The sequence below is a fragment of the Budvicia diplopodorum genome (assembly GCF_009800925.1).
Lineage (GTDB): Bacteria > Pseudomonadota > Gammaproteobacteria > Enterobacterales > Enterobacteriaceae > Budvicia > Budvicia diplopodorum.
Genome location: NZ_WOYF01000017.1, coordinates 1 through 57,671 on the forward strand (window position 1 = coordinate 1; position 57,671 = coordinate 57,671).

Below are 57,671 nucleotides of genomic sequence, written 5' to 3' on the forward strand. Positions count from 1 at the left end.
GGGAAAAATGGTGAAGCTGCCGGTACGAAGAGAAAGGGCCTTTCCTAGAGTGGTGAAGGAAAGGCCGCATAAATATGGCAAAGCTAGGAACAAAAAAGCCAGTCAGTTGCTTAACTGACTGGCATTAGCGCCTTGCGGGCACCTGTTTTGGTTAGATGATATAGCTAGCGTTTTAGTCTTGAACGATGCTGTTATAGCATTCAATAACGCTAAACTGCTTGTTCTGAAGGTCATTTAAAAGATCTTCATCTTTGTTTTTACCCATATCACGGATAGTCACTTTTGTTGCGATACTGTAGGCGTTTAATGCTTCAATGTAGTCATTTAATTTGCCTTCAGCTAAGCCTTCTTTTGCTAAAGTTGCCGGTTTTTCTTTGGCTTTTTTCAGTGCAACCACGGCATCTTCAATTAGCTTAGATTTGGCTTCATAGGCGGCTTTATCTGATTTTTTTAAGCTACTATTTTTATTGTAGTCGTCCACCAAACCATCAAAAATATCGGAAACCCGATCCACGCTCTCATAAACGACCAACATTGAATCAAAACCTTTGGCTTTTAACGTAGCCATTTCTTTTACATGGAGTTGTTGATAAAGATTGTTGTGGGCCAGCTTGGCATTTTCACTGGCTACTACATATTTTTCATAGGCTTCAGCGATGACTTTGTGAAGCTGCGGTGACTTTTTAAAGTCATCGAGTTTAAATTCTTCACTGGTCTTGTAGTAATCGATTAGCTGGTCAAAGGCATTGCTCATGCCGATAACGCTTTCAACGTATTCTGTGCCGGCTTTATCAATGTCAGGCATTGCCGGTTTCATGTTTTTAATCGCGTTGGTGATTGACCGGTATTTCTCAATTTCGTCACTGCTAACTTTTCCTAACGGGCCGAAAGCCGTCATCGTAAAGAAAGTATCTAGCGTATTTTCTTTCGCTCTGATTTTTTTAAGCGTGAACTTCCCATTATTGTCCGAAATTTCAATGTACTTCTTAACTCGATTAGGAACTTGGGTTATTTGTGTTAACAGTGTCATGCCACCAAATTTTTTCCCATCAGCGCCTTTCATATCAATTGTTGATTCATTATTGAATACGTCCAGCCATAAGTTACCTTTTGCCGCCTCTTGTGCGGTTAAATTTTCTTCGGCGGTTGGAGATGCATTGGAAGTGTTAACAGACTCAACAACTTTTGGTGGCTCTGAGGCTGATTTAGATGAGTCTTTGTCTTTATCGTCACAGCCGACAAGCAGTCCTACAACCAATGTGGCTAGTAGTAATTTTCTTGTAGTGGTTAATTTGCCCATGTTTGGAATCCTTTCATAAATCCATATTAACAATAAAAAATAGTAAAGTTTTCTCTTTGATATTCAATGGCTATCTTTTTGTTTTTCAAAGAAAAAACACTAATTGGTTGAGATTGAGAGCGATAAGTGGCTATAGCTCTGCCAGCGGCTTTCTTGCAATAGCGACTCAGCCTGTAAAGGATACTTTGAAACCCACCCTTTGGCTATATTGAGGCGTAGCTGCTCACCCTCATTTTCTAATACAATCTCTGGTATTAAGTCAGCGTGACGGGAACGGCACAGCAAAATGGCGATACGCAGTAAGCGGACTAAGCGTTGTGCTTGTTGAGGTGAAAGCGCGTTTTGTTCTGCCAGAACTTGCAGATTGAACGCGTTGGTTTGATTAAGTAATAACGCTGCGATTAACTTTTTTTGTGCCGGGGTAAAGCCTGGCATATCCATGTTGGTAATTAGATAGGAGGCATGTTGAGCTGAGTTTTTAAACTCAACGCTTAGTCCAATTTCGTGAATCTGGCATGCCCAAGATAGCAGCTCAGACACAGCGTCATTGAGCTCCCAACTCGGCTTTAACTGCTGGTATAAACGATCTGCCACTTGGCTGACAAGCATAGCCTGTGCGGTATCGATCGTATACCGACGCTGAATTGCCTGAATCGTTCTCTGCCGAATATTATTTTCTACAGGAAGATTCAGCATGTCATAGACTAATCCTTCTCTTAGCGCTCCGCCGGCTAACGTCATGCTAGTGATATGTAAACTTTCAAAAATGGCAATTAGGATAGAAAGCCCGCTGGGGAAAACCAAGGCTCTTTCTAACGTTAGACCTTCTATTTCTAACTCTTCTAGCTTTCCGCACTGAATAGCACGTTCTTTTAATTGTTGTAATTTCTCAAGGGTAATTTGTTCATTCATCCCCTGAGCTATCATAATTTCCTGCAATGCCTGAACGGTCCCCGATGCTCCGACGCAAACTTGCCAGCCTTGGTGCATCAGGTGTTCGGCAATGTGCTTAAGATTATTTTTGGCAGCGGTTTCTGCACGATGAAAATTATCGGCGTTGAGGATTCGATTATGAAAATATTTTTCAAGCCAGGTTACGCATCCCATTGGTAAGCTGAATAACAAGGAGGCTAATGAATCATTTCCTGCTATTAATTCTGTACTACCACCGCCAATATCAATGACTAAGCGTGATTTTTCGCCACCGGTAGTATGGGCTACTCCTTGATAAATTAGCCCTGCTTCTTCTTCTCCGCTGATGATCTTTACCGGGATACCCAGAATTTCTTCAGCGACAGAGATAAAGTGCGTTGCATTGGTAGCCGCACGCAACGTTGCTGTTGCAACAACGCGTACCCGTTCGGGTGCAATATCATACAATCGTTCGGAAAACAGTCGTAAACATTGCCAACCCCGCTGCATCGCCTCTTCGGATAAGTGACTGTGCCGATCGAGCCCGGCGGCTAGCCGGACTTTGCGTTTTATCCGGTCAATAGTCTGAACATGACCGGATGTCTCTCTGACAACCAACATATGAAAGCTATTCGAACCAAGGTCGATAACGGCATAAGTAGACGAAGCTCTTATTCCTTTTTTCATATTCCTCAATAATCAACCCGTATCATATCAGCTAGGGCGTTTTCTGTTACGCATTGGGCTATTACGACGGGGACCGCTGCTATTGCGGCGAGGGCCTCCGGCATTGCGTGGACGAGGAAGACGCTTCGGCGCTGGAAACTCGGTTAACAATGCATCTGAATTATAACGACTTACGGGAATTGAGTGCCCCGTATATTGCTCAATGGCCGGCAGATTAAGTGCATATTGCTCACAGGCCAAGGTAATAGAATGTCCACTCGCACCTGCCCGACCTGTCCGGCCAATTCGATGAACATAGTCTTCACAATCATCAGGAAGGTCGTAGTTAAAGACGTGAGTAACTTCAGGAATATGTAAACCACGGGCAGCAACGTCAGTTGCAACAAGAATATCTATGTTGCCTTTGGTAAAGTCATCGAGAATGTGAAGGCGTTTTTTCTGAGGTACGTCACCGGTTAATAAACCAACACGATGTCCGTCCGCGGCCAAATGGCCCCAGATATCCTCACAAGAGTGTTTAGTATTCGCGAAAATGATGCAGCGATCTGGCCATTCTTCTTCAATCAGAGTTTGCAACAGTCGCATTTTATCTTCATTAGAAGGATAAAAAAGCTCTTCTTGAATTCGATGGCCCGTTCTCTGCAGTGGCTCAACTTCAACATATTGCGGGCTATTCATATGTTCGAAAGCCAGTTCGCGAACGCGGAAAGAAAGCGTTGCGGAAAATAGCATGTTTAGCCGCCGCTCAACCGCAGGCATACGGCGGAAAATCCAACGGATATCTTTAATAAAGCCAAGATCGAACATGCGATCGGCTTCATCTAATACGACAACTTGAATCGCACCTAGGTCGATATGATTTTGTTTAGCGTAATCGATCAGGCGACCGGTGGTTCCGATCAGGATATCAACGCCTGATTCCAGCACTTTTAGCTGTTTGTCATAGCCATCGCCACCGTAGGCTAATCCGATTTTTAAGCCAGTTTCTTGCGCTAATGCCTCTGCATCATTATGGATTTGTACCGCTAATTCGCGGGTCGGTGCCATAATTAAAGCGCGTGGCTGATTCACCTGACGCTCAGAACTCGACGGGTGAGTGAGTAGATAGTTGAAGGTTGATGCCAGAAAAGCTAATGTTTTTCCGGTACCGGTTTGTGCCTGTCCTGCAACGTCACGACCCATGACCGTAAAAGGTAACGCCAATGCTTGGATTGGCGTACAGTAGTGAAAACCTTTACTTTCAAGGGCTTTTACTACCGAAGGGTGTAGTGCGAAGTCGGCAAACTTCTGTTCTGTTAAGTGTGTTTTGCTCATAGTGGTGTAGAATATCAGTTAACCCTGTATTCACGAAAGTATTGCTTTACGAAAGCGTATCCGTTGAAATAAAGTCAATATAAATTCAACGTTTCTCTGGTTAATATAACACCAATGAAACAGAACTAATCCTGTGGAGTCAAACATGAGCGAAAAAATTATTCACTTAACTGATAGCAGCTTTGAAAGTGATGTTTTAAAAGCGCAAGGGCCTGTGCTTGTTGATTTCTGGGCGGAATGGTGTGGTCCATGTAAAATGATTGCCCCAATACTTGATGAAGTGGCGACCGAGTATGAAGGTAAATTAACCGTTGCTAAGCTGAATATCGATCAGAATCCGGCGACGGCTCCTCAATATGGAATTCGCGGTATTCCAACTTTATTGCTATTTAAAAACGGCGCTGTTGCAGCAACAAAGGTTGGTGCTCTGTCTAAATCCCAGCTCAAAGAGTTCTTAGATACCAGTATCTAATCGATTTTTACCGGTTGTTCTATTTCTTGTTTACCCATGTAATGATGTCGGGTAAACAAGAAGCTTAAACCGTGAAATTGAGCTAATCCCCAAATTTGCCCATTATTTCTAGCTAAAAAGCACTTTAGATACCGTAATTTGTTTTAAGACCCGTAGACGACGAGAATAAAGCGTGCTACCTTTAATCACGCTTCGTGCGATCTTATCTATATACACATACTCGTTTTAAAATCGTAGCTTAAGGCAATTTATGCAGTTCAACTCCGGCTTCAGGCTGTAGATGCTATGATTTTAAAACAGGTTTAGAATGTATATCCAAACGTTAACTTTCTGAATTTTCTAATATGCAATCAGATTCAACATGCTACTTAATTTTCTGATTGATATAGAACAGTAATTGGATATTCTAATATTACAGGCGTGGCGTGCACTGCCAGCTACTCACAAAGACTTTTCGAGACAGACCCCGAGTTAAAGAACCCACCTATGAATCTTACCGAACTAAAAAATACGCCGGTCTCTGAGCTAATTACTCTCGGCGAAAATATGGGGCTAGAGAATCTGGCCCGTATGCGCAAGCAAGATATAATTTTCTCTATCCTTAAACAGCATGCAAAAAGTGGAGAAGATATTTTTGGCGATGGCGTATTAGAAATATTGCAGGATGGATTTGGTTTCCTCCGTTCAGGGGATAGTTCCTACCTCGCTGGTCCTGATGATATCTATGTCTCTCCTAGTCAAATTCGTCGTTTTAACCTCCGTACCGGTGATACCATTTCAGGTAAAATTCGTCCACCAAAAGAAGGTGAACGTTATTTTGCACTGTTAAAAGTTAACGAAGTTAACTATGACAAACCTGAAAACGCCCGTAATAAAATCCTGTTTGAAAACTTAACGCCATTACATGCTAACTCTCGGTTACGCATGGAGCGTGGTAATGGTTCAACTGAAGATTTGACTGCTCGCGTTCTAGATTTAGCTTCACCTATCGGTCGTGGTCAACGTGGCCTGATTGTTGCTCCGCCGAAAGCGGGTAAGACTATGTTGCTGCAAAATATTGCAACCAGCATTGCCTATAATCACCCCGACTGCGTGCTGATGGTCTTGTTGATCGATGAGCGGCCAGAAGAAGTTACAGAGATGCAACGCTTAGTTAAAGGTGAAGTGATAGCTTCGACCTTTGATGAGCCAGCCTCTCGCCACGTTCAGGTTGCCGAGATGGTAATTGAAAAGGCGAAGCGTCTGGTTGAGCATAAGAAAGACGTTATTATTTTACTGGACTCCATTACTCGTTTAGCCCGTGCCTATAACACCGTGGTTCCTGCATCAGGCAAAGTATTAACCGGTGGTGTGGATGCCAATGCGCTACATCGCCCTAAGCGTTTCTTCGGCGCTGCACGTAATGTTGAAGAGGGTGGTAGCTTAACAATTATCGCTACTGCTTTAGTTGATACCGGTTCTAAAATGGATGAAGTCATTTACGAAGAATTTAAAGGCACCGGTAATATGGAGCTGCATTTATCTCGTAAAATAGCAGAAAAACGCGTATTCCCTGCTATTGATTATAACCGTTCCGGTACGCGTAAAGAAGAATTGTTGACTACGTCAGAAGAGCTGCAAAAGATGTGGATCTTGCGTCGGATTATTCATCCTATGGGTGAAATTGATGCAATGGAATTCCTGATTAATAAGCTAGCCATGACGAAAACTAATGATGAATTCTTTGATATGATGAAGCGTTCGTAATAATAGATTAATTAATAATGAGTGTTAGGGTAACATCCTAATACTCATAAATTTTATTGAGAGCCGCGAATCGTGAATTTACTCAATATGAGTGGCGATCTTGCTATCGTCTTCTTATTTTCTTTAGCTTTTCTGTTTTTCGCCAGAAAGGTCGCTAAAAAAATTGGTTTAGTTGATAAACCTAATAATCGTAAACACCACCATGGGCTTATTCCATTGGTTGGCGGTATCTCCGTTTATGCTGGGATTTGTTTGTATCTCTTTCTTAACTGGAATGAGGTTGAACAACCCGGCATTTATCTTATTTGTTCTGGTTTATTAGTGCTTGTTGGCGCTATTGATGACCGCTTTGATATTAGCGTGAAATTTAGGGCCACCGTTCAGGCATTAGTCGCTATTGCGATGATGTATTTTGCCGGGCTTTATTTACATAGCTTAGGTAAAATATTAGGTCCATGGGAGTTAGTTCTTGGGCCTGTTGGTTATCTGGTTACGCTTTTTGCCGTATGGGCTTCGATTAATGCCTTTAACATGGTCGATGGTATCGACGGGTTATTGGGTGGCCTGAGTAGCGTGACTTTTGGTGCGTTAGGTATTTTGTTACTGATTGATGGCCAAACTTATTTGAGCTATTTGTGTTTTGCTATTATTGCCGCGACGATTCCCTACTTATTACTGAATCTGGGTATTTTCGGTAAAGACTATAAAGTCTTTATGGGTGATGCTGGCAGTACGTTGATTGGTTTTACCGTCATTTGGATTTTACTCCAGAGCACTCAGGGCGTTGGTCATCCAATGAATCCGGTCACGGCTCTCTGGGTTATTGCCATTCCCCTGATTGATATGATTGCTATTATGTATCGGCGGCTACGTAAAGGTATGAGCCCTTTCTCTGCCGATAGACAACATATCCATCACCTTATTATGCGTGCCGGATTCACATCTCGTCAGGCTTTCGTTTTAATTACTCTGGCTGCTGCTATATTGGCTGCTATTGGTGTTATCGGTGAACACATTATCTTCCTTTCTGAATGGATGATGTTGGCACTGTTCTTACTCGCATTTATGGTATATGGCTTCTGCATTAAACATGCTTGGCGCGTTGCCCGTTTTATCAAACGGACCAAGCGCCGCATGCGGCGGACCGGTAAAAATCAGCGTATTTCTTAAATAGAGGCTTTTGTCGTAGACATGAAACCAGAGATCCAGTCAGTTGATAATGAATTAGATATTCGCGGGCTATGTTACTCACTATGGTATGGGAAAATATGGATTGTGGGTATTGCGGTACTTTTCGCCGCCGCCACGCTCGTTTATTCCTACTTAGTAAAACAAGAGTGGAGTACAACGGCTATTACCGATAAGCCTACGGTGAATATGTTGGGTGGATACTATTCTCAGCAGCAGTTTCTCCGTGGCCTAGTGCGTAATATTAATAATAGTGCTCAGACTGTTGAAATCCCCATTACGGAAGATGTGTATAACGAATTTGTTATGCAGCTGTCTTCTTATGATGCGCGCCGTGATTTCTGGCTACAGTCAGACTATTACAAACAGCGTAAAGAGGGAGATTCTCGGGCTGATGCGGTACTGCTCGACGAGTTAATTAATAATATTACTTATATCCCTCGTGATGATAAAAAGGTGATAAACGACAGCGTGAAGCTTTCTGCTGAAACGCCAAGCGATGCCAATCAATTGCTTCGTCAGTATGTCGACTTTGCTAGCCAGAGAGCTGTTATGCATCTTAATGAAGAGCTACAGGGGACTTGGTCTGCTCGTCAGAAAACCTTAACCAATCAGGTTAAGCGCCAAGAAGATATTGCTAATGCCGTTTATCAGCGTGAAGTAAAACGCGTTGAACAGGCTCTCAATGTTGCTCAGCAGCAGGGAATAGCACGCTTGCAAACTGATATTCCGGCCGATCAATTACCGAATTCAGAGCTTTTCTTATTAGGTAAACCAATGCTTCAAGCCAGACTTGAGACATTAAAGGCAGATGGACCTAATTTTAATAGCGACTACGATCGAGATCGTGCGGTGCTGTCTGCATTAACCGATGGCGTAACGCCGGACGATAAATTTAAGGCTTACCGATACTTACGTACGCCAGAAGATCCAATTACCCGTGATAAACCTCGTCGCGTATTCCTACTCATTATGTGGGGTGGCATCGGCGGTTTAATTGGTGCTGGTGTTGCATTAAGTCGCAGACGGAAGTGAATAAGATATAAGGATAGGCGCCATCAGGCGCCTGAATAGCGGTTAATTACCGTAATTTGGCTGATTTAAAGAGATTTCTCTGTGAAAGTGTTAACTGTTTTTGGTACGCGGCCTGAAGCGATTAAGATGGCTCCGTTAGTACATGCACTAGCTGACGACACCTATTTTGAATCTAGAGTTTGTGTTACGGCTCAGCATCGAGAGATGTTGGATCAGGTACTAAAATTATTTGATATTAAACCTGATTATGACTTAGATATTATGCGTCCGGGGCAAGGGCTAACAGAGATTACCTGCCGCATACTGGAAGGGCTTAAGCCTGTATTAGAAGACTTTAAGCCGGACGTAGTATTGGTTCATGGTGATACAACAACGACTTTAGCAACCAGCTTAGCTGCATTTTATCAATGTATACCCGTTGGGCACGTTGAGGCGGGTTTACGTACCGGTGATATTTATTCACCGTGGCCTGAAGAAGGGAATCGTAAGCTTACTGGTCATTTAGCCATGTATCACTTCTCGCCAACAGAAACGTCAAAACAGAATCTTCTCACCGAAGCTATACCTACAAGCCGTATTTTTGTTACCGGAAATACGGTTATCGATGCTCTATTTTGGGTTCGTAACCGGATTAAGAACGATAGCTCACTGCAAAGTGAAATGGAGCAGCGTTATCCTTTTCTGCAACAAAAGAAAAAAGTGATTTTAGTCACGGGTCACCGTCGGGAAAGTTTTGGTGACGGTTTTGAGCGAATTTGCGGTGCATTAGCCGATATCGCCCGTACCCATCCAGACGTTCAAGTCGTTTATCCTGTCCATCTCAATCCGAATGTCCGTGAACCAGTTAAGCGTATTCTTAGTGATATCGATAACGTCATTTTGATCGAGCCACAAGACTACTTACCTTTTGTTTATCTGATGGATCACGCTTACCTGATTTTGACTGATTCTGGTGGAATTCAGGAAGAGGCCCCTTCTCTGGGTAAACCTGTTTTAGTCATGAGAAAAACCACTGAGCGTCCGGAAGCCGTAGCGGCCGGGACTGTTCGATTAGTTGGTACGGATATTGCATTGATTTTGGAAGAGGTTAGCCGACTTTTAACGGATGAAAGTGAATATCACTTAATGAGTCGTGCCCACAATCCATACGGTGACGGAAAAGCCTGTCAGCGAATTCTCGACGTTTTAAAAAACAGTCAGGTGAAAATATGAGTTTTGAAACAATTTCGGTTATTGGTCTTGGATATATTGGTTTACCAACCGCAGCGGCTTTTGCATCGCGCAAAAAGAAAGTGATCGGTGTTGATGTTAATCAGCATGCGGTTGATACCATTAATCGTGGTGCTATTCATATTGTTGAGCCCGATCTGGATAAAGTGGTTAAAGAGGCCGTTGACGCTGGATTTTTGCAGGCGGTGATTAAACCTCAGGCAGCTGATGCATTTTTGATTGCAGTGCCTACTCCATTTAAAGGCGACCATGAACCCGACATGGTTTACGTTGAAGCCGCGGCTAAATCAATTGCACCAGTACTGAAAAAGGGTGATTTGGTTATTCTGGAATCAACATCTCCAGTAGGTGCAACAGAGCAAATGGCTGAATGGCTAGCCGCTGCTCGCCCTGACCTTACGTTTCCTCAGCTGGCTGGAGAAGCCGCTGATATTAACATCGCTTACTGCCCAGAGCGTGTACTGCCGGGTAAAGTGATGGTTGAGCTGATTCAAAATGACCGCGTTGTTGGTGGCATGACGCCTCGTTGTTCTGAAAGAGCCAGCGCGTTGTATAAAATATTTTTAAAAGGTGAGTGCGTGATCACTAACGCGCGTACCGCTGAGATGTGTAAGTTGACCGAAAATAGCTTCAGAGATGTCAATATTGCGTTTGCCAATGAACTGTCATTAATATGTGACCGTCAGGACATTAACGTATGGGAGCTGATACGTTTAGCTAACCGTCATCCTCGGGTTAATATTCTTCAGCCAGGGCCGGGCGTCGGCGGGCACTGTATTGCTGTTGATCCATGGTTTATTGTTGCGCAGAACCCAAAAGAAGCTCGTATGGTACGAACCGCCCGTGAAGTTAACGATGGCAAGCCGTACTGGGTGCTGGATAAGGTTAAAGCTGCCGTTGCAGATTGCCTTACTGCGACCGGTAAACGTGCAACTGAAATTAAAATCGCCTGCTTTGGTTTAGCCTTTAAGCCTGATATTGATGATTTGCGGGAAAGTCCTGCACTTGAAATTACCCATATGATTGCCGACTGGCATGCTGGTACGACATTGGCCGTTGAGCCTAATGTTCACCAGTTGCCTAAAGTTTTAGCGGAACATGTGACTCTGGCAGATACCGCTCAAGCACTGATTGATGCTGATGTATTAGTCATGCTGGTTGATCACAGCCATTTTAAAGCAATTAGCCCAGACGAAGTTAAACAAAAGTGGATCATTGATACTAAAGGAATATGGCGTTGAGTAAGATTCTTGTTACCGGCGGAGCGGGTTTTATCGGATCGGCAGTGGTAAGGCACATTATTAATCACACCTCGGATAGCGTCGTTGTGGTTGATAAGCTAACGTATGCTGGCAATCTGGATTCTCTGAACGACGTTTCGGCCTCAAAACATTATGCTTTTGAGCAGGTTGATATTTGCGATAGAGCATCGTTGGACCGGGTGTTTGCACAGCACCAGCCCGATTTAGTGATGCATCTGGCGGCTGAAAGTCATGTGGATCGTTCTATTGATGGCCCTGCCGCTTTTATTGAAACCAATATTGTTGGTACTTATTCGTTACTGGAAGCGGCGCGCCATTATTGGTTAAGTCTGAGCGCTGATGCTAAACAAGCGTTCCGTTTTCATCATATTTCGACTGATGAAGTGTACGGTGATTTACACGGTACCCATGACCTGTTTACCGAAACGACTCCGTATGCTCCAAGTAGCCCTTATTCTGCGTCTAAGGCATCAAGCGACCATCTGGTCAGGGCCTGGCAGCGGACCTATGGTTTGCCAACGATCGTAACCAACTGTTCCAATAATTACGGCCCGTATCATTTTCCTGAGAAATTGATTCCTTTAGTGATTTTAAATGCTTTAGAGGGTAAGCCATTACCGGTTTATGGGAATGGTGCTCAGGTTCGAGATTGGCTGTTTGTTGAAGACCATGCTCGGGCACTGTATCAGGTTGTTACTGAAGGTGTTATTGGCGAGACGTATAATATTGGCGGTCATAACGAACGTAAGAATATTGACGTTGTGCGTACAATTTGCCAGTTACTCGAAGAACTGGCTCCGGTGAAACCAGCCGGATTAGCTAAATATGAAGATTTGATTACGTTTGTTACCGATCGCCCGGGGCATGATATGCGCTATGCGATTGATGCGAATAAAATTGAGCGTGAACTTGGCTGGAAACCGCTAGAAACGTTTGAATCCGGTATTCGTAAAACGGTGGCATGGTATCTGGCGAATGAAGTCTGGTGGCAGCGCGTTCAGGATGGTACTTATGCCAGAGAACGCATAGGGCTTGAGTCCTAGCTTTAATATTCAATGGTATGGGAGCGCTGAATATTAGCACTCCCTTAATATCTTTTATCAAGATTAATATCGGCTGTTTATCGATAGGAAAATAGCCAGTAATAACGGTGAAGCCAATGAAAGGCATTATTCTTGCGGGCGGTTCCGGCACTCGCCTTTATCCGATTACACGCGGTGTATCGAAGCAATTATTACCTATTTACGATAAACCAATGATTTATTATCCCTTATCTGTACTGATGCTGTCTGGCATTCGGGATATTTTGATTATTTCTACGCCCGAAGATCTACCTGCTTTTCAGCGCCTATTGGGTAACGGTGATGAGTTTGGCATTAAGCTTAGCTATGCCGCTCAACCAAGCCCCGACGGGCTGGCTCAGGCTTTCCTGATTGGTGAGGAGTTTATTAATGGTGATTCTTGCTGTTTAGTGCTGGGCGATAACATCTTCTTTGGCCAAAGCTTCAGTCCTAAGTTGCGTAGCGTTGTTTCTCGTACACAAGGCGCTACAGTGTTTGGCTATCAGGTGATGGATCCGGAGCGCTTTGGCGTGGTTGAATTCGACGATAATTTCAGAGCATTATCGATTGAAGAAAAGCCGGTTAAGCCTAAATCTAACTGGGCTGTTACCGGGCTTTATTTTTATGATAATCAGGTCGTTGATCTGGCTAAGCAGGTTAAACCGTCACTGCGTGGTGAGCTGGAGATTACCTCAATAAACCAGATGTATCTGGAAAAGGGTGAACTTAACGTTGAGCTACTCGGCCGGGGTTTTGCATGGTTAGATACCGGTACTCATGACAGCCTGATCGAAGCCAGCACTTTTGTACAGACCGTTGAAAAGCGTCAGGGTTTTAAAGTTGCCTGTCTGGAAGAAATTGCCTGGCGTAACGGCTGGCTGGATGACGCCAGCGTATTGAAAACGGCTAATTTATTGTCAAAAACCGGATACGGTAAGTATTTACAGGATTTATTAAATGTCCGTCCGCGCCAGTATTGATTCGCTGGCATGGGAGAGTGAATTCTTCGCTCTGCCGACGGCTAAGCTAAATTTCGCCAATCCAGAGGCTCAGCCGATCGGTATTGATGAACTCGCGCATTTCAAACTGGTTCAAGCAAAGATCCCTGCCAGTCAGATCGAACTTATCGATGAACTGAGTGCGCTAGATTTTCATTTAGTGGAAGGTGAGGTTGATTTTATCTTGCCAGTTAATGAAGCTAATGATTTGAAACCTGAGCTTAACTATTCCACTCGTTTGGCTACAGAACATGATATTGCGCGATTAAGGGCGGTAGCTTCAGACGTTTTTCAGCATAGCCGTTTTCGAACTCCTTGGTATCAGCCGGACGATAGTAGTCGGTTTTATGCTCTGTGGGTAGAAAAGGCGGTGTTAGGTACTTTTGATCGCCAATGCTTGTTGCTTGAAGATGAACGGGGAAATACTCTTGGTTTTGTTACTTTGCGTTCAACTGATGAGCTGCAGGGTCGAATTGGACTGTTAGCCGTCTGGCCTGAATACAACAATAAAGGCATTGGTATTGAATTGATGAAAGTTGCAAAACGCTGGTGTGCTGAACAAGGCTTGAAAAGCCTGCTTGTCGCTACTCAGATGGGAAATGTTGCGGCTTTACGTCTCTATATTCGTAGCGGTGCTTCAATACACAGCACTGCATATTGGTTATACAAATAACTCTTATTTAGGTGGAAAGATGATTCCGTTTAACACTCCTCCGGTTGTTGGTACAGAATTAGAATATATGCAAGCCGCGATGGGTAGCGGTAAGTTGTGTGGTGACGGTGGTTTTACTCGTCGTTGTCAGCAATGGATGGAACAACATTTTGGTAGCCATAAGGTTCTATTAACGCCTTCCTGTACCGCCTCTCTAGAGATGGCTGCTTTATTGCTCGATATTAAACCCGGCGATGAAGTTATTATGCCGAGCTTTACCTTTGTTTCCACTGCGAATGCTTTTGTATTACGCGGTGCTAAAGTGGTATTTGTGGATTTACGCCCGGATACAATGAACATTGATGAAACTAAAATCGAAGCGGCGATAAATGAAAATACGCGGGCAATTGTTCCCGTTCACTACGCTGGCGTAGCCTGCGAGATGGACGTGATTATGGCGCTGGCGAAAAAATATAACCTGTTTGTGGTTGAAGATGCGGCTCAGGGCGTCATGTCGACTTATAAAGGTAAAGCATTAGGTACTATCGGTCATATTGGCTGTTTTAGTTTCCATGAAACTAAAAACTATACTGCTGGCGGTGAAGGCGGAGCTACGTTGATCAACGATCCATCACTGATTGAGCGGGCTGAAATTATCCGTGAAAAAGGGACTAACCGTAGTCAATTTTTCCGTGGTCAGGTCGATAAATATACCTGGAGAGATATTGGCTCCAGCTATCTGATGGCGGATCTGCAGGCGGCTTATTTGTGGGGCCAGCTTGAAGTGGCTGAGATGATTAATCAACGTCGTCTTGAACTTTGGCATAACTATTATGATGCGTTTAAGTCGCTAGCGGCAGAAGGGCGCATTGATCTACCGGTTATTCCTGCAGATTGTAAGCAAAATGCCCATATGTTCTACATTAAGCTTAAAGACGTTGAAGATCGCACCAGCTTTATTAACTATTTGAAAGAAGCTGAAATTATGGCTGTTTTCCACTATATCCCTCTACACGCTTGTCCGGCCGGTGAGAAGTTTGGCGTTTTCCACGGAGAAGATCGTTATACCAGCAAAGAGAGTGACCGTTTAGTGCGTTTGCCGCTGTTTTTTAATATGACAGATATTAATCAACGTACGGTTATCAATACTATCCTTAACTACTTCGCCTGATATGTCTCTGGCCAAAGCATCAATATGGACCGCAGGCTCTACGCTGATCAAAATTGGCGTAGGGCTGCTGATCGTTAAGCTGCTGGCTGTTTCATTTGGCCCCAGCGGTGTCGGGCAGGCCGGTAACTTTCGTCAGCTAATTACCGTGTTAGGCGTATTGTCGGGAGCCGGTATTTTTAACGGTATTACCCGGTATGTCGCTCAATATCAGCAAGAGCCTGAACAGTTACGTAAAGCCTTAGGGACGTCTGCCAGCATTATTTTAGGCTTTTCTACGCTGCTGGCAGTAATTTTCCTGCTGTTTGCTGAGCCTATCAGCGCTGCGCTATTTGGCTATGCTAAATACCAAAATGTTGTCAGGGTTGTGGCTTTTGTCCAGATGGGGATTGCTTACGCAAACTTTTTCTTAGCGATATTAAAAGGCTATCGAGACGCTGCTGGTAATGCGCTTGGCGTGATCGGCGGTAGTTTATTCGGTGTCGTTGGCTATGTTGCCTGTTACCTGCTTGGTGGGTATGAAGGCGCGTTGCTGGGTTTAGCGTTAGTACCCGCATTAGTCGTTATTCCGGCCAGCTTTATTTTATGGCGCAGAAAAACTATCCCACTACACTATATTAAACCCATGTGGGATAAGGCATTAGCCAGCAATTTAGGCAAATTTACCATTATGGCGTTAATTACGTCAGTGACTTTACCGGTTGCCTACGTGATGATGCGTAACCTATTGGCTAAAAATTACAGTTGGGATGATGTGGGAATTTGGCAGGGCGTGAGCAGCATTTCAGACGCATACCTCCAGTTTATCACCGCCTCATTTACCGTCTATCTGCTGCCAACCCTTTCCCGACTGACGAACAAGCAGGATATCTCCCGAGAGATTCTGCGTTCCTTGAAATTTGTTCTGCCAGCGGTCGCGCTGGTGAGTTTGAGCGTTTGGGTTTTGCGAGATTTTGCCATTTGGCTGCTTTTTTCTAGCAAATTTGTAGCGATGCGCGATCTATTTGCCTGGCAATTAGTCGGCGACGTCCTTAAAGTCGGATCTTACGTTTTCGGCTATTTAGTGATTGCCAAGGCTTCGTTAAGATTTTATGTACTGACAGAGGTTAGTCAATTTGCCCTACTGACCGGTTTTTCTCATTGGCTAATACCACAAAATGGGGCATTAGGCGCCGCTCAGTCTTATATGGCTACCTACGTCATCTATTTTATCCTTTGTAGCTGCGTTTTCTTTATTTATCGTAGACGATCATGACAACTTTGATTCACATATTAGGTTCAGACATTCCTCATCATAACGTAACGGTGTTACGTTTTTTTAATGATGTTTTGTCAGAGCAGGCTCCACATGAGTATGCGAAGTATTTTATGGTCGCGGCTAAGGATATTTCTGCGTTTGAAGCATTTAGTCGGTTAAATATTGATAATTATAGCGACAAAGCATCGCTGGCTCAGGCTGTGATTACCAAAGCTAAGTCAGACCCATCGGTACGGTTTTTATTCCACGGTCAGTTTAATCCCAAGCTATGGTTCGCATTATTGCTGAACCAAATCAGGCCTCAGCGGGTTAGTTGGCATATTTGGGGGGCTGATTTATATGAAGATTCAGTCAACTGGAAATATCGATTGTTTTATCTGGCTCGTCGTATTGCCCAAGGAAAAGTCGGCCACGTTTTTGCCACTCGCGGTGATTTGCTTCATTACCAGCAACGACATCCGCGCGTTTCAAGTTCTCTGCTCTATTTTCCGACCCGGATGGATCCTGCTTACCGGCCAAAAGCGGTAGAGCAGAATAGTCAGAAGCCATTGACTATCTTAGTGGGTAATTCAGGCGACAGAACCAACCGTCACATTGAAGCGTTGCAAGAGATCCATGATAAATTTGGTACAGAAAAAGTCAGGATAATTATCCCATTAGGATACCCAGCGAATAATCAGAACTATATCGCAGAGATTAGCGCCAGCGCTAATGCACTATTCCCTCATGGGCAAGTTGAGCTATTGCTTAACCAGATCCCGTTTGATGATTATCTTTCTATACTGGCAGGCTGTGATTTAGGCTACTTTATATTTAACCGCCAGCAGGGCATTGGTACGCTTTGTTTGCTCATTCAGAGCGGTGTTCCATTCGTCGTTAGCCGGAATAATCCGTTCTGGCACGATCTTCAGGAACAGAAGGTTCCGTTCCTGTTTTATGGTGATAAGGTTGATGAATTGACCGTTAGAAATATTCAGGCTGAACTACAGGCATCAGATAAGCGCCATATTGCGTTTTTTAATCCAAATTATATTGATGGTTGGAAACAGGCGCTTAGCGTGGCTGCAGGAGAAACGAAATAATGATGCCTGCACAGTTTGGTGGTTTGTTTGCGGTTTACCTAATTTCTTTAGTTTTTATTCTGTTCTTAACCTATAAAGAGTTTAGGCGAGTTCGTTTCAACTTTAACGTTTTGTTTTCACTACTTTATTTATTGACCTTCTATTTTGGTTTTCCGCTGACCTGTTTGCTGGTTTTTCAGTTTGATGTGCAGGTAGTTGAAGTTGATTCCCTGTTGAATGCCATGCTGTCAGCAACCTGTTTCTATGCTATTTACTATGTTTGCTATAAAACCCGATTATTAAAATCAAGTGACGTGCCGCGTAGGCCGATATTCACGATGAATCGGGTTGAAACAAACCTGACGTGGATGCTACTGGCATTGGTTGCTATATCAACGGTAGGTATCTTCTTCTTACAAAATGGCTTTTTGCTGTTTAAGCTAGAGAAATACAGTCAAATATTTTCCAGCGATGTTTCCGGCGTTGCACTAAAGCGTTTCTTCTACTTTTTCATTCCGGCCATGCTGATTGTCTATTTCCTTAAAGAGAATACCCGCAGCTGGTTTCTGTTTTTGGCCAGCACGGTGGCTTTCGGGATACTGACATATATTGTTGTCGGTGGAACCCGGGCTAATATTCTGATCGCTTTCGCATTGTTCTTGTTCATCGGTATTGCTAGAGGGCATATTACGCTTTGGATGCTGGTCATGGCGGGAGTGGCTGGCGTTGTCGGCATGTTCTGGCTAGCGCTTAAGCGTTACGGCATGAATGTTTCCGGCGATGAGGCATTTTATACCTTCCTCTATTTGACCCGCGATACTTTCTCTCCATGGGAAAATCTGGCCCTGCTGTTGCAAAATTACGATAAAATTGAGTTTCAGGGGCTGGCGCCGATTGTCCGAGACTTTTACGTTTTCATTCCAGCGTGGCTATGGCCTGAAAGGCCCGATCTGGTGGTGAATACGGCGAACTATTTTACCTGGGAAGTGTTGAATTATCATACCGGTCTGGCAATATCACCAACGCTTATCGGGTCTTTGGTTGTGATGGGCGGAGTTTGGTTTATTCCGCTTGGTGCCATTGGCGTTGGGCTCATTATTAAGTGGTTTGACTGGCTTTATGAGCAGGGGAAATCAGAACCTAATCGTTATAAGAGCGCTATTTTGCAGGCTTTTTGTTTCGGAGCCATATTCAACATTATTGTGCTGGCCAGAGAAGGTTTAGATTCATTTGTTTCTCGCGTAGTGTTCTTTGGGTTGGTGTTTTTATTATGTCTGATTTTGGCTAAGTTGCTGTATTGGGCGTTTGATGCTTGCGGGATAGTCCGGCAGCGCGTTCGTCATTCAATATCAGCTAGACAGGCTAAAATCAGTGATGCAAAAGTGGTTTAGGAGAGCAATGTGAATATTGCTAAATATAGTATCCGCGGTATTGAAATATCGGGCTTTCGTAATATGGCTCAGTTTGTTGATTATCTGTTTAATGATAACGATATGCGTACCGGGACATTGATAGCCATTAATGCAGAGAAAGTCATGACCGCAGAGCAAGATAAGCCTTTGCGAGAGCTGATTGATAAGGCTGAATATAAATATGCAGACGGAGTTAGCATCGTTCGTTCGATCCGTCGTAAGTACCCTAACGTTGATATGCAGCGCATTGCCGGTGCCGATCTGTGGGAAGCCATGATGGAACGGGCTGGCGAGAACGGAACGCCCGTTTTTTTGATCGGCGGAAAACTGGATATTCTGGCTGAAGTTGAGCAGAAATTAAAAGCGCAATGGAACGTTAATATTGTTGGTAGCCAAGACGGTTACTTCGAGCCTGATGACCGGGATGCGCTGTTTGAGCGTATTCGTGCCAGCGGTGCTAAATTTGTTACCGTGGCGATGGGGTCTCCAAAGCAAGAGTTGTTGATGCGTGATTGTCGTATGGTTTATCCGGATGCTCTGTATATGGGCGTAGGCGGGACATATGACGTATTTACTGGTCACGTGAAGCGCGCACCAAAGATTTGGCAGAATATGGGGCTGGAGTGGTTATATCGACTATTGGCTCAGCCAACCCGCTGGCGTCGTCAGGTTAAGCTAATGAAATATGTGTCTTATCACTACGGAAATAAACTCTGATTCTTATATTTAAACATGCAATAAAAAAGCCCTTACGGGCTTTTTTATTGGGAAAAAATTGAAACTAGCTCTCTTCTACTTGCCGTACTGCTGAAGTTCCTACGGTAGCCGGTTTTTGTTCTTCAGCCTTACACACTGCAGCGGTAAAGATTACGTCAGTTGAAGAATTCAGCGCAGTTTCTGCCGAGTCCTGCAGCACGCCGATAATAAAGCCAACGGCAACCACCTGCATGGCAATATCGTTAGGGATACCAAACAGGCTACAAGAGACCGGAATGAGGAGTAATGAGCCACCAGCAACGCCTGACGCACCGCAGGCACAGACAGCGGCGACGATGCTCAGTAGCAGCGCCGTTGGAATATCTACGTCAATGCCTAGCGTTTGCACTGCGGCCAGCGTCAATACTGTGATAGTGATTGCTGCTCCGGCCATATTGATAGTACTACCCAGTGGAATCGCCACGGAATAGGTTTCTTCGCGCAAGTTCAGTTTTTTGCACAGTGCCATGTTGACCGGAATATTTGCCGCAGAGCTGCGGGTAAAAAACGCCGGGATCCCGCTGTCGCGCAAACAGGTGAATACCAGCGGATAAGGATTTCTTTTGGTGATGCAAAATACAATCAGCGGGTTAAGGATGAGTGCGACAACCAGCATGCAGCCAATCAGCACGGCAAGCAGATGTATATAGCCGCCGAATGCGTCAAATCCCGCTGCGGGATCTGACAGCGTGGTCGTCACCAGACCAAAAATACCTAGCGGGGCCAATCGAATAACCAGACGCACGATAAAAGCGATGCCATAGGAAAGATCGCTGACGACTTCTTTGGTACCGTTAGAAGCATGGCGTAACGCTACGCCTAAGCCCACGCTCCAGACCAAAATGCCAATATAGTTGGCGTCCATCAGAGCCCGTATAGGGTTATCAACCATTTTGAACAGTAGTGTATTTAGTACTTCAATCACGCTGTTCGGCGGCGTAATTCCGGTATCGTGGGTGGAGAGCATCAGCGAAGAGGGGAACATAAAGCTGCCGAGTACGGCGACCAGTGCGGCAGAAAAAGTACCGATAAGGTACAGGACTAAAATGGATTTTATATTGGTTTTTTGTCCCTGCTTATGATTAGCGATAGAAGAGGCTACCAGAATAAATACCAGAATAGGGGCAACGGCTTTTAAGGCACCAACAAACAGACGGCCCAATATATCGGCAATGCCCTTTAATCCATTAATGATCACTGCGGGTAATGATGAATCATTCGTCGTATGCAGCGAAGCCCAAGCTAAAAGAATGCCGGCCAATAGCCCAATCAGGATTTGGGTCACGAGACTGCCACGAAGAAAACGAAAGAGCGTATTTGAATTATTCACGGTGAACGAGTTCCTAAAATAGATAATTTCCCGTATGACTACATCCGATCGTTCACGGCTAATTATGTTATGTCCGTATCCGTTATGCGGTCTGGCGGGAAGTGAGTGCGTTTGCTGTTATTAGTACACGGGCATCCTATCACCCGCTAAAGCAGACTTTAAAAGAGGTTGAGCAATTCTGAAAGCAAAAATTGAGCATAAAGAGGAATTAATTATCGGTAAAAGGGAGGGCAGCCTTGTTTATGATAAAAAAATAGGCGAATCGTTGATGAAGTAAGCAATTAATAAAATTCCTGAAAAAAGGTCTAGACAGACGGGCTCGAAATCCGTAGTATCCACATCCGCAACGGCGCACTACTACGCGCCCGTAGCTCAGCTGGATAGAGCGCTGCCCTCCGGAGGCAGAGGTCTCAGGTTCGAATCCTGTCGGGCGCACCATTTATAGTGCGGAAGGGCTGAGATGGTCTCTACGGTTTAAATACCGGGTTGAGCAAGAATTTATGGTGGCTATAGCTCAGTTGGTAGAGCCCTGGATTGTGATTCCAGTTGTCGTGGGTTCAAGTCCCATTAGCCACCCCATTTTAGTACTGAAAAAAGTTTTGTGGCATTGCGATGGTGGCGGAATTGGTAGACGCGCTAGCTTCAGGTGTTAGTGTCCTTTGGATGTGAGGGTTCGAGTCCCTCCCTTCGCACCACACAAATTTTTGATTCCGGCAGTTGCGAACGTTAGTAGTTAAGAAGTAAAGAAGTACATTTCGGCGAGTAGCGCAGCTTGGTAGCGCAACTGGTTTGGGACCAGTGGGTCGGAGGTTCGAATCCTCTCTCGCCGACCAATTTTAGAAAACCTGCTTTTAAGCAGGTTTTTTTACGCCCAAAGTTTAAGAGGATGAGAACCTCCGAAGGAGGTTTGAGCCGAGCGAAGCGAGACAACGTTGCTTTAGCAACGGCCCGTAAGGGCGAATCACGCAGTGATGAGTAATCCTCTCTCGCCGACCAATTTTAAGAAACCTGCTTTTAAGCAGGCTTTTTTACGCCTAAAGTTTAAGAGTAAATGCAGCCTTCCATCTTTTTTATCTAATTATCCATGTATTTTTAATATAAAGCATGCTCGCCAACGCTCCGCAGTGAATTATCACAGTAAGCCAGTAAACTAGCTGAAATTCAGTTTTTTTGGTTTTGTGATGAAGCATTCGCTGGGCAAATAGTGCACCAGGCCATCCGCAAAATAATCCGAATACAAGCAATGTGCTTTCTTTTATACGCCAATGATTTTTTTGGGCGGCTGACTTATCTTTCATGTAGAGCAGGAATGTAATGATGCTAACTATTACATACACCGCCATAACGCTCATCGGCAACCATTTTAAAGAGACGGCAAATGCAATAAAGTAGAAAAACAGCGTAATAAATAGAAGTGCTATCAAGTTCAATTTGTTATTCAAGCACGCGGCTCCTTGCGGGTATTGTTTTTACGTGGCTACTGTCGCTGATTTTAGATGTTTTATGCAGGTTTGTCGTTGCTCAAAGACATTTAATTATCTGATTTAAAATGAATAAATCGCATTTATCTTTTATTGTCTCTAAACAGAGACGTTTTATTTATGATGATGGTATTTGAATAGGTCTTCGCTATATATTTTATTTGGCAGACAGAATAATAATTATATTTTAATAATTAGTAAGTTACGTTTTTTATATGGAAGTTTAACGACGAAGTGCCAAAGTTGGCACGATGAATGCAATATCTAAAGAGTAGATGCTCATTCACCTATTTATGATAGCTGGTTTAAGGACCGCTTCATAAGCTAACCGAATGATGCAGAGCCGAGTAATGGTGTCTATCGTCTAACTTATGATGACATTGTCATCAAACATCAGACATAACGTTGAGTGAGACACCACAATGTTGTCCTTTGACCTAATTTTTTTTCTCACACTTGCCCGTCTAGGCAAGTGTTTTTTTTTGCCTAAAAATTGCCATACGGTAATTCAAGGGCAAAAGGAGAGAAGGGGCGGAAGGGGAAATAGAAGCGGGCTTTCTGTATGTGTATGAAGCCCGCTTTTTGTGGTATTTAAGACTCGGTTATTTCAGCGTTAAAGCCAGCCCCTGACGGCGCATCTGGGCTGCTTCCTGTGGGTGATTAAGCTTGTCATAGGTATCAGCCAGTAATGCGTAGTCATGAGCATCCGGGCGCTGTTTAATGGCCTCAAGCAATACATGATTAGCCTGTTCCCATTCACCGTGCTGCATAAGCAGCTGGCCTAGTGTGCTATTCAGTAATGGGGTTGAACCGTGTTCATTAATTTGTAACCGAAGCTCTTTTTCTAACGGTTCAGGATTCCCTGACATAAGCTTTGGCATTAGCCGAATCAGTTTTTCATCGTACTGACGTTTTAGGCTATCTAGAATGATCTTTTGTGCCTGTTCGTTGTCATCGCAGGCAATAAAGTGGTCTGCTAGCTCAATTTGTAACGCATGATTATTGCGTACCTTACGCGGCTGGTCTTTCCACCATTGGCTTAGGCCTTCACTGCCTCCATCGGACATAGCCTGATTCATCAATCCTACGTAAGCCTGAGTTCGCAGAGTTTCCAGCGTATCTTCATCATAGAGCTTGGCTTTTTCGATTGAAGGTAAAATGTCGAGCAGTGAGGCATAGCCGCCCGTTTTTAAGTAGGCTTGCTGTGCCAGACGCAGGACTTCCGGATGACGTGGAGCGTCATTTAATATCTGGTCAACGCCGTGGCGTGCAGCGTGATATTCACCCTGAGCCAGCTGAATACGAACTCGAGTGATGTCGACCGGTAGCTGATCGGTATCAGCCAGTTCAGCTGCGCGGCTTAAGTAATCATTGATGCGCTGAGTCTCGCCGTTTTGTTGGGCTGCCTCGGCGGCCAGAAGGTAGTTAACCACCGGCTGTTCTGCATGGTCTGCGTTGCGGGTCAGCAGTTTTTCTACCTGAGAAAAATCACCTTCTGCCAGCTTAAGCATTGCTGCTCGCGTTTGTTTACGAGCGCGAGTGCTCTTGCGCCCGACAAACCAGCCCTTGGTTCGGGCGCTGGTATGAAATACCCTTCGTAATATCCATTCAACGCAGAACAGCACGATAAATAACAGGGAAACGATAATTGCCAGCCCGGTTACGCTCATTTTAATGTCGTAATTATCGGTCTGAATGAGTACTGAACCCTGATGGCCTGCAAATATAGGCCCTACAGCGATCCCCGCCACTAATATGGCCAGTAAAAAGAGTATGCGTAGCATATTAGCCCTCCTTATTACTGGTTGCCGATGGCGCAGGTGCTGGTTCTTGTATCACCATATTGCGCATGCGGCTCTGAGTGACTTTGTTCAACAGCTCTAAGCTCTTTAGCTCTTTTGGTAAATCAAAGCTGATTGACTCTTGACTTAGATCGTCGAGCTGTTCAAGGAATGCTTTAGTTGAAGAGTGGTCAGGATCGAAATAAGCCCTTACCCAGGTCGATACACTTTCCAGCGACTGCTTGTAAATATCGCCCTGATGGCGGGAAACTGCGCGGGCAGCAATCAGCAGTTTTAGCCTGAGGTTTTCTCTTAAATACGTGTCTTGGTCTGGCGTTAACAGTGGGCTGGTCAGCTCATTTTCCGGGACGTCACGCGAGCGAATGGTGATAAACTCAGACATAAAGTTATGCCAGCTCTTTTCTAAATTCTGGCGCCAGTCTTTTAGCTCTCCGCTGACTTCCGTGCTCTCTTTATCCATCGGCGTATTGTCCCAGTCGGTGCTGGCTGATGGAAGGTTCATCACCTGATCGGATAGCTCATTTAGCTTCAGGGCAATACCGTCAAAATCGATCTGGCTGATGGTTGAAATAGCGCTAATGTCTTGAATAATAGCCTGACGAACTTCATTCAGGCTTGGGTCTCTTAGCTCTGCCAATGAATCATCGGCGCTTTTAAGCAGGCTTTCCGCCGTCGGGATATCTTGTTCATTCCACAGCTTGCGGGCGGCTAATTTCACTAAGTAATCAGCCTCGGACAATCGCCAAATCTTAGTATCGCTGTTAGAGATAGCCGTAATCTTGGTTTGTAATTCCTGTAGGCGAGATTCCTGAGCTTTTAACACATCGCTTTGCTCTGCCATTTTCTGTTCAGCGCTTTTTAATAACTCAGACTGCTGATTCACTGATGTTGCAAAACGGTCTTTTTCCTGTGACTGGCCAGTTTTAAGCTCATCTATCTGGGACTGTAACTTCTGGATGATTGCCTGCTGGGATGCTGCCTGTTGATGGCCGTGATAGTACATTCCGCCACCAAGCGCGATGACTAAAACGATGGCGATAGCGCCCAGAGCCATGCCGGAACGGCCGCCCTGTTTTATTTTAGGAGCTGTGGTTTCTATTTTTTTTTCAGCTGAAGCTTTTTTTTGCTCAACTGGTGCTGATGGGGTCGTTGAATCCGTCATCTTGGCACATCCCGTAGTTAAATTTGTTGTAGTGCGCGAAACAGCGCATCATTATCGGCATTATCTGCAATTTGGCATTGCTTCCAGCCTAACGCCAGAGCGTTAGCGGCAAGTCGTTCACTGACAACGACTAAATGGCAATTTAATAGCCACTGTCGATAGTTTACAGGAACGAGATCGTACAGCTGTTGTAACATTTCTCCACTGGTCATTACCAGCTTATCAACGTTGAGTTTTTGCCAACGCTGGCAAAGCGCTCCACCATCATAATTTATCATATTGCGTTGATAACATTCGCAGAAGGTCACGTCAGCGCCGAGTTTGTGTAGCGCTTCGGCTAAAAATTCACGGCCGCCATTCCCGCGCAATATAAGAACCTTCTTACCGGCAACCTGCTGTAATTGGGGTAATTTTAGCAGTTCCTCGCTGGTTTCGCGACCTTGGGGATAACCAACGGGATACGGTATGTGTGTTTTTAGTATAGAAGCGGTTTTATAACCGATGGCTAAATAGTTAACATTAGCTGGCCATGAATTATTTTCTAACGCTAACTGATGCTGTGCATTGTGCACGGCATGTTGAGATGCCGCAATCACGATATCTTCAGGATTCAGCGCCGCCAGATACCTTGGTAGCTTATTCAGGTCATTACCCGGCCCGAATGTGATCAATGGAGTATGGTAAGCGTCCATGCCTTGCTCAATGAGTTGTTGGACCAATAGCTCTCCGAAAGGGGACGGACGGGTTACCAGAATACTCATTGTGGCGTGTAATCTTTATAGACGTTGTGCAAAATAACGTCTGCGCCCTGCGCTAAGAGTTCTTCAGCCAGTTCGACACCCATTTTTTCTGCATTCTCAGCCAAACCACGGCGTTCTCCGTGGATAATTTGGCTACCGTCCGGTGCGCCCACCAACGCTCTTAGCCATAAAATATCGCCTTCCAGTTCAGCATAGCTGCCAATCGGAACCTGACAGCCGCCTTCCAGACGAGCATTCATTGCCCGCTCCGCCAGCACTCTAATTTGAGTGGTTATGTCATTGAGCGGAGCCAGAAGTTCGCGGGTTCGGCGATCGTCCAGACGGCATTCGATACCAACGGCACCCTGACCAACGGCCGGCAATGACTCTTCTGGCGTCATATAGGCACTAATTCGTGCTTCAAGCTTCAGCCGTTTTAAGCCCGCGGCGGCTAAAATGATGGCGTCATAGTTACCGCTATCGAGTTTGCCTAAACGGGTGCCGACGTTTCCGCGCAGATCTATAATCGTTAAATCAGGGCGACGGGCCCTTAGTTGGCACTGGCGACGCAGGCTTGACGTTCCTACAATGCTACCTGCAGGTAGCTCATCTAACGAGCTAAAATTATTGGAAACAAAGGCATCGCGGGGATCTTCTCGTTCACAAATGGTCACCAAGCCTAACCCATCAGGAAATGCAACGGGAACGTCTTTCATGGAGTGAACGGCGATATCGGCCCGCCCTTCCAGCATCGCGACTTCAAGCTCTTTAACAAATAGGCCCTTACCGCCAACCTTGGCGAGCGGGGTATCTAAAATAATGTCGCCTTTAGTGACCATCGTTACCAGTTCCACAGTCAGGCCCGGATGGCACTCAAGTAAACGATCCCGAACGTAATGCGCTTGCCATAAGGCTAAGGGGCTTTGGCGGGTAGCGATGCGGATAATTTCGTTAGACATACTTTATTATTACCTTTTTATTATATCGGGCCATTCTATCAGTTGGTATCTTGAGTGTCAGCGTGCAGAATTATTATCACTATTTTTGAACGCGTCGAATCTGTTCAGCGTTGCTGAAATTATTTATTATTCAGCAGCAAAGTATTCTTCCTACTTATTATGCCGTATTGATCTCGCCAAGAAATAGGGCTGGAGCGGTGTGAGTACTCTCTCAATACCTTTACGACAAGCGCGCAAGGTGTTAAATTGATCACGTTTCTGGCAATCAGTTGTAGATAGTTTCAGCTATTTAAGCATGTACCCAGAATGTAGTTCCTTTAATCACCGTAGGAATTAATAATCAGGCAAATCGTCTTGCATCTTAATATGACTTTATTAAAGCAGCGGTTAGATGCGTTAAATCAATTACGTATCAATCGTGCTATGGCGAATATGGGATCCGCTTTTCAGCAGGTGTACACGCTGCTGCCCATTTTTTTACATTACCATCACCCCAAAATGCCTGGTTATCAGGATGGTATTGTTCCTCACGGTATTTGTCTTTACTCTCCTAACGATGCTCAGCGCCAATATTTAGTCGATTTTTGTCAAGCCACCGATATCCCTGTCAGTACTCATGCCGCTCAGGCCTTGCCGATTACCGGCGTTTATTGTATGGGTAGTACTTCCTCTGTCGGGCAAAGTATGTCTTCTGACCTTGATATTTGGATCTGTCATCAGTCTTGGTTAAACGGCAATGAACGCACTATTTTGCAGGCAAAATGTATTTTGCTTGAGCAATGGGCAGCGTCTCTCGGGATTGAGGTTAATTTCTTCCTGATTGATGAAAACCGTTTCCGTCAGAATCAAAGCGGTAAGTTAGACAGTGAAGACTGCGGTTCTACACTGCATATTTTGTTATTAGATGAGTTTTACCGCAGCGCAGTGAGACTGGCCGGTAAACCTCTGCTATGGAACGTGGTTCCTGACGAACAAGAAATGAATTACGAGGAGTACGTTTCCGGGCTTTGTGCTCAGGGCAGACTTAAGCGTGATGAATGGATTGATTTAGGCGGGCTGGGTTCTCTATCTGCCGAAGAGTATTTTGGTGCCAGCCTGTGGCAGCTATATAAAAGCATCGATTCCCCCTATAAAGCGGTGTTAAAAACGCTGCTGCTTGAAACTTATTCTTGGGAATATCCGCAGGCTCAGCTGTTGGCAATAGAAATAAAAAGAAGACTGCACAACGGCGAGCTCGACGCTTTCAACCTTGACGCTTATTACATGATGCTGGAAAGGGTAACGGTTTATTTACAGGCTATCGGTGATGATGCCCGGCTTGATTTAGTTCGTCGCTGTTTCTATCTAAAAGTTTGTGAACGCCTGTCTGAACAGGCTGAAACCATCCCGGCTCAGGGTAACTGGCGTCGGGAAACTCTAAGCCAGTTAGTGATTGAATGGGGCTGGGATCGGGATCGAATTAAAATTTTGGATAACCGGGCCCACTGGAAAATTGAACGAGTGCGGGAAGCAAATAACGAACTGCTGGATGCGCTGATGCAGAGCTACCGTAATCTGATTCGTTTTGCCCGCCGTAATAACTTAAGCGTGAGTGCCAGCCCTCAGGATATTGGGGTTTTGACCCGCAAACTCTACGCCGCGTTTGAAGCGCTACCGGGCAAAGTCACGCTGGTTAACCCTCAGATATCGCCTGACCTGTCAGAACAAAACTTGACGTTTATTCAGGTGCCGGTGGATCGCGCTAACCGGGCCGGATGGTACTTATATAATCAGGCTCCCACCGTCGATGCTATCATTGGCCATCAGCCGCTAGAATATAACCGTTATCTGAGTAAGCTTGTTGCGTGGTCCTACTTTAACGGCCTGCTGACGCCAAATACTCAACTGCACGTTAAGAATAGCCACCACTGTAGTACTGAAAAGCTACAGGCTTTCGTGGCGGATATTGCAAAACATTTTCCGTTAAGAGTGCCCGCCTCAACGCCAAAAGCCTTGTACAGCCCTTGTGAAATCCGCCACTTGGCGCTTATCGTCAATCTTGAAAGCGATCCGACCGCTTCTCTTTTGGAAGAGACTCAGCCGTTTGACCTGGGTAAGTTAGACGTATTCAGCTTCGGTAAGCAGGAGCAGTGCCTGATTGGCAGCGTTGATTTGCTCTATCGTAACTCATGGAATGAAGTGCGTACGCTTCACTTTACCGGTAGTCAGGCCGTGCTCGATGCGCTCAAAACTATTTTGGGCAAGATGCATCAGGACGCCAGACCGCCTGAATCGGTTGACGTTTTCTGTTATAGCGAGCATCTGCGCGGATTAATCCAGACCCGTTTGCAACAGCTGGTGTCCGAATGCATTAGCCTGCGGTTATCCAGCACCCGTCAGGAATCCCATCGCTTTAAGGCGTTGAGAATTGCCGGCCAGACCTGGGGGCTGTTTTTTGAACGCTTAAGCGTATCGGTGCAAAAGCTAGAGAATGCTGTGGAATTCTACGGCGCTATTTCTAATAACAAATTAAACGGTATTCCTATCCAGCTGAATGCGGAACAAGACCACTTGCCGCAGATTATTGACGGTTCAGCCAGTGAAGGTATTATCCAGTTTTTCTTTGAGAGTGCCGATAAGGGCTTCAATATCTATATTCTTGATGAGCTCAATCGGGTTGAAGTCTATTTGAACTGCCAAGGGGGAATTGACGAACTGGTGTGTGATGTTAGCCGTTTTTATGCCTCGTCGCATGAGCGCTTTACCTACGGTTCCGGATCCGTCAATTTCAATCTACCGCAGTTTTACCAAATTGTTCAGGTTGATGATGAAGCCAGTATCATTCCATTTAATAGTCATTCAATTTCACCGCTGAGCAGCCCTTCGGTTCCCATCACCAAAAAAGATATTGTGCTAAGCCACACCTTTTGATGAATTTCTCCGTGGGCTAAAGATAACGAGGCCGGAACGCGACATAACGCTCCGGCCTTGCTTTTTTACCAGCGGAATAAAATTTATTTCAACAGTGAAACGTCTTCACCTGACTGCTGAGTGCAAGCTTTCGAGAGTATGGATAAGAATTCTTGCCCACTGCGATCGCAATACCAAGAACCGTCACGGTAATCAAAATGATACCCACCGCTTTTGGTTGCTAGCCATATCTGTCGCATAGATTCTTGTTTGTTAATAATAATTTTACTTCCATTTTCAAAGGAAAGTGACATGACTCCACCGTTGGTTTCATAGTCAATATCAGCGTCACTATCAATATTATCGATGGCTTGTTCGATATAGAGCATCAACTTATCGGACAGTTGATGAAATTCAGTATCATTCATAGTCAGAATTCCTATTGCATTTCGCGATCTAGCTGCGATTATAGAGGGCTAAACAAAATGAATCACAGGCTTATTTTAATGAATAAAAAATTTCGTTGCTCATTATTGGTTTTGACCACCCTTTGGTTAGCTGGCTGCGGCTTAAAAGGCCCACTATATATGCCAACGGATGAACCGCCTAAGAAGGAAAAAAAGGTTGAATCAGTAAAGCCAGCACAGACTGAAAGTAATGCTCAGGCCGAAAGTGACGCCGCTAAATAACAAAAAGACCGGTGAGTGTGGCTTAGGATTAGTCAGGTAACTTGCGCGATATGAAATCTTGGGCGTTATGCCCGTAGTATAAAACAGATTAGGCAAAGTATTATGGATTACTTTAATTACAAAGACGGGCGGCTGTGGGCTGAAGACGTGGCCGTAGCTGACTTGGCGTCGCGTTTCGGTACGCCTCTTTATATCTATTCCCGCGCGACTATCGAACGACACTGGCACGCTTTTGATAACGCTTTGTCTAACCACCCCCATTTGATTTGCTACGCCATTAAAGCGAATAGTAATTTAGCCTTTCTTAATCTGTTAGCCCGTTTGGGTTCTGGGTTTGATATTGTCTCTTTGGGTGAGTTGGAGAGGGTATTAGCCGCCGGTGGCGATCCAGCTAAGATTGTCTTTTCCGGCGTGGCTAAAACGGTCGCTGAAATGAAACGGGCTCTGGAAGTGGGTATCCGTTGTTTTAACGTTGAGTCACTGCCTGAATTGTATCGGCTGAATGAGGTTGCTGGCGAAATGGGTGTTAAAGCACCGATCTCGTTACGGGTTAATCCAGACGTTGATGCAAAAACGCACCCTTACATCTCGACCGGCCTGAAAGAGAATAAATTTGGTATCAGCTATCAGCTTGCCCGCGAGGCATACCGTATTGCTAATGAACTAGCCCATATCAACATTCGCGGAGTAGACTGCCATATCGGCTCTCAGCTGACAGAGTTATCGCCGTTCCTTGATGCAACAGATCGTATGTTAGTGCTATTGGACCAACTGGCGGAAGACGGCATTACTATTCATCATCTGGATCTTGGTGGTGGATTAGGCGTACGCTATGACGATGAAACTCCGCCAGAGCCGATGGAATATGCCGCCGCCCTTTTAGATAAGCTTAAAGGTCGCGAGCATTTAGAGCTTTGTTTTGAACCGGGCAGGGCAATCGCCGCCAACGCCGGTATTATGGTGACTAAGGTCGAATATATTAAAGATCAGGATGACCACCATTTTGCTATTGTTGACGCGGGCATGAATGATTTAATCAGGCCTGCTCTATATGAAGCATGGATGAAGATTATTCCCGTAGAACAAAACGCGTCCAACAAGGGCAACCAGATTTATGACGTTGTTGGGCCAGTGTGTGAAACCAGTGATTTCTTGGGCAAGCAGCGTGAGCTTAATATCAGCCAAGGTGACCTGCTGGCAGTACGTAGCGCAGGGGCATACGGTTTTAGCATGAGTTCAAACTATAATACCCGCTGCCGCCCTGCGGAAGTTATGGTTGATGGTGCCCAAGCCCATTTAGTTCGTGAGCGTGAACGTATTGAAGATTTATGGCGTGGTGAGCATTTGGTGAAGTAATCTAAAGTCATCTGTTTTCTAGTTCTGCTCTGGGCTGCACCAATAACGATAAAGCGCAAAGCTGGCCTGGCAAGACGAGAATTTAATTGGCGACTATCAGGGATGATTAGGCGCTATAAGTGGGGTAGTCAAATGCAATTCTCTAAAATGCATGGTTTAGGCAATGACTTTATGGTTGTCGACGCGGTGACACAGAACGTTTATTTTTCTCCGGAACTGATTCGCCGCCTGGCGGATCGTCATTATGGCGTCGGGTTCGATCAACTGTTAGTGGTTGAGGCGCCTTACGATCCGGATCTGGATTTTCATTATCGCATTTTCAACGCTGACGGTAGCGAAGTTGCCCAATGTGGTAACGGTGCCCGCTGTTTTGCCCGTTTTGTCCGGTTAAAAGGTTTAACCAACAAACAGGAAATTAAAGTCAGTACCCAGAATGGCCGCATGACGCTGTCCGTCAGTGAAGATGAGCTGGTTACCGTTAATATGGGCGAGCCCGATTTTGAACCCGCCAATGTGCCGTTCAGAGCGCCAAGAATAGAAAAGACCTACATTTTTCGGGCATTGGAACATACTGTTTTCGGTGGCGTGGTCTCAATGGGTAACCCACACTGTGTATTACAGGTTGAAGACGTACAAACTGCCAGCGTTGGGGTTTTAGGCCCGCTATTGGAAAGCCATGAGCGGTTCCCTGAACGTGCTAATATCGGTTTTATGCAGGTTGTCAGCCGCAGTCAGATCCGTTTGAGAGTTTATGAACGCGGTGCCGGAGAAACTCAGGCCTGCGGCAGCGGTGCTTGCGCAGCGGTTGCTATTGGTATCAGTCAGGGCGTTCTAGATGAACAGGTTCACGTTGACCTGCCGGGGGGAAGCCTGACTATCAGTTGGAAAGGGCCGGGCAATCCGCTATACATGGTTGGGCCTGCTACACACGTTTATGATGGATTTATTCACCTATGAGTAATCATACAAAAGATGGCGGAGACGTGCCGGAGCTAGAACGGGTAAAGCTTAGTGATGATGCTGTCAGTCAATATTTGTTGAATAATCCGGATTTCTTTATACGTAATTCTCGCCAGATTGAACAAATGCGCGTTCCTCATCCAGTCAGAGACAGCGTCTCGCTGGTGGAATGGCAAATGAGCCGGCAGCGCAATCATATCCAGCAGTTGGAAGAAGAAATTACGCTGCTTATGGAGCAGGCTACGGCCAATGAAATCCTGTTTGGCCGCCTGATTAATCTGCAAAATGAGTTAGTTCAGGCCGACAGTCTGCAAGACTTTTTAGCGCGGTTACAAAACTGGGCCCGCTCTCTGGGGCTGGCCGGTGCCGTTGTTCGCCTGTTCAGTGAAAAATGGCGTTTAAATGCCCCCTCTGGTTTTACCCATCTGTCTTTATCTCGGCAGGCTTTTGAACCGATGAGGATCCAGCGCCTAGGCGATCGTAATCAGTATTTAGGCCAACTGAATGGCCCTGAAATTTTATTGCTGATGCCGGAAGCCAAAATGGTCGGTTCGGTAGCGCTTTCGCTGTTAGGAAAAATGGGCGATTTAGGCTTGGTAGTGTTTATCAGCCGCGATACGCATCATTATCATGCGGAAATGGGAACGCTGTTGCTCAATCAATTGAGCATCTTGCTACCCGGCCTGCTGGCCCGTTGGATTGAACCGGTATGACCGATCGTCCGGCTGAATTATCCTGCCCGTCATTGCAAAACCCGGTTAATGATTTTCTTCGTTATCTTCGGGTTGAGCGCCAGTTGAGCCCTTATACGTTAAAAAGCTATCAACGCCAGCTTGCGGTTCTTATCGAACTGGCGGTCGAGATTCATATTATTGAGTGGCCGAAGCTCGACGCCGCTGGCGTAAGAACGCTAGCCGCCCGTAGTAAGCGCTCTGGGTTACAGTCCGCCAGCTTAGCCCTTCGGCTTTCGGCCCTGCGTAGCTTCCTTGACTGGCTGGTGGGGCAGGGGAAAATCAGCGCCAATCCGGCAAAAGGCATTTCTACTCCTCGCAAAGGCCGCCATCTGCCTAAAAATATGGACGTCGATGAAGTCAGCCACTTGCTGGATATCGATATGAACGACCCGTTGGCGATTCGCGATCGGGCGATGCTTGAGCTGATGTACGGCGCAGGCTTGCGTTTATCGGAGTTAGTCGGATTAGACTGCCGGCAGGTTAATCTCGACGCCGGTGAAATCAGAGTGATTGGTAAAGGTAGTAAAGAGCGAAAGCTGCCCATCGGTAAAATGGCGATTGAATGGATCAATCACTGGTTATCCGTTCGTGATTTTTATGCGCCGGACGACGACGCGATGTTTATTTCTAAGCATGGAAACCGTATTTCAGCCCGAAACGTAGAAAAACGGTTTGCCCAATGGGGCGTTAAGCAGGGGATTAGTAGCCATGTGCACCCACACAAGCTCAGGCACTCTTTTGCCACTCATATGCTGGAATCCAGCGGAGATCTCAGAGCGGTACAGGAATTGCTCGGCCATGCTAACCTCTCTACGACTCAAATTTATACCCATTTGGATTTCCAGCATCTGACCACGGTTTACGACGCTGCTCATCCACGGGCCAAAAGAGGGAAAGCCTGATGCATTTTTATCGCCCGTTAGGGCCGGTTAAAGCGTTAACCTTCGATCTCGATGACACGCTCTATGATAACCGCCCGGTGATTGAGCGTACCGAGCTGGAAGTGGTGAGTTTTATGCAACAGCAGTTCCCGCAGCTAGCCGCTTTAGATCGCAAAGGATTTAACCAAATCCGTATGGATTTGCTTGAACAGCATCCGGATATTTATCACGACGTGAGCGAATGGCGACGCCGGGCGTTTGAAGTCACGCTGACGAAATACGGTTATAGCGATAGCGCCGCAGCCGAAGGCGCCGCGCTGACAATGGAAAACTTCCGCTACTGGCGCAGCCGTATTGACGTTCCTCAGTCAACCCACGTAACGCTGAGCCTGCTGGCGACGCGCTACCCGCTCGTTGCTATTACCAACGGAAATGCTGACCCTGAACTGTTTGGCCTGAGTGACTATTTTAAAATGGTGCTGCGAGCCGGTCCCGCAGGGCGGGCAAAGCCCTTCGGCGATATGTATCTGAGTGCCGCACAGCAATTAAATTTATCGCCTGAATCGCTGCTCCACGTTGGCGATGATTTAGTCACTGACGTTGCCGGAGCGCTACGTCATGGGCTGCAGGCGTGCTGGATTAACGATCGAAATAAAAGTTTATTTGATGAACCAACCGGGTGCTTATTACCGCATATTGAAATTTCCCGGTTGGATTCGCTGTGCCTGTTGATATAAACTCTCTAATCATCTGTATAAATTACCAGTATATGGCGCAATAATGGACGTTTCCTACCTGATCGAAAGCCTTAACGATAAGCAACGCGAAGCCGTTGCGGCCCCTCGTACCAACATGTTGGTGCTTGCCGGAGCCGGTAGTGGAAAAACGCGGGTGCTGGTTCACCGCATTGCGTGGCTAATGTCCGTAGAGCATTGCTCCCCCTATTCCATTATGGCGGTCACCTTTACCAATAAAGCCGCCGCAGAAATGCGCCATCGTATTGAACAGCTAATTGGTACCAGCCAGGGTGGCATGTGGATTGGTACTTTCCACGGTTTGGCCCATCGCTTATTACGCGCCCATCATCTTGATGCCAACCTGCCGCAGGACTTTCAGATACTCGACAGTGAAGATCAGCTTCGCCTGCTCAAGCGTTTGATTAAGGCGCTTAATCTGGATGAGAAACAGTGGGCTCCGCGTCAGGCTATGTGGTACATCAACAACAAAAAAGATGATGGTTTACGCCCTCAGCACATCGATACCTACGGTAATCCGACCGAAAGCACATGGTTACGCATTTATCAGGCCTATCAGGAAGCCTGTGACCGCGCCGGTCTGGTGGACTTTGCTGAGCTGTTGCTGCGGGCCCATGAGCTTTGGCTGCATAAGCCGCAAATTTTGAATCATTATCGTGAACGCTTTAGCAATATTCTGGTGGATGAATTCCAAGATACCAACCGTATTCAATACGCTTGGATCCGCATGCTGGCCGGTAACTCTTCAAAGGTTATTATTGTTGGCGATGACGATCAGTCTATTTACGGCTGGCGCGGCGCACAGGTTGAGAATATTCAACGTTTCCTTGATGACTTCCCGGGTGCAGAGACCGTGCGTCTGGAGCAAAACTACCGTTCAACCAGCAATATTTTAAAAGCGGCAAATACCTTAATCGCGAATAACGACGGCCGTCTGGGCAAAGAGCTCTGGACCGACGGCGAGCAGGGCGAGCCTATTTCCCTGTATTGTGCCTTTAATGAATTGGACGAATCACGTTTTGTTGTCAGCCGGATTAAAGCCTTTCAGGATAGCGGCGGAGCCCTTAACGACTGCGCTATTCTTTATCGCAGCAACGCTCAGTCGCGGGTACTCGAAGAGGCGTTATTACAGTCCGGTACGGCGTACCGAATTTACGGCGGTATGCGTTTCTTCGAGCGGCAAGAAGTTAAAGACTCTCTGGCCTATCTGCGTTTAATTGCCAATCCTGATAATGATGCGGCTTTTGAACGGGTAGTTAATACTCCAACCCGCGGCATTGGCGATCGCTCTCTAGACGTTATCCGCCATGCAGCCCGTGACCGCCAAATTACTCTGTGGGAGGCTTCTGTTGCTCTTTTACAGGAAAAAGCGCTGGCCGGGCGTGCCGCAGGGGCCATACAGCGCTTTATTGAGCTGATTGAAGCCTTAACGCGAGAAACCTGTGACTTGCCCTTACACGTTCAGACAGATCGCGTAATACGCGATTCAGGGCTGCGTATGATGTACGAGCAGGAGAAGGGCGAGAAAGGGCAGGCTAGAGTAGAAAACTTAGAGGAGCTGGTAACCGCAACTCGCCAGTTCAGTTTTTCAGATGAAGATATGGATCTGACGCCGCTACAGGCGTTTTTATCCCATGCTGCGCTGGAAGCCGGCGAGGGGCAGGCCGATGCTTATCAAGACGCGGTACAGCTAATGACGCTTCACTCAGCCAAAGGTCTGGAATTTCAGCAGGTGTTTATTGTTGGTATGGAAGAGGGAATGTTTCCTAGCCAGATGTCGCTCGATGAAGGCGGCCGTCTGGAAGAAGAGCGTCGCCTTGCCTACGTTGGCGTTACCCGCGCCATGCAAAAGCTAACGCTAACCTATGCGGAAACCCGTCGTTTATACGGCAAAGAGGTTTATCATCGCCCATCTCGCTTTATTGGTGAATTGCCGGAAGAGTGCATTGAAGAGGTGCGTTTACGGGCCAGCGTGAGTCGTCCGGTTAGCCATAGCCGTATGGGCGCGCCAATTAGCCACAATGACAGCGGCTATAAGCTAGGCCAGCGGGTAAACCATCCTAAATTTGGTGAAGGTACCGTGATTAATCTTGAAGGCAGCGGCGAGCACGCCCGTTTGCAGATCGCTTTTCAAGGTGAAGGTATTAAGTGGCTGGTCGCCTCGTATGCCAGACTCGAAGTGTTATAAGACGCGCGACAAATTGGCCGGTACTTCAAGGGGAACCTCAAGGGGAAATGCAGTGAATCCTCGACGGTTTCTCATATTGGCGTGAATGATTATTTGTTGCTGATACTGTTTTTATCCTTAATCCATCTTTTAAATCATAAATTTGATATATATTAATCAGTTGATAGATATATATTCTTGCCGGGCTATGATGCGCGCTGAATCCGGTGCTGAAATAGCCAAGAAATGTTGTTCAATAGTTGACAGACTTTTTCCTGTAGGCGTAACATGCGCCCACTATTTTCCCATGAGGGCAACGGCCTTGGACATACCCAGTCGATACTGGCTCAACGATCTTTTTATAAAGTTCAACTTCTAAGGCTATCCCTTTTTGCTGATATCCTTAGTGGTTGTCAGCGACTTCTTAATATCATCCCGTCGCTAGTGAGCTAGATGTAGTCTAGGTCTGAGATTTTGGCTATTGCCAGAATACAGATGGTTCAATCTGTTGTTCAAATTGCCACAGCAAAAGAAAGAGGGATGACGCTATGCTAAGCGCATTTCAACTAAATAATTGCCGCTTATTCCGTTTAGAACTGGATGAGGGCGATCTGCTAACCTCTTCCGTATGGGTCGATCTGGTTGAACCCGAAGACGAAGAACGTGAAATAGTTCAGAAAGAGCTCGGCCAGTCTTTGGCCACCAGACCTGAGCTGGATGATATCGAAGCATCGGCGCGTTTTTTTGAAGATGAAGATGGTTTGCATATTCACTCATTTTTCTATTACGAAGATGCTGAAGACCGGGGTGGTAACGCCACCGTCGCATTTACCATTCGCGACGGGCGTTTATTTACTCTGCGTGAGCGCGATCTGCCGGCGTTCCGTTTATATCGTATGCGGGCCCGTAACAGAGAGATGGTTGACGGTAATGCTTACGAGCTATTGCTGGATCTGTTTGAAACAAAAATCGAACAGCTGGCCGATGAAATAGAGAATATCTATAGCGACCTTGAATCTCTTAGCCGTATTATCATGGAAGGCCACCCGGGTGAAGGGTATGACGAAGCGCTTTCTACGCTGGCGGAGCTGGAAGATACCGGCTGGAAAGTTCGGCTGTGTTTGATGGATAGCCAACGGGCGTTGAACTTCTTAGTTCGTAAAGCACGCCTGCCGGGCAATCAGTTAGATCAGGCGCGAGAAGTATTACGCGATATCGAATCCCTGCTGCCGCATAATGAATCCCTGTTCCAGAAAGTGAACTTCCTGATGCAGGCGGCAATGGGCTTTATCAATATTGAGCAAAGCCGGATCATCAAGATCTTCTCCGTTGTATCGGTAGTCTTTCTGCCGCCAACGCTGGTGGCTTCAAGCTACGGTATGAACTTTAAGTTTATGCCAGAGCTGGACTGGTCATTTGGCTACCCGGCAGCGATTGGCATTATGATCGCTGCGGGACTGGCACCTTATCTTTATTTTAAAAGCCAGAAATGGCTTTAATACCCTGATTTAATCAAAGAATTACCGCTGGATTGATATAAAGTAGAACGTACGTCTTTACTTGATACCGATCGGCGGTAATTTTATTTTATATCCGTCATACTTCAAGTTGCAGGTATGTGAGCTGCGTTAAGCACATCGGGATTTTCACGCTTGCTGTCGTCCTGTGACTCGAACTATGTTGAGTATAGCTGCTCCGCTGTCTCTGTTCGTTACGTTAGGATATTCCGTCGTGGCAAAACGTTTACCTGCCTTTCAGTGGGTTACACTTCTGACCTGTTCACTGGTTTTGTCGCTGGTGATGTTGCATTTCCACTTTCCGGCCGCGTTATTGCTTGGCCCGATGGTTATTGGCGTTGTAATGAGCCTTTCTGGCGCAACGATTCGTATTAATAATCGTTTTTTCATCGCTTCTCAGGCCATTATTGGCTGCATGATTGCGCAAAATCTCTCATCTTCTATTCTGGTTTCGCTGGCGGCTAACTGGCCAATCGTTCTGTTTGTGCTTTGCTCCACGCTATTGGCGAGCGGTTTGTCCGGCTGGTTGCTGGTCCGGTTTAGCGATTTACCGGGTTCAACCGGCGCATGGGGTTCATCGCCGGGCGGCGCTGCGGCGATGGTTGCTATGTCTGAAGAGTTCGGCGCCGACGTGCGTTTAGTCGCCTTTATGCAATATTTACGGGTGCTGTTTGTCGCGGGTTCTGCTGCACTGATCGTTCGGCTAGCCTTGGGGAGCGAAGCTCAAGAGATTGTACAGGAATTGGCCTGGTTCCCGCCATTAGACTGGAACTTTGCCGCTACTATTACACTGGCAGTGATTGCCGGCTGGCTAGGTCGACGTTTGCGAATTCCATCGGGTACGATGCTGCTACCGATGTTAGTGGGTGCCGTTTTACACGCCGGGGATGTGTTTGTTATACAGCTTCCTGAGTGGCTGCTAGCCATGGCATACGCTTTCATTGGCTGGAGCGTCGGGCTTCGTTTTAACCGTTTGGTCTTCATGCTGGCGCTGAAAACCTTACCGCAAATCGTGATTTCTATTTTGTCATTAATGTCACTCTGCGCACTGATGGCATTACTGTTAACCAAGATACTGGGGATGGATTTCCTGACGGCCTATCTGGCAACCAGCCCCGGCGGGCTGGATACGGTTGCAATCATTGCCGCGGGCAGCGGCGTTGATATGTCATTTGTGATGGCGATGCAGACATTGCGCTTGTTCAGTATTTTAATAACCGGCCCGGCGATGGCACGGTTTATATCGCGCCGGGCACCGAGAAAACCAAAGCATTCAGCGTAATCTTCGCTGGTAGTACAATGCGTCTAGAATGAACAGTGCTAGTGCGCCCCAAATAAAGACAAAGGTATAGAGTTTGTCTTCGCCAATGGTTTCACCATACAAAGTGATTGCCATCAGGAACATCAGGGTTGGGCCGATATACTGGAAGAAGCCCAGCGTAGACAGGCGAAGCCTGGTTGCGGCGGCAGTAAAGAACAGCAACGGTATCGTTGTGACAATACCGGCGGCCATCAGTAATAAGTTCAGAGACAGCGGATTTTGGCTCAGGTGGCTGGTTGGGGTATCGGCAATGAAAAACAGGTAAATTGCCGCTATCGGTAATAACCAAAGTGTTTCAATCAGCATACCGCTTTGTGAATCAACGCCAATCTTTTTACGCACTAAAGCGTACAGACCAAAAGTAATAGCCAGCGTCATGCTGATATAAGGAATCGAACCAAACTGCCACAGTTGGATTGCCACGCCGCTGAAGGCCAGAATGACGGCCGCCCATTGCATTCGCCGAAAGCGCTCCTTGAGAAACATTACCCCAAACAGCACGTTGACCAGCGGATTAATAAAATAGCCCATACTGGCTTCTAACATATGGTGGTTATTGACCGCCCAGATAAACGTTAGCCAGTTACTACCGATAAGCACAGCGCTAACGGCCAGCAGTAGAATGTGTTTTTTATTTTTGCAGGCGGTACGAACCAAAGACCATTTTCGGCCTAAGGTCAGCAAGATAAGCATAAAAAAGAAAGACCAGATAATTCGATGCGTCAGTATTTCATTGGCCGGAACATATCCTATCAGCTTAAAATATGCGGGGGCGACTCCCCAAATAAAATAGGCTGCTAGCGCAAATAGCATGCCTTGGCGAGTCTGCTGTGGTTCCATTAAATGGTTTGTCCTGATGTTTAATAATATAACCGAGCAGTGTACTCTACATTTCGGGTTCTTTATGTCTAAAAATTCTTAGCGTTAAGCGCTAATTTTAGTTAGAAATAGCGTCAATGACTTTATCAATAAAGTCGGTATATCGATCGTTTTTAAACTGCAGGCGCGTTCGACATTTATTGAACGTATATCGCACTAATGTACTCAATATCAATTGAATCTATGCGCCGGTGATTAGTATCAATTACGTTTATTGGAATCAACATGCAGATGACAAAACAAACGCTAATGAGGTACGTGCTGGGCCTCTACTTTATTGGGTGGTTACCACCGGGGCTGGCTAATACCGAAGAATCATCGCTGCCAGTCAGGGGGAGTATTATTGGCAACATGCTGAAAGAGTATGATAATCCTTTCACGCTGTACCCCTATGAGGCCAATTACGTTCTGGCTACCTATACCAGTAAAATCAATACTAAGGCTATTGAGTCTTACGACTGGGCTGACAATGCACAAAAGGTAGAAGCTAAATTCCAAATCAGCTTAGGGTTTCCTCTCTGGCGCGGCGTTGCCGGTGAGAACTCTTTGTTAGGCGCGTCCTATACTCAACGTTCGTGGTGGCAGGCTTTTAACCATAAGAATTCTTCGCCTTTTCGAGAAACAAACTATGAACCGCAGCTTTTTCTGGCGTGGTTAACCGATTATGACGCCCTTGGTTGGAGTTTTCGTGAGGCCGAAGTCGGCATTAATCATCAGTCAAACGGTCGGGCCGAGCCGACTTCACGCAGTTGGAACCGCGGATATGTCAGGATTATGGCGCAACGAGGCGATTGGCAAGTGGATCTGAAGCCTTGGTTTCGCTTTTCTGAGAGTGCCGGAAATGATGATAATCCAGATATTACTAAGTATATGGGCTATTACCGGCTGAAAGTGGGGTATCATCTGGGCGAATCAGTATTCTCTGCCGATAGTCACTATAACTGGAATAGTGGTTTTGGTGGTGCAGAGCTAGGCTGGAGCTATCCGATAGCCAAACAGGTACGTTTTTATACCCAGCTTTTTAGCGGCTATGGTGAATCAATGATTGACTATGATGCGAAGCAAACCCGCGTTGGCGTCGGTTTTATGCTTAACGATATGTTCTGATATCACGCTATAACTACCGGAATGTTGCGAGATATCTCGGTTTTTATCGCTTATCAGATTTTTTTCATTCTTTGTGTGACGACAAACAGGTCTAATGCGCCTAAAATAGCGCCCACGACAAGCAGCAGGGGATTAGGGTGTCAACGGCGGTAGTAATAAACTCAGAAAATTTGGCCGCACAGGTATTGCGTGACACCTTTGGCTATCACCAGTTTCGTCCGGGGCAACAAGAGATAGTTAACGAGGCCGTTTCTGGCCGCGACTGTCTGGTTGTGATGCCTACCGGTGGTGGTAAATCTTTATGCTATCAACTACCGGCATTGCTGCTTGATGGCCTGACGCTGGTTGTATCCCCTCTGATATCCCTGATGAAAGATCAGGTCGACCAGCTTAAGGCCAACGGAGTGACCGCCGGTTGCCTTAACTCCAGCCAAACCCGCGAACAGCAATATGAAGTTATTTCCGCCTGTCGTAACGGGCAGATAAAGCTGCTGTACGTTGCGCCAGAGCGATTGATGATGGATAACTTTCTGGAGCAATTGAGCTGCTGGAATCCGTCCCTGTTGGCAATCGACGAAGCTCACTGTATTTCACAGTGGGGGCACGATTTTCGCCCAGAATATCGCGCTCTAGGCACGTTACGTAAACATTTTCCCCAGTTGCCGTTTATCGCTTTAACCGCAACGGCGGATGACACCACCCGTCAAGATATCATTCGCCTGCTGGAGCTCCGCGATCCGCTGATTCATATCAGCAGCTTCGATCGTCCTAATATTCGCTACACCCTGATCGAAAAATTCAAACCAACGGATCAGCTCCAGCGATACGTGCAGGATCAGCGCGGTAAAAGCGGAATTATTTACTGTAATAGCCGCAAGAAAGTTGAAGAGTCTGCGGCCCGGCTGAAGGCGAAAGGGTTGAGCGTAGCTGCCTATCACGCAGGGCTGGATAACGAAACCCGCGAGCAGGTACAAGAAGCTTTCCAGCGCGATGACCTACAAATCGTAGTGGCCACCGTTGCTTTCGGTATGGGAATTAATAAGCCCAACGTGCGCTTTGTCGTGCACTTTGATATTCCGCGCAATATTGAAGGTTACTATCAGGAAACCGGGCGCGCTGGGCGTGACGGCCTGCCGGCTGAAGCGGTGCTTTTTTACGATCCTGCCGATATGGTATGGCTACGCCGCTGCCTTGATGAAAAACCGGCAGGTCCGCTACAGGATATCGAAAGGCACAAGCTGAATGCGATGAACGCTTTTGCTGAAGCGCAGACCTGCCGTCGGCTTGTTTTGCTCAACTATTTTGGCGAGAGTAAGCAGCAGCCCTGTGGTAACTGTGATATCTGCCTTGACCCGCCAAAACAGTATGACGGTCTGGTTGAAGCCCAAAAAGCGCTGTCCTGTGTCTATCGGGTGGGTCAGCGTTTTGGTATTGGCTATATCGCCGAGATTTTACGCGGGGCGAATAACACACGAATTCGAGAGTTTGGCCACGATAAGCTGCCGGTTTACGGTATTGGTAAAGATCAAAGCCATGAACACTGGATTAGCGTGTTGCGCCAGCTGGTTCACTTGGGCGTATTGTCGCAAAATATTGCTCAATTCTCCGCGTTGCAGCTGACTGAAGCTGCCAGGCCAATTCTTCGCAGTGAAAAGTCATTACAGCTGGCGGTACCAAGGCTACAGAATCTGAAATCCCGCAGTACTTCATCGGCTAAAAGCTTTGGCGGTAATTACGATCGTAAGCTGTTTGCCAAGCTTCGCAAACTGCGTAAATCCATCGCCGATGAAGAGAATATTCCGCCTTACGTGGTATTTAATGACGCCACATTGCTGGAAATGGCCGAACAACAGCCAACCCGCGAGAGCGAACTGCTATCGGTTAACGGTGTGGGTTATCGCAAGCTGGAGCGTTTTGGTCAGGCTTTCCTGATGCTTATTCGGGATCATCTGGTTAACCCTGAATAGCCGATTTACATCATGCCACCAGCAATACCGGCATTGATTGGGATGCCTTTGCGATTCGGTAAAAAATAACGCAGCCCTTATTATCTTGTTATCAAAGGCGTACAATTAGGCCTCTGAGGGAACAGGGTATTTATTGGTTTGCCTTTCCACCTTAATTCGAATAATTCCAATCTGTTAAAGAGAGCTTCATGACGCTATTTTTCACCGTTGCGGTAGTGCAGTTTGTTGCGCTGGCGACCCCCGGACCCGATTTCTTTTTTGTTTCACAGACCGCTGTTAGTCGTTCCCGGCGAGAGGCGATGTATGCCGCTATCGGCATTATGAGCGGCGTTATGGTGTGGGCTGCCGTTGCGCTATTGGGGCTGCATATTCTGTTACAGCAGATGGCCTGGTTACACAGTCTGATTGTGGTGTGTGGCGGAGCCTATCTGTGCTGGGTTGGTATCAGCCTATTGCGTTCAGCGTTCAGCAAGAAGGCGGTAGAGGTTCCGTCAGATATTGAGCCTTCCCTCCATAGTCATTCCTATTTGCGCGGTCTGTTTACTAACCTGTCTAATCCTAAAGTTCTGATCTATTTTGGCAGCGTGTTTTCGGTGTTTGTGGGTGATGATATCTCCAGTAGTACCCGCTGGGGCCTGTTTGCGCTGATTGCCGTTGAAACATTGATTTGGTTTACTCTGGTGGCTTTTGTTTTTGCTTTACCGGTAATGCGTGCCGGGTATCAGCGCTTTGCTAACTGGATTGATGGTGTAGCTGGTTGCTTGTTTGGCGGATTTGGTTTGTATCTGATTATTTCTCGCTGGGCTAATGCCTGAACCCTTTGATTTGCGCCTAAATATGACAAAGGCGGCCAACGGGCCGCCTTTGTTTATTCTATCGATTGGTACTTAACTGACTTACATCGCCATGCTAAGAAGCAGACAGCCAATTAAGCCACAGACAGAGATGATAGTTTCAAGCACTGACCATGATTTGATGGTCTCACCGATAGTCAGGTTGAAGTACTCTTTGAATAGCCAAAAGCCCGGATCGTTTACGTGAGAGAAGATTACGCTACCAGAACCTACGGCTAAAACCATTAGTTCAGGGCTTACGCCAGGAATCATCAGTAACGGAGCGACAATACCGCCGGCAGTCATGGCTGCAACAGTAGCAGAACCTAACGCTAAACGCAGCGCGGCGGCAATTGCCCATCCCAGTAATAGAGGTGAAAGGGTGCTGCCTTGCATTAAGGTTTCGATATAGTTAGCTACGCCACCGTCAACCAGAATTTGTTTAAATGCACCACCGCCGCCGATGATCATCAGCATCATGGCAATAATCTTAATCGAGTCGCCAATGGTTTCCATAATCTGGTCCATTTTGCGGCCGCGGTTCAGACCGAAGGTAAAGATCGCAATTAATACTGCAATCAATGTTGCCATGACCGGATCGCCGAAGAATTCAGCGTAAGGCAGGAGGGCATGCCCTTTTGGTAACGTCATTTCCGCGACGGCACGACCAGCCATTAAGATAACCGGAACTAATGTCGTTGCTACGCTAACGCCGAAGCCCGGCATTTCACTTTCAGTGAAAACTTTAGGGTTGTGCAGGCCTGCAGGAACTGGCTTATCAATACTCTTTAGGAAACGAGCATAAACCGGACCGGCTAAAATAACGGTTGGAATAGCGATAAGTGTGCCATACAGCAGTGTTAAACCCATGTCAGCTTTAAACATGATTGCGATAGCTGTTGGGCCCGGATGCGGTGGAAGTAGCGCATGGGTAACAGATAAGGCTGCTGCCATCGGAACACCGATATACAGTAGAGGAATGCGTGCGGATGCTGCGATAGTAAAGACTAATGGTAATAGCAGAACGAAGCCAACTTCGTAGAACAGTGCGAAACCAACCACAAAACCGGTCAGTACGATTGCCCACTGAATGTGGTCGCGGCCAAATTTAGCAATTAACGTGGTTGCGATGCGTTGAGCACCACCACAGTCTGCTAACATTTTACCTAACATTGCGCCGAAGCCCATGATAAGGGCCAGGCCCCCTAGTGTGCCACCAACGCCATTCTTAATTGATGTAATAACTTTGTTGATTGGTGTACCTTGCAAATAACCAAGAGCAAGGCCGACGGCCAGCGCAACTAATATCAGTGAGATGAAGCCGTTTAGCTTGCAGCGGATCATCAGGAAGAGTAGTAAAGCAACGCCAATAACTACGATTACTAATGGCATAAATAATTCTCCGGTGTATGTATACCCGTCATACTTCAAGCTGCAGATACGTTGGCTACGTTCGCTCACCGAATCACTTACTACAGTAGGTTCATCGGGGCGCGTTCAATTGCCGCCTTCCTACATCTTGAATTATTTCGAGTATATCGTATTACGTAATCAGATAATCTCAGATTAGCGTATAAGCTGATATTTCGCAGACAATGACGTCATGTTCGTATCATTTTTATGTAATAAGGCGCTTTTTTGCGTCCGTATTAATTCGTGATGTTTATCACATCTTTGGTTGTTACCGGTATCATGATACCGGTAACGTCATGTAATATGAAACCACGGTAAAGGATAAATGTTCATTTTGGGATAGAGATCAAATTTATGGCAGGTCAAAGCGTAGTTCTTATGGGTGTGTCTGGTTGCGGCAAGTCAAGCGTAGGTGCCGCAGTTGCCAGAGAATTAGGTGCTAAATTTATCGATGGTGATGATTTACATCCTCGCGCCAATATTCAAAAAATGGCCAGTGGTCATCCGTTAAATGATGACGATCGTGCTCCGTGGTTAGAGCGTCTCAATGATGCAGCATACAGTCTGAGCCATAAAAATGAAGTTGGTATTATTGTTTGTTCTGCGCTTAAACGCCGTTATCGTGAGCGTTTACGTCAGGACAATCCGGACATGATTTTTCTATATATGAAAGGCAGTTTTGATATCATTCTGGCTCGTTTAAAAGCGCGTGCTGGCCACTATATGCCAACAGACTTGCTACAGAGCCAGTTTGACGCATTAGAAGAGCCGAGTGCCGATGAGCCTGATGTCGTGAGCATTAATATTGATGGTAGCTTTGACGAAGTGGTATCACGCGGCGTTGAGGCTTTGCTGAAAGCGGGTATTCAATCTCGCAAATAGCCCTAAATACTGCCGCCGCGTAGTATTGTGAACCCGAGATCCAGCATTTTAGGCGCCACTGTTTCTCCTCGCAGACGGGCAAGAAGCCTTTCGGCAGCAACTTGTCCCATTTTCTCTCTGGGAGTTAATACGCTGGTGAGTTTGGGTTCCATTGACTGACCGATATCGTGCCCGTGGAATCCGGCAATGGCCATGTCGTTGGGAATCCGCAGTCCAAGCCTCTGGCACTCAAAGGCGGCACCAATAGCTAGGTCATCGTTGGTACAAAAGATGCTATTTGTTTCAGGATAACGCTGTAGGGCCTGCTTCAATAAGTCGCAGCCCAGACTATAGGATGAGGAACGATCGGTAGATACGCTGCGCGGCTCCAGACCGAATTCTCTCATTGCCTGCTCATAGCCCTGCAGCTTAATGATGGTCCGTTCATCCTGACGGGCGCCGAGATACACCGTATTGCGATGCCCGCTGAGGATAATTTCTCGGGTCATCTGATATGCGGCATCATGGTTATTGAAACCGACGGCAAGATCGATGCATGGCGATGCGCTGTCCATAATTTCAATAACCGGTATTCCGGCTATTTCGATCATTTTGCGCGTTCGTTCAGTATGGGTTCGCTCAGAAAGAATTAATCCATCAATATTGTATGAAAGCAGTGACGTTAACCGTAGCTCCTCTCGTGACGGGTGATAACCATAGTGGGCTAGCATCGTCTGATAGCCGTGGGCATCTGTGATGCTTTCAATACCGCGTAGTACTTCAGCAAATACCTGATTGGTTAACGATGGCAATAACACGCCAATGGCTTTACTGGTGGCGTTAGATAATATTTCAGGTGCTCGGTTTGGGATATAGCCTAGCTCATCCAGTGCTATAGCAATTTTGCTGCGTAACGCTTCCGATACTTGGGCGGGATCGCGCAGGTAGCGGCTGATAGTCATTTTTGTTACGCCAACTTGATTGGCCACATCTTGAAGTCCGGGTCTTTTTTTCTTCATTTTTCAACAAAATAATGAACGGATGATAAGTGAGTTTAACAAATAAAAATGCATTCTGGTACCTACATAATGACTTCTGATTTATGGGTTATCAAAGTAAAGTTTGTTATTGTAAGCGTATTGAATACCGTTATCTTGATTCAATAAGGAAGGCGATTTTTTATTTCTAATCAAGCTACGTTAATATTTATTTCATACTTTATAGTTTTAATCATAACTTCATCATTTTAAATGTTCATATTCACCGTGAAATTTATATTCATAACCGTATGTGAAAATAACTTAACGATAGTTAAACTATTTTTTAATATTTATGCCCCAAATATACTGTATTCCTTATGGCTAAATTCCGTTTGTGGTGTAAATGTGATTTTTGTCACAAAATTTTAAATTCCATCGGCTGAATCGAGTAAAGTTAGCTTCAAAAACGTATTGTTACCGGTATCATAAGGGTATATAGTGAGAGAGTGAACGGAAGTAACGGGTTGGATTATGGATATTTTGAAGGAGATAAAGGCGAACATTTGTTTCATGGCTTGAGTGGGCAAACAGAAAAAAACCTTACTGTTTAGATTTTAAATAAGCAGCAACTTTATTTATTCCTCTCTATTTGTAGGTGGGGATATTGCTTTTTAATTAAAATTTAAGTTTAAAGTTTGGGGCAAAAAATCATTAAGAATGACAATCAGTAATATTAAACCATATTGCTATTTTATCCTTCGATAATTTTAACAACCAAGATTTAAATATCAGTGATAACTAATTAATCTTATTCTATAAATAGGGGCCAAGCATGAATCCTATCGTTGAGAACGTTACTCAGAAAATTATCGCCCGTTCAAAGGCCACTCGTACCGACTATTTAGCTAAAATTGATGCGGCTAAAAATAAAACGGTTCATCGTTCTCAGCTTTCATGTGGCAACCTTGCCCATGGTTTTGCCGCCTGCTCCCCGGACGATAAATCGTCACTGAAGAATATGGTAAAAAGTAACATCGGCATTATTACCTCCTATAACGATATGCTTTCCGCCCATCAACCCTATGAACATTACCCTGAGCGTTTAAAAAATGCGTTACACAGCGTTGGCTCCGTTGGTCAGGTTGCCGGTGGAGTTCCTGCAATGTGTGATGGCGTTACGCAGGGTCAGGATGGTATGGAGCTCTCTCTACTTAGCCGCGATTTGATCGCCATGTCAGCCGCGATTGGCCTGTCGCACAATATGTTTGACGGTGCATTATTCCTCGGGGTATGTGACAAAATTGTGCCGGGATTATTTATTGCCGCCATGGCTTTTGGTCATCTGCCCGCCGTATTTGTTCCTGCTGGTCCAATGCGTACCGGCGCATCAAATAAAGAGAAGGTGCGTATTCGTCAACTGTATGCTGAAGGCAAAGTTGGCCGGGATGCGCTGCTGGAATCTGAGGCTAACTCTTATCATTCTGCCGGAACCTGCACTTTCTACGGTACCGCTAACTCCAACCAAATGATCATGGAAGTGATGGGGCTGCACCTGCCCGGTTCGTCATTTGTCTATCCGGATGTCACCTTACGCGATGAGCTTACCGATGCGGCCGCTCGTCAGGTAACTCGAATGACGGAGTCTTCCGGTGATTATCTACCGGTCGGGCGCTTAGTGGATGAAAAAGTGATGGTGAACGGCATTGTTGCTTTGTTGGCAACCGGCGGCTCAACGAATCACACCATGCATTTAGTCGCGATGGCTAAGTCGGCCGGTATTCAAATTACTTGGGATGACTTTTCCGAACTGTCTGAGGCGGTTCCGCTATTAACCCGTATTTATCCTAATGGCCCGGGCGATATTAACTATTTTCAGGCCGCTGGTGGGGTTTCTCTGCTGGTTCGTGAGTTATTAAACGGCGGTTTGTTACATGAAGATGTTCATACCGTCGCCGGTTTTGGTTTACATCGTTACACTCAGGAGCCTTTCCTTGACGGAGACCAGTTAGCGTATCGCGACGGGCCCCATGTTTCGCTGGATCCTGAGGTTATCTCTACGCTAGAGGCACCATTTGTTAAACATGGCGGTACTAAGGTGCTGTCCGGTAATCTTGGCCGGGCCGTTATGAAAACGTCAGCGGTACCGGAAGAGCGTCAGATAATTACTGCGCCTGCTGTGGTTTTTGAAAGCCAGTACGATATTGATGCCGCGTTTAACGCCGGGCAACTAGACCGTGACTGCGTTGTGGTTGTGCGCTTTCAGGGGCCAAAAGCGATTGGTATGCCGGAGCTGCATAAGCTAATGCCTCCACTAGGCGTATTGATGGACCGTGGATATAAGGTTGCATTAGTGACCGATGGCCGTTTGTCTGGCGCATCGGGTAAAGTTCCTGCGGCTATTCACGTCACCCCAGAAGCCTATGTAGGTGGACTGCTGGCTAAAGTGCAGGACGGCGATATGATTCAGATAGACGGCACGACCGGTAAACTTTCGCTGCTAGTTGGTGAAACTGAACTGGCTCGCCGTCAGGCTTCGGCACCGGATTTATCTGCGTCTCATGTGGGAATGGGCCGGGAGCTGTTCTCTGTGATGCGAGAGCAAATCTCTGGTGCAGAAGACGGTGCCAGCTGCTTCTGATTCCTTTGCTGTAAACAATTAAATAATTTGAGAGCGGCAGTAGCCGTGGTGGATTTATTTTCTTAATCTGCCACGGGTATTGCCATTTTTTATTGATATATATTGAGTTATTGATAATGATTTATTAGCAAATGAATGATTTAAAAAGTGTTTTTTCGTATTAGCAAGATGATCAAACATTGTAACAAATCCGACCAGTTAAATAGTGGTAATAGATTTCATACATGACTTATAGTGTTGGTATCTATGACAGGTAGCGTCATGCAGTTATTTAACCGCGTAAATAAAACGGATTTTTATGACGACTCATTCAACAATCAACAATATAGCTATTCCCCTTAAAGTCATTTCTACCGGAATTGCGTTGCCGGAAACTCGCGTTTTTTCTTCAGAGCTTGACCGCAGGCTGAATAAGTCCGCTGGGTATGTTGAGAAGCATTGTGGTATCGAATACCGTTTTCATGCACCTTTCGATCTCGATCCTGCCGTATTTGCCGCTCAGGCAATATACGATGCGTTACGGCGTCAGCAGATTAAACCTGAAAGTATCGACTTACTCATTTCCGCCTCCGCTATTCCCATTCAGGCCCTGCCCTATTCGGCCGCCCATATCCTTAAAGCTTCATCACTGCCTGCCGGAATCGCCTGCTTTGATATTAATACTAGCTGCGTTAGCTTTGTAACGGCGATGCACGTGGCCGCCTCTTTGCTGGCCAGCGGCGGATATCGTCGTATCGCTATTGTTTCAGCCGAACTGCCTTCCCGCGGTATTGACTGGAACCACCGGGAATCATCGTTGATTTTTGGCGACGGCGCGGCCTGCGCTATCGTTGAACGCGGCGACGGGCAAAGCGGAATTGTCTCTTATCTACTGGAAACCTATCCTGAAGGTATTGGCTACTGTGAAATCCGCGCCGGGGGCGTACGTAAAAACCTGAGATCCGGTATGGAAGACAGCGATTTTCTGTTCCATATGGACGGTAAGCCGCTGTTTAAAACTGCTTCCGGGCTGATTGACGGCTATATGGCCCGTTTGCTGGCTCCCAGCGGACTTAAGTTGAAAGATATGGCAACGGTGATCCCGCATCAGGCCAGCCATTTGTCGCTGGAACATATGCGCCGACGCTTAGGAATATCCCCTCAGGCGCTGATTGATATTTATCGCCACCGTGGGAATCAGGTTTCAGCTTCCATTCCCAGCGCACTGCACGAAGCCAGACTACGCGGAAAGTTTGAACCCGGGCATCCGGCTATGTTGATTGGTACCGCTGCCGGGCTCTCTTTCGGCGGTATGATATTGATGCCATGAAGACCAATAACGGACTGTTCCGCGCGGGCTCATGCCTGCTAGGCTGGGGGGTAGTCGGCCTATGTTATCACCTGAGTGGTCGCTGGCAGGGGGCTGGGAACTTGCAACCTCTTGGTCCGGTAGACCGATGGATATCTTATTCGCCTGATGCCATCTGGCCTTATCTCTCCTTTTTTCTTATCGTTCCTTTAGCCTATTTATTATGCCCACTGCGGCGGGTTCACTGGCTAACGGTATCGATGGCAATGTGCGCGCTAATTGCAGGCTGTATTTACCTGATTTGGCCTACTACCATGGAATATCCGCCGGTTAGCGGTAACGGGCTGAGTGAGCAGGTATTACTGTTTCTGATAAGCATTGATTCACCCCAGAACTGCTTCCCGTCTTTGCATGCTGCGCTAACGCTACTGTCTGTGGCCGCGGTTTACCAGCGACAGCACTGGCTACGCTCTGTGATGTTCATTGTGTGGGGAAGCGTTATCGCGTTTTCTATTTTGCAGCTACGCCGCCATTTATTTATCGATTTGCTGTCGGGTGTCGCATTGGCAAGCTGTGTCGGGTATGGGGTCTATTACTCAAGCCAGCGTTTATATAGTCTAAATATGGCAAGGATGTCCTATGACTGATTTAATCATACCGATTATTTTTATGCTGCTGATGGTGGGCCGCGCGTTTTAAAGACGATGGGCCACCATCATAATATTGAAAGTAAGGATGCAGACACATGGCTAAGTCAGTACCGCCTTTAAGCTATCGATCCCGAGACGATGTGGCGCTGCATAAGGCGTTGAATAAGGCCGTTCACCAATATTTGCAGGATAATAACGAGCACCGGTTTGCCGATAGCGCAATGCTGATAAAAATCGTTTTTTTATCAACGGTCTGTTTTGTGCTCTATTTTTTTACGTTAACCGTAAGCAGCAAAGTCGCTTTCTTATGTAGCTACACCGGGTTTTTGTTCTCTACGCTATTTCTGGCCGTCAATGTGGTGCACGATGCCTCCCATAACGCTATTTTTCGTCAGGCGTGGGCTAACCGCTGGCTGAATAATGTGATGACTATTCCGTTGGGTCTGGATGCGGACTGCTGGCGAGTAAGGCATACCATCTGTCATCATGGCCATACCAACGTTAAAGGGTACGATCTGGATATTGAGGAAAATGGCATACTGCGCCAAACGCCTTACCAGCGCTGGTGGCCTTTGATGCGCCTGCAGCATTATTATTGGCCGGTGGCAGCGGCATTAACTTTTCCGATCTTTATTTGGGTTACTGACTGGCTAGATCGAGCCGGATTTACCCGCGTGACGATTAAAATGAAGTATCAGGGTATCAGAGGCTGGTGCTACTTTTTATTGAGTAAATCGCTGCACTTGGCCGTTTCCTTACTGATCCCTATGCTGGCCGCTCAGGCTCTGTCCATATCCATCGCTGACGTTATCGTGGCTTATCTGCTCAGCCAGATGCTGTCATCGCTGATTTTTGTTGTGCTGATCCTTGGAACCCACTGGGCCAAAGCTAAGTTTTATCTGGCCCCGAAGCAGGGTTTAATGCCGCACGGTTGGTATCATCATAACTTCTCGACTACGTTTGACTGGCTTACTACGCCACAATGGCTAACCTATTGGCTGGGTGGACTGAATCTGCATTTAACCCACCATCTGTTTCCTGACTGGAATCATCGTCACTATTTGGCATTGGCTAAGATTATTGAGCAAACGGTGCCTGAGTTTAATATTGAGTACCGCTGCGTTACCCTTGGAGAGCTGTTTAAGTATCAGCAGAAGTTTTTGCGTGAGATGGGCAATAACAAGGGGCCGGATGAAGACTCCCAACCCGCCAGCCATCAGGCCGACGGGTGAGTGCGGTTTAACCTTGGTTTTCTTCTTTTCTTTTGCGTAACAGGCGCAGCGCGTTGGCGGTAACCAACGCGGTTGCACCTGAGTCGGCAAGCACGGCAAGCCATAACCCGGTCAGGCCTAACAGGCTGGTGACCAGAAAAACGGCTTTTAGCCCGAGTGCGATAGTAATGTTCTGACGAATGATTTTACGGGTGGCACGCGACAGCACAATCATATCGACTAAACCAATCAGCCGGTTGTGGGTTAGCGCGGCGTCGGCGGTTTCTAGTGCCACGTCGGTTCCTCCGCCCATGGCAATACCGATAGTCGACGATTTCATCGCCGGGGCATCGTTGATACCGTCTCCTACCATGGCCGTTGGCCGTTGCTTGTTCATGGCAAGAACCGCGGTGACTTTGTCTTCCGGCAACAGCCCGGCTTGGTACTCAATACCTAACTCATTAGCGATAGCCGCAGCGGCGCGAGGGTTATCACCGGTCAGCATCACACCGTTTACGCCAATATTGCGTAACGCAGTCATGGCCTGTTTTGCGTCTTCACGCATGGTGTCGCGCAGGGCCATCAGGCCAATAACTTGGCCGTCACGCAGTGCCATTACCACCGTTTTCCCCTGATCTTCTAGCCGGGTAATCTGTGACCGATCTTCGACAGAGAGCTGGTTTTCATCCAGCTTAGAGGGCGCGCTAATCAGAATGGTTTGGTTATCTACTTTGCCCTGAACGCCTACTCCGGCAATAGCCCGGCGCTCTTCGGCTTCGGAATAACTGATTCCAGCTTCTGTCGTGCGGCGGATAATCGCCTGAGCCAGAGGGTGATGAGAACCTGACTCGATGGATGCCGCCAACTGCAGTAGCTGCTTATCGCTGATGCCCGGTGCCGGAATAACGTCCGTTACCGTTGGTTTGCCTTCGGTCAGGGTGCCGGTTTTGTCGAACGCGATTTGAGTTATGGAGCCTAACTGTTCTAAAGCCGCGCCGCCCTTAATCAGTGCGCCACGGCGGGTTGCTGCGGCCAGCGCCGAGGTGATTGCTGCCGGGGTAGAGATAACCAGCGCACAAGGGCAGCCGATTAACAGTAAAGTCAGCCCGCGGTAGATCCAGGTTTCCCAAGGCTGGGCAAAGGCCAGCGGTGGAATGATAACCACCAGAAGAGCAAATAGCATAATGCTTGGGGTGTAGTAACGGCTAAAGCGATCGATAAAACGTTCAATTGGCGCCCGGCGTTCTTCGGCTTCTTCGATCAGGCTCAGAATACGATCAACCGCATTGTTGCCCGGCTCAGATAACACTTTAAGCTGGATGACGGTGTCTACCGCCAGACTACCGGCGGCTACTTTTTCTCCGCGCAGGCGATCGACCGGAATTGATTCTCCGGTCAGGGCGCTTTCATCGAAACCGGCACCGTCGCTGATAAGTTCGGCATCAACGGGTAAGCGAGTTCCGGGCGCTATCTCGATAATATCGCCGGGGCGTAGGCTGGCCGCGCCTACCACTTTTCGTTCGCCGTTACTGAGTACAACCGCCTCTTCCGGCAGTAATGCCATTAATGAGGTCACGCCCTGACGCGCCCGGTTGGCCGCGTAGGACTCCAGTAATTCCCCGATCATAAATAGCATCAGCACCATGGCGGCCTCTTCGGTTGCGCCAATAATCAGCGCTCCGATAGCCGATATACTCATCAGTGTTTCAATGGCAAACGGTGTACCCGAAAGGGTCTGGCGGATAGCCTGACGGCCAATCGGGATGATGCCGAATAGCGTTGTTAGTATAAAAGCAGCGCGCCCGTACGATGGGGAGAAGGATTCGATTATCCAACTAAGCAGGATCAGGGCCGCCAGAATTGCCGGTGGGGCATATTCTTTAAAGCGGCGCGATTTATCCACCGCTTTAGATACTGGGCGGGTGCCGGTAGCCGACGCCAGTGAGTAACCGGCTTTTTTTACCGCCTGCTCAATTTTATCGGCCAGATCTTCACTGTGTTTAATGTCTACGACCAGCTTTTCGGTAGCGAATAAGATTTTTGCATTTTCAACCCCCTGAACCTGATAAACCGCCGTTTCAACCTTCTTGGCGCAGCTCGGGCAATCCATACCAAAAACTTGCCACGTCAGGCGGGTATTGCCTTCGGTTGGTTGTTCAAGCTTTTCATTGGAGGTACTGCATGACTGGGCACAACAGGATGAATGTTGGTGGTCGTCACCATGACTATGCGGGTGATTATGGTCATGTAGCCCCGGTATTTTGGCCGTTTTAATATCGATGTGGCTGGTCATTTTGGTTTTTCCAATTTGCATCTAATAGCAGTACTCTACACCTTGGAGCCCACTCCAGAGTCAATAGGGTATTTATATTAATTACGATTACTTATTGTTTATTATTTGTTCGAATGTAAATTAAATAAAGTTAGAAATGGTTACCAATCTGAAATATACTGCCTGCCTTGCTGAAATTGAATCAAAAGGTGGCGTTTGAGATGCCGTTACTTATAGCCACAACGCTGCTTTGGGCGTTCTCGTTTAGTCTGATAGGCGTTTATCTATCAGGACAGGTTGATAGCTGGTTCGCGGTGTTTATCCGGGTATTGCTGGCTTTTATTGTCTTTCTGCCGTTCTGGCGTTTTCGTGGCGTAACGCTCAGGCAAGCACTGTTATATATGGTGGTTGGTGCATTCCAGCTTGGGATCATGTACCTGTTTTACTACCAGTCTTTTTTGTATCTCAGCGTACCTGAAATTCTATTGTTCACGATTATGACGCCGATTTACGTCACGCTGGTTTACGATCTACTGGCGGGTAATCGGCTGCGGGTTGGGTATTTGCTGAGCGCGCTGCTGGCCGTGGCCGGTGCGGCAGTGATTCGTTATAACCAGCTTAGCCCGCAGTTTTGGTTTGGTCTTGCTCTGGTGCAGGGGGCCAATATTTGTTTTGCCATCGGTCAGGTGGGCTATAAGCGGCTGATGGAGGTTTACCCGATGCCGCAACGTCATGCTTTTTCATGGTTCTATCTTGGCGCACTCTGCGTTGCCGGTACGGCGTGGATGCTGTTTGGTAACGTCAACAAGCTGCCGACGACCGGGGTGCAGTGGGGCATTTTGCTGTGGCTGGGGGTTGGTGCGTCAGGGCTGGGGTATTTTATGTGGAACTATGGCGCTACTCTGGTGGATGCCGGAACGCTGGCTATTATGAACAATGCGCTGATCCCGGCCGGTCTGCTGGTGAATTTTGCCATTTGGCAGCACGATGTTGAATGGCTGCGTTTGGCGGTCGGAGGTGGAATCATTTTCGCTTCATTGCTGGTGCATAAACGTTGGGTTGTTGCCAATTCCGAGCCGCTTGGAAAGTCGGCCTGACTATCAGGCCAGCTTGATGAAAGGTAAACTACCGGCGTGGCTGCGCGCCACGTCGATAAAGGCGCCAATGGCCAGTTGGTTTTGTTCACCGTCCCGGACTGCGGCGTAAAGCCTGCGCCATAGCCCGTCTCCCAAAGGTTTTGTTACCACTAATCCTTGCTTCTCAGCCCCTTCAACCACCCAATGGGGAAGGGCTGCGATACCCATCCGGGCAGAAACC

49 protein-coding genes, 4 tRNA genes and 1 other RNA gene (1 of these 54 running past the window's edge) are annotated in these 57,671 nt (G+C 46.6%); 39 read left to right on the forward strand and 15 right to left on the reverse strand.

What is annotated here, in order from left to right; all coding sequences use genetic code 11:
- On the forward strand, positions 1–118 hold a 118-nt coding region (locus GVI43_RS15920), incomplete at its 5' end, for a hypothetical protein (RefSeq protein WP_246201862.1).
- Positions 119–172: 54 nt separating this feature from the next.
- On the opposite strand, the gene GVI43_RS13520 is transcribed toward GVI43_RS15920, so the two are convergent.
- The 3 genes from GVI43_RS13520 to rhlB all read right to left on the reverse strand — a co-directional run bounded on the left by GVI43_RS13520 (position 173) and on the right by rhlB (position 4,213).
- Positions 173–1,300, reverse strand: coding sequence for a DUF3829 domain-containing protein (locus GVI43_RS13520; RefSeq protein WP_159567388.1), 1,128 nt, complete (start codon positions 1,298–1,300; stop codon positions 173–175).
- Positions 1,301–1,399: 99 nt separating this feature from the next.
- The gene (gppA, locus tag GVI43_RS13525; RefSeq protein WP_159567389.1) at positions 1,400–2,899 is read right to left on the reverse strand and encodes a guanosine-5'-triphosphate,3'-diphosphate diphosphatase; all 1,500 of its coding nucleotides are present in this window, start codon (positions 2,897–2,899) and stop codon (positions 1,400–1,402) included.
- A gap of 27 nt (positions 2,900–2,926) precedes the next feature.
- Positions 2,927–4,213, reverse strand: a complete 1,287-nt coding sequence (gene rhlB / locus GVI43_RS13530) for an ATP-dependent RNA helicase RhlB (protein WP_159567390.1) — start codon at positions 4,211–4,213, stop codon at positions 2,927–2,929.
- Positions 4,214–4,358: 145 nt separating this feature from the next.
- Between rhlB and trxA the strand changes: the two genes are divergently transcribed.
- The 14 genes from trxA to wecG all read left to right on the forward strand — a co-directional run bounded on the left by trxA (position 4,359) and on the right by wecG (position 19,473).
- Complete coding sequence (trxA, locus tag GVI43_RS13535; RefSeq protein ID WP_159567391.1) at positions 4,359–4,685, forward strand: thioredoxin TrxA; 327 nt, start codon at positions 4,359–4,361, stop codon at positions 4,683–4,685.
- Positions 4,686–5,171: 486 nt separating this feature from the next.
- On the forward strand, positions 5,172–6,431 hold the full coding sequence (gene rho, locus GVI43_RS13540) for a transcription termination factor Rho (RefSeq protein WP_029095580.1): 1,260 nt from the start codon (positions 5,172–5,174) through the stop codon (positions 6,429–6,431).
- A 72-nt stretch (positions 6,432–6,503) separates the two neighbouring features.
- Positions 6,504–7,601, forward strand: a complete 1,098-nt coding sequence (gene wecA, locus GVI43_RS13545) for a UDP-N-acetylglucosamine--undecaprenyl-phosphate N-acetylglucosaminephosphotransferase (protein ID WP_159567392.1) — start codon at positions 6,504–6,506, stop codon at positions 7,599–7,601.
- A gap of 21 nt (positions 7,602–7,622) precedes the next feature.
- Complete coding sequence (gene wzzE / locus GVI43_RS13550) at positions 7,623–8,654, forward strand: ECA polysaccharide chain length modulation protein (protein ID WP_159567393.1); 1,032 nt, start codon at positions 7,623–7,625, stop codon at positions 8,652–8,654.
- An 81-nt stretch (positions 8,655–8,735) separates the two neighbouring features.
- Complete coding sequence (gene wecB / locus GVI43_RS13555; protein WP_159567394.1) at positions 8,736–9,866, forward strand: non-hydrolyzing UDP-N-acetylglucosamine 2-epimerase; 1,131 nt, start codon at positions 8,736–8,738, stop codon at positions 9,864–9,866.
- The gene (wecC, locus tag GVI43_RS13560) at positions 9,863–11,125 is read left to right on the forward strand and encodes a UDP-N-acetyl-D-mannosamine dehydrogenase (protein ID WP_159567395.1); all 1,263 of its coding nucleotides are present in this window, start codon (positions 9,863–9,865) and stop codon (positions 11,123–11,125) included. The genes wecB and wecC overlap by 4 nt, the downstream gene beginning before the upstream one ends.
- Entirely contained in the window at positions 11,116–12,189 is a 1,074-nt protein-coding gene (gene rffG, locus GVI43_RS13565; protein ID WP_211959100.1) for a dTDP-glucose 4,6-dehydratase, read from the forward strand. The genes wecC and rffG overlap by 10 nt, the downstream gene beginning before the upstream one ends.
- Before the next feature lie 116 nt (positions 12,190–12,305).
- Positions 12,306–13,187 (forward strand): glucose-1-phosphate thymidylyltransferase RfbA, encoded by an 882-nt coding sequence (rfbA, locus tag GVI43_RS13570; protein ID WP_159567397.1) that lies wholly within the window; start codon positions 12,306–12,308, stop codon positions 13,185–13,187.
- Positions 13,165–13,878 (forward strand): dTDP-4-amino-4,6-dideoxy-D-galactose acyltransferase, encoded by a 714-nt coding sequence (rffC, locus tag GVI43_RS13575; RefSeq protein ID WP_159567398.1) that lies wholly within the window; start codon positions 13,165–13,167, stop codon positions 13,876–13,878. The genes rfbA and rffC overlap by 23 nt, the downstream gene beginning before the upstream one ends.
- 19 nt (positions 13,879–13,897) lie before the next feature.
- Positions 13,898–15,028: a dTDP-4-amino-4,6-dideoxygalactose transaminase gene (rffA, locus tag GVI43_RS13580; protein ID WP_159567399.1), complete on the forward strand. Its 1,131-nt coding sequence runs from the start codon at positions 13,898–13,900 to the stop codon at positions 15,026–15,028.
- 1 nt (position 15,029) lies between these two features.
- Positions 15,030–16,280 (forward strand): lipid III flippase WzxE, encoded by a 1,251-nt coding sequence (wzxE, locus tag GVI43_RS13585; protein WP_159567400.1) that lies wholly within the window; start codon positions 15,030–15,032, stop codon positions 16,278–16,280.
- On the forward strand, positions 16,277–17,365 hold the full coding sequence (locus GVI43_RS13590; RefSeq protein ID WP_159567401.1) for a TDP-N-acetylfucosamine:lipid II N-acetylfucosaminyltransferase: 1,089 nt from the start codon (positions 16,277–16,279) through the stop codon (positions 17,363–17,365). Before wzxE ends, GVI43_RS13590 begins: the two co-directional genes overlap by 4 nt.
- Positions 17,365–18,735, forward strand: coding sequence for an ECA oligosaccharide polymerase (gene wzyE / locus GVI43_RS13595; protein ID WP_159567402.1), 1,371 nt, complete (start codon positions 17,365–17,367; stop codon positions 18,733–18,735). The genes GVI43_RS13590 and wzyE overlap by 1 nt, the downstream gene beginning before the upstream one ends.
- A 9-nt stretch (positions 18,736–18,744) precedes the next feature.
- Positions 18,745–19,473: a lipopolysaccharide N-acetylmannosaminouronosyltransferase gene (wecG, locus tag GVI43_RS13600; protein WP_159567403.1), complete on the forward strand. Its 729-nt coding sequence runs from the start codon at positions 18,745–18,747 to the stop codon at positions 19,471–19,473.
- A 64-nt stretch (positions 19,474–19,537) separates the two neighbouring features.
- Here the strand turns inward: wecG and sstT are convergent, their stop codons facing one another.
- The gene (gene sstT / locus GVI43_RS13605; RefSeq protein WP_159567404.1) at positions 19,538–20,842 is read right to left on the reverse strand and encodes a serine/threonine transporter SstT; all 1,305 of its coding nucleotides are present in this window, start codon (positions 20,840–20,842) and stop codon (positions 19,538–19,540) included.
- A 361-nt stretch (positions 20,843–21,203) separates the two neighbouring features.
- On the opposite strand from sstT, the gene GVI43_RS13610 reads away from it, so the two are divergent.
- From GVI43_RS13610 to GVI43_RS13630, 5 genes are all read left to right on the forward strand, one after another.
- Positions 21,204–21,280 (forward strand) — tRNA-Arg (locus GVI43_RS13610).
- Between the two features lie 65 nt (positions 21,281–21,345).
- Positions 21,346–21,421, forward strand: a tRNA-His gene (locus GVI43_RS13615).
- A gap of 30 nt (positions 21,422–21,451) precedes the next feature.
- A tRNA-Leu gene (locus tag GVI43_RS13620) sits at positions 21,452–21,537 on the forward strand.
- Positions 21,538–21,598: 61 nt separating this feature from the next.
- A tRNA-Pro gene (locus GVI43_RS13625) sits at positions 21,599–21,675 on the forward strand.
- A gap of 32 nt (positions 21,676–21,707) precedes the next feature.
- Positions 21,708–21,838, forward strand: a non-coding RNA gene (locus GVI43_RS13630) — RtT sRNA.
- A gap of 74 nt (positions 21,839–21,912) precedes the next feature.
- Here the strand turns inward: GVI43_RS13630 and GVI43_RS13635 are convergent.
- The 5 genes from GVI43_RS13635 to hemC all read right to left on the reverse strand — a co-directional run bounded on the left by GVI43_RS13635 (position 21,913) and on the right by hemC (position 26,986).
- Entirely contained in the window at positions 21,913–22,284 is a 372-nt protein-coding gene (locus tag GVI43_RS13635) for a DUF1294 domain-containing protein (RefSeq protein WP_159567405.1), read from the reverse strand.
- A gap of 641 nt (positions 22,285–22,925) precedes the next feature.
- Complete coding sequence (gene hemY, locus GVI43_RS13640) at positions 22,926–24,107, reverse strand: protoheme IX biogenesis protein HemY (RefSeq protein WP_159567406.1); 1,182 nt, start codon at positions 24,105–24,107, stop codon at positions 22,926–22,928.
- 1 nt (position 24,108) lies between these two features.
- Positions 24,109–25,287 (reverse strand): uroporphyrinogen-III C-methyltransferase, encoded by a 1,179-nt coding sequence (gene hemX / locus GVI43_RS13645; RefSeq protein WP_159567407.1) that lies wholly within the window; start codon positions 25,285–25,287, stop codon positions 24,109–24,111.
- Between the two features lie 17 nt (positions 25,288–25,304).
- A complete protein-coding gene (gene hemD / locus GVI43_RS13650; RefSeq protein WP_159567408.1) occupies positions 25,305–26,048 on the reverse strand; it encodes a uroporphyrinogen-III synthase in 744 nt (247 codons plus the stop codon).
- A complete protein-coding gene (hemC, locus tag GVI43_RS13655) occupies positions 26,045–26,986 on the reverse strand; it encodes a hydroxymethylbilane synthase (protein ID WP_159567409.1) in 942 nt (313 codons plus the stop codon). The genes hemD and hemC overlap by 4 nt, the downstream gene beginning before the upstream one ends.
- A 366-nt stretch (positions 26,987–27,352) precedes the next feature.
- Between hemC and GVI43_RS13660 the strand changes: the two genes are divergently transcribed.
- Entirely contained in the window at positions 27,353–29,896 is a 2,544-nt protein-coding gene (locus tag GVI43_RS13660; RefSeq protein ID WP_425482154.1) for a class I adenylate cyclase, read from the forward strand.
- An 83-nt stretch (positions 29,897–29,979) separates the two neighbouring features.
- On the opposite strand, the gene cyaY is transcribed toward GVI43_RS13660, so the two are convergent.
- Positions 29,980–30,303, reverse strand: a complete 324-nt coding sequence (gene cyaY, locus GVI43_RS13665) for an iron donor protein CyaY (RefSeq protein WP_159567411.1) — start codon at positions 30,301–30,303, stop codon at positions 29,980–29,982.
- Between the two features lie 78 nt (positions 30,304–30,381).
- Here cyaY and lptM point away from each other — a divergent pair, with 78 nt between their 5' ends.
- From lptM to GVI43_RS13710, 9 genes are all read left to right on the forward strand, one after another.
- Positions 30,382–30,564, forward strand: coding sequence for an LPS translocon maturation chaperone LptM (gene lptM / locus GVI43_RS13670; RefSeq protein ID WP_246201860.1), 183 nt, complete (start codon positions 30,382–30,384; stop codon positions 30,562–30,564).
- Positions 30,565–30,666: 102 nt separating this feature from the next.
- The gene (gene lysA, locus GVI43_RS13675) at positions 30,667–31,920 is read left to right on the forward strand and encodes a diaminopimelate decarboxylase (protein WP_159567413.1); all 1,254 of its coding nucleotides are present in this window, start codon (positions 30,667–30,669) and stop codon (positions 31,918–31,920) included.
- A 132-nt stretch (positions 31,921–32,052) separates the two neighbouring features.
- A complete protein-coding gene (gene dapF, locus GVI43_RS13680) occupies positions 32,053–32,877 on the forward strand; it encodes a diaminopimelate epimerase (protein WP_159567414.1) in 825 nt (274 codons plus the stop codon).
- Entirely contained in the window at positions 32,874–33,593 is a 720-nt protein-coding gene (locus tag GVI43_RS13685) for a DUF484 domain-containing protein (RefSeq protein WP_159567415.1), read from the forward strand. Before dapF ends, GVI43_RS13685 begins: the two co-directional genes overlap by 4 nt.
- Positions 33,590–34,516, forward strand: coding sequence for a tyrosine recombinase XerC (xerC, locus tag GVI43_RS13690; RefSeq protein ID WP_159567416.1), 927 nt, complete (start codon positions 33,590–33,592; stop codon positions 34,514–34,516). The genes GVI43_RS13685 and xerC overlap by 4 nt, the downstream gene beginning before the upstream one ends.
- Entirely contained in the window at positions 34,516–35,232 is a 717-nt protein-coding gene (yigB, locus tag GVI43_RS13695; RefSeq protein WP_159567417.1) for a 5-amino-6-(5-phospho-D-ribitylamino)uracil phosphatase YigB, read from the forward strand. Before xerC ends, yigB begins: the two co-directional genes overlap by 1 nt.
- Positions 35,233–35,275: 43 nt before the next feature.
- Positions 35,276–37,438: a DNA helicase II gene (uvrD, locus tag GVI43_RS13700; RefSeq protein ID WP_159567418.1), complete on the forward strand. Its 2,163-nt coding sequence runs from the start codon at positions 35,276–35,278 to the stop codon at positions 37,436–37,438.
- A 527-nt stretch (positions 37,439–37,965) separates the two neighbouring features.
- Complete coding sequence (corA, locus tag GVI43_RS13705; protein WP_159567419.1) at positions 37,966–38,916, forward strand: magnesium/cobalt transporter CorA; 951 nt, start codon at positions 37,966–37,968, stop codon at positions 38,914–38,916.
- A 178-nt stretch (positions 38,917–39,094) separates the two neighbouring features.
- Positions 39,095–40,216 carry an AbrB family transcriptional regulator gene (locus tag GVI43_RS13710; RefSeq protein ID WP_159567420.1) on the forward strand — a complete coding sequence of 374 codons (1,122 nt, stop codon included), beginning with the start codon at positions 39,095–39,097 and terminating at the stop codon, positions 40,214–40,216.
- Here the strand turns inward: GVI43_RS13710 and rarD are convergent.
- Entirely contained in the window at positions 40,208–41,095 is an 888-nt protein-coding gene (rarD, locus tag GVI43_RS13715) for an EamA family transporter RarD (protein ID WP_159567421.1), read from the reverse strand. The genes GVI43_RS13710 and rarD overlap by 9 nt on opposite strands.
- A gap of 288 nt (positions 41,096–41,383) precedes the next feature.
- On the opposite strand from rarD, the gene pldA reads away from it, so the two are divergent.
- The 3 genes from pldA to rhtC all read left to right on the forward strand — a co-directional run bounded on the left by pldA (position 41,384) and on the right by rhtC (position 45,023).
- Positions 41,384–42,241, forward strand: coding sequence for a phospholipase A (pldA, locus tag GVI43_RS13720; RefSeq protein WP_211959101.1), 858 nt, complete (start codon positions 41,384–41,386; stop codon positions 42,239–42,241).
- A gap of 137 nt (positions 42,242–42,378) precedes the next feature.
- Complete coding sequence (gene recQ / locus GVI43_RS13725) at positions 42,379–44,208, forward strand: ATP-dependent DNA helicase RecQ (protein WP_159567422.1); 1,830 nt, start codon at positions 42,379–42,381, stop codon at positions 44,206–44,208.
- A gap of 188 nt (positions 44,209–44,396) precedes the next feature.
- A complete protein-coding gene (rhtC, locus tag GVI43_RS13730; RefSeq protein ID WP_159567423.1) occupies positions 44,397–45,023 on the forward strand; it encodes a threonine export protein RhtC in 627 nt (208 codons plus the stop codon).
- An 81-nt stretch (positions 45,024–45,104) separates the two neighbouring features.
- On the opposite strand, the gene gntT is transcribed toward rhtC, so the two are convergent.
- The gene (gene gntT, locus GVI43_RS13735) at positions 45,105–46,433 is read right to left on the reverse strand and encodes a gluconate transporter (RefSeq protein ID WP_159567424.1); all 1,329 of its coding nucleotides are present in this window, start codon (positions 46,431–46,433) and stop codon (positions 45,105–45,107) included.
- A 375-nt stretch (positions 46,434–46,808) separates the two neighbouring features.
- Here gntT and GVI43_RS13740 point away from each other — a divergent pair, with 375 nt between their 5' ends.
- Positions 46,809–47,336, forward strand: a complete 528-nt coding sequence (locus tag GVI43_RS13740; RefSeq protein ID WP_159567425.1) for a gluconokinase — start codon at positions 46,809–46,811, stop codon at positions 47,334–47,336.
- A gap of 2 nt (positions 47,337–47,338) precedes the next feature.
- On the opposite strand, the gene gntR is transcribed toward GVI43_RS13740, so the two are convergent.
- Positions 47,339–48,334, reverse strand: coding sequence for a gluconate operon transcriptional repressor GntR (gene gntR / locus GVI43_RS13745; protein WP_159567426.1), 996 nt, complete (start codon positions 48,332–48,334; stop codon positions 47,339–47,341).
- Between the two features lie 793 nt (positions 48,335–49,127).
- Between gntR and edd the strand changes: the two genes are divergently transcribed.
- The 4 genes from edd (at position 49,128) to GVI43_RS13765 (ending at position 54,103) form a co-directional block, all read left to right on the forward strand.
- Positions 49,128–50,933: a phosphogluconate dehydratase gene (edd, locus tag GVI43_RS13750; protein ID WP_159567427.1), complete on the forward strand. Its 1,806-nt coding sequence runs from the start codon at positions 49,128–49,130 to the stop codon at positions 50,931–50,933.
- A 298-nt stretch (positions 50,934–51,231) separates the two neighbouring features.
- Positions 51,232–52,242 (forward strand): 3-oxoacyl-[acyl-carrier-protein] synthase III C-terminal domain-containing protein, encoded by a 1,011-nt coding sequence (locus GVI43_RS13755; RefSeq protein ID WP_159567428.1) that lies wholly within the window; start codon positions 51,232–51,234, stop codon positions 52,240–52,242.
- Positions 52,239–52,868 carry a phosphatase PAP2 family protein gene (locus GVI43_RS13760; protein WP_159567429.1) on the forward strand — a complete coding sequence of 210 codons (630 nt, stop codon included), beginning with the start codon at positions 52,239–52,241 and terminating at the stop codon, positions 52,866–52,868. The genes GVI43_RS13755 and GVI43_RS13760 overlap by 4 nt, the downstream gene beginning before the upstream one ends.
- Positions 52,869–52,966: 98 nt before the next feature.
- Positions 52,967–54,103 carry a fatty acid desaturase family protein gene (locus tag GVI43_RS13765; protein WP_159567430.1) on the forward strand — a complete coding sequence of 379 codons (1,137 nt, stop codon included), beginning with the start codon at positions 52,967–52,969 and terminating at the stop codon, positions 54,101–54,103.
- 7 nt (positions 54,104–54,110) lie between these two features.
- Here the strand turns inward: GVI43_RS13765 and GVI43_RS13770 are convergent, their stop codons facing one another.
- Positions 54,111–56,396, reverse strand: a complete 2,286-nt coding sequence (locus GVI43_RS13770) for a zinc/cadmium/mercury/lead-transporting ATPase (RefSeq protein ID WP_159567431.1) — start codon at positions 56,394–56,396, stop codon at positions 54,111–54,113.
- Between the two features lie 179 nt (positions 56,397–56,575).
- Here GVI43_RS13770 and GVI43_RS13775 point away from each other — a divergent pair, with 179 nt between their 5' ends.
- Positions 56,576–57,451 (forward strand): carboxylate/amino acid/amine transporter, encoded by an 876-nt coding sequence (locus GVI43_RS13775; protein ID WP_159567432.1) that lies wholly within the window; start codon positions 56,576–56,578, stop codon positions 57,449–57,451.
- Between the two features lie 3 nt (positions 57,452–57,454).
- Here GVI43_RS13775 and metR read toward each other — a convergent pair whose 3' ends face one another.
- On the reverse strand, positions 57,455–57,671 hold the 3' end of the coding sequence (gene metR, locus GVI43_RS13780) for an HTH-type transcriptional regulator MetR (protein ID WP_159567433.1). Its footprint extends 680 nt past the window's final position; the window shows 217 of its 897 coding nt (coding positions 681–897); the start codon falls outside the window, past its right edge — the gene reads right to left on this strand; it ends in the stop codon at positions 57,455–57,457.

Excerpts from the sequence above, each read along its gene's own strand:
- hemD (WP_159567408.1), bottom strand. The coding sequence starts at position 26,048 with ATGAGTATTCTGGTAACCCGTCCGTCCCCTTTCGGAGAGCTATTGGTC.
- wzxE (WP_159567400.1), top strand. The coding sequence starts at position 15,030 with ATGTCTCTGGCCAAAGCATCAATATGGACCGCAGGCTCTACGCTGATC.
- lptM (WP_246201860.1), top strand. The coding sequence starts at position 30,382 with ATGAATAAAAAATTTCGTTGCTCATTATTGGTTTTGACCACCCTTTGG.
- hemX (WP_159567407.1), bottom strand. The coding sequence starts at position 25,287 with ATGACGGATTCAACGACCCCATCAGCACCAGTTGAGCAAAAAAAAGCT.
- hemY (WP_159567406.1), bottom strand. The coding sequence starts at position 24,107 with ATGCTACGCATACTCTTTTTACTGGCCATATTAGTGGCGGGGATCGCT.
- rarD (WP_159567421.1), bottom strand. The coding sequence starts at position 41,095 with ATGGAACCACAGCAGACTCGCCAAGGCATGCTATTTGCGCTAGCAGCC.
- yigB (WP_159567417.1), top strand. The coding sequence starts at position 34,516 with ATGCATTTTTATCGCCCGTTAGGGCCGGTTAAAGCGTTAACCTTCGAT.
- GVI43_RS13765 (WP_159567430.1), top strand. The coding sequence starts at position 52,967 with ATGGCTAAGTCAGTACCGCCTTTAAGCTATCGATCCCGAGACGATGTG.
- pldA (WP_211959101.1), top strand. The coding sequence starts at position 41,384 with ATGAGGTACGTGCTGGGCCTCTACTTTATTGGGTGGTTACCACCGGGG.
- hemC (WP_159567409.1), bottom strand. The coding sequence starts at position 26,986 with ATGTCTAACGAAATTATCCGCATCGCTACCCGCCAAAGCCCCTTAGCC.
- rffG (WP_211959100.1), top strand. The coding sequence starts at position 11,116 with ATGGCGTTGAGTAAGATTCTTGTTACCGGCGGAGCGGGTTTTATCGGA.
- rhtC (WP_159567423.1), top strand. The coding sequence starts at position 44,397 with ATGACGCTATTTTTCACCGTTGCGGTAGTGCAGTTTGTTGCGCTGGCG.
- rffA (WP_159567399.1), top strand. The coding sequence starts at position 13,898 with ATGATTCCGTTTAACACTCCTCCGGTTGTTGGTACAGAATTAGAATAT.
- GVI43_RS13710 (WP_159567420.1), top strand. The coding sequence starts at position 39,095 with ATGTTGAGTATAGCTGCTCCGCTGTCTCTGTTCGTTACGTTAGGATAT.
- trxA (WP_159567391.1), top strand. The coding sequence starts at position 4,359 with ATGAGCGAAAAAATTATTCACTTAACTGATAGCAGCTTTGAAAGTGAT.
- gntR (WP_159567426.1), bottom strand. The coding sequence starts at position 48,334 with ATGAAGAAAAAAAGACCCGGACTTCAAGATGTGGCCAATCAAGTTGGC.
- rffC (WP_159567398.1), top strand. The coding sequence starts at position 13,165 with ATGTCCGTCCGCGCCAGTATTGATTCGCTGGCATGGGAGAGTGAATTC.
- uvrD (WP_159567418.1), top strand. The coding sequence starts at position 35,276 with ATGGACGTTTCCTACCTGATCGAAAGCCTTAACGATAAGCAACGCGAA.
- gntT (WP_159567424.1), bottom strand. The coding sequence starts at position 46,433 with ATGCCATTAGTAATCGTAGTTATTGGCGTTGCTTTACTACTCTTCCTG.
- edd (WP_159567427.1), top strand. The coding sequence starts at position 49,128 with ATGAATCCTATCGTTGAGAACGTTACTCAGAAAATTATCGCCCGTTCA.
- wzzE (WP_159567393.1), top strand. The coding sequence starts at position 7,623 with ATGAAACCAGAGATCCAGTCAGTTGATAATGAATTAGATATTCGCGGG.
- xerC (WP_159567416.1), top strand. The coding sequence starts at position 33,590 with ATGACCGATCGTCCGGCTGAATTATCCTGCCCGTCATTGCAAAACCCG.
- wzyE (WP_159567402.1), top strand. The coding sequence starts at position 17,365 with ATGATGCCTGCACAGTTTGGTGGTTTGTTTGCGGTTTACCTAATTTCT.
- corA (WP_159567419.1), top strand. The coding sequence starts at position 37,966 with ATGCTAAGCGCATTTCAACTAAATAATTGCCGCTTATTCCGTTTAGAA.
- GVI43_RS13660 (WP_425482154.1), top strand. The coding sequence starts at position 27,353 with ATGACTTTATTAAAGCAGCGGTTAGATGCGTTAAATCAATTACGTATC.
- GVI43_RS13770 (WP_159567431.1), bottom strand. The coding sequence starts at position 56,396 with ATGCAAATTGGAAAAACCAAAATGACCAGCCACATCGATATTAAAACG.
- wecC (WP_159567395.1), top strand. The coding sequence starts at position 9,863 with ATGAGTTTTGAAACAATTTCGGTTATTGGTCTTGGATATATTGGTTTA.
- cyaY (WP_159567411.1), bottom strand. The coding sequence starts at position 30,303 with ATGAATGATACTGAATTTCATCAACTGTCCGATAAGTTGATGCTCTAT.
- rho (WP_029095580.1), top strand. The coding sequence starts at position 5,172 with ATGAATCTTACCGAACTAAAAAATACGCCGGTCTCTGAGCTAATTACT.
- GVI43_RS13775 (WP_159567432.1), top strand. The coding sequence starts at position 56,576 with ATGCCGTTACTTATAGCCACAACGCTGCTTTGGGCGTTCTCGTTTAGT.
- GVI43_RS13520 (WP_159567388.1), bottom strand. The coding sequence starts at position 1,300 with ATGGGCAAATTAACCACTACAAGAAAATTACTACTAGCCACATTGGTT.
- GVI43_RS13685 (WP_159567415.1), top strand. The coding sequence starts at position 32,874 with ATGAGTAATCATACAAAAGATGGCGGAGACGTGCCGGAGCTAGAACGG.
- GVI43_RS13760 (WP_159567429.1), top strand. The coding sequence starts at position 52,239 with ATGAAGACCAATAACGGACTGTTCCGCGCGGGCTCATGCCTGCTAGGC.
- GVI43_RS13590 (WP_159567401.1), top strand. The coding sequence starts at position 16,277 with ATGACAACTTTGATTCACATATTAGGTTCAGACATTCCTCATCATAAC.
- rhlB (WP_159567390.1), bottom strand. The coding sequence starts at position 4,213 with ATGAGCAAAACACACTTAACAGAACAGAAGTTTGCCGACTTCGCACTA.
- GVI43_RS13755 (WP_159567428.1), top strand. The coding sequence starts at position 51,232 with ATGACGACTCATTCAACAATCAACAATATAGCTATTCCCCTTAAAGTC.
- rfbA (WP_159567397.1), top strand. The coding sequence starts at position 12,306 with ATGAAAGGCATTATTCTTGCGGGCGGTTCCGGCACTCGCCTTTATCCG.
- gppA (WP_159567389.1), bottom strand. The coding sequence starts at position 2,899 with ATGAAAAAAGGAATAAGAGCTTCGTCTACTTATGCCGTTATCGACCTT.
- dapF (WP_159567414.1), top strand. The coding sequence starts at position 32,053 with ATGCAATTCTCTAAAATGCATGGTTTAGGCAATGACTTTATGGTTGTC.
- GVI43_RS13740 (WP_159567425.1), top strand. The coding sequence starts at position 46,809 with ATGGCAGGTCAAAGCGTAGTTCTTATGGGTGTGTCTGGTTGCGGCAAG.
- lysA (WP_159567413.1), top strand. The coding sequence starts at position 30,667 with ATGGATTACTTTAATTACAAAGACGGGCGGCTGTGGGCTGAAGACGTG.